Annotated in this window: 51 protein-coding genes and 1 tRNA gene (2 of these 52 running past the window's edge); 22 read left to right on the forward strand and 30 right to left on the reverse strand. The window is 62.3% G+C overall.

Annotated elements, in window-relative coordinates; translation table 11 throughout:
• Nucleotides 1–2,228 carry the 3' portion of a GH92 family glycosyl hydrolase gene (locus tag LZC95_02735; GenBank protein WXA95756.1) on the forward strand. Its footprint begins 331 nt before the window's first position, so only the last 2,228 of its 2,559 coding nucleotides appear in the window; its start codon lies off the left edge, out of view; it ends in the stop codon at nt 2,226–2,228.
• Here LZC95_02735 and LZC95_02740 read toward each other — a convergent pair.
• Nucleotides 2,225–3,757, reverse strand: a complete 1,533-nt coding sequence (locus tag LZC95_02740; GenBank protein WXA95757.1) for an FAD-dependent monooxygenase — start codon at nt 3,755–3,757, stop codon at nt 2,225–2,227. The genes LZC95_02735 and LZC95_02740 overlap by 4 nt on opposite strands.
• Before the next feature lie 62 nt (nt 3,758–3,819).
• Here LZC95_02740 and LZC95_02745 point away from each other — a divergent pair, with 62 nt between their 5' ends.
• The 4 genes from LZC95_02745 (at nt 3,820) to LZC95_02760 (ending at nt 8,704) form a co-directional block, all read left to right on the forward strand.
• A complete protein-coding gene (locus tag LZC95_02745; protein WXA95758.1) occupies nt 3,820–4,458 on the forward strand; it encodes a TetR/AcrR family transcriptional regulator in 639 nt (212 codons plus the stop codon).
• A 226-nt stretch (nt 4,459–4,684) separates the two neighbouring features.
• Nucleotides 4,685–6,271, forward strand: coding sequence for an IPT/TIG domain-containing protein (locus tag LZC95_02750; protein WXA95759.1), 1,587 nt, complete (start codon nt 4,685–4,687; stop codon nt 6,269–6,271).
• 127 nt (nt 6,272–6,398) lie between these two features.
• On the forward strand, nt 6,399–7,580 hold the full coding sequence (locus LZC95_02755; GenBank protein ID WXA95760.1) for a beta-lactamase family protein: 1,182 nt from the start codon (nt 6,399–6,401) through the stop codon (nt 7,578–7,580).
• 323 nt (nt 7,581–7,903) lie between these two features.
• The gene (locus LZC95_02760; protein ID WXA95761.1) at nt 7,904–8,704 is read left to right on the forward strand and encodes a hypothetical protein; all 801 of its coding nucleotides are present in this window, start codon (nt 7,904–7,906) and stop codon (nt 8,702–8,704) included.
• Nucleotides 8,705–8,714: 10 nt separating this feature from the next.
• Here the strand turns inward: LZC95_02760 and LZC95_02765 are convergent, their stop codons facing one another.
• Entirely contained in the window at nt 8,715–9,671 is a 957-nt protein-coding gene (locus LZC95_02765) for a hypothetical protein (GenBank protein WXA95762.1), read from the reverse strand.
• Nucleotides 9,672–10,525: 854 nt separating this feature from the next.
• Between LZC95_02765 and LZC95_02770 the strand changes: the two genes are divergently transcribed.
• Both LZC95_02770 and LZC95_02775 read left to right on the forward strand, forming a co-directional pair.
• Entirely contained in the window at nt 10,526–11,884 is a 1,359-nt protein-coding gene (locus tag LZC95_02770) for an MBL fold metallo-hydrolase (protein WXA95763.1), read from the forward strand.
• Nucleotides 11,885–11,895: 11 nt separating this feature from the next.
• Nucleotides 11,896–12,615 (forward strand): TylF/MycF family methyltransferase, encoded by a 720-nt coding sequence (locus LZC95_02775; protein WXA95764.1) that lies wholly within the window; start codon nt 11,896–11,898, stop codon nt 12,613–12,615.
• 4 nt (nt 12,616–12,619) lie between these two features.
• Here the strand turns inward: LZC95_02775 and LZC95_02780 are convergent, their stop codons facing one another.
• On the reverse strand, nt 12,620–14,323 hold the full coding sequence (locus tag LZC95_02780) for a GMC family oxidoreductase (GenBank protein ID WXA95765.1): 1,704 nt from the start codon (nt 14,321–14,323) through the stop codon (nt 12,620–12,622).
• A gap of 96 nt (nt 14,324–14,419) precedes the next feature.
• On the opposite strand from LZC95_02780, the gene LZC95_02785 reads away from it, so the two are divergent.
• Nucleotides 14,420–15,124 (forward strand): TetR/AcrR family transcriptional regulator, encoded by a 705-nt coding sequence (locus LZC95_02785; protein WXA95766.1) that lies wholly within the window; start codon nt 14,420–14,422, stop codon nt 15,122–15,124.
• Nucleotides 15,125–15,138: 14 nt separating this feature from the next.
• On the opposite strand, the gene LZC95_02790 is transcribed toward LZC95_02785, so the two are convergent.
• The gene (locus LZC95_02790) at nt 15,139–15,555 is read right to left on the reverse strand and encodes a hypothetical protein (protein WXB00368.1); all 417 of its coding nucleotides are present in this window, start codon (nt 15,553–15,555) and stop codon (nt 15,139–15,141) included.
• 439 nt (nt 15,556–15,994) lie between these two features.
• Between LZC95_02790 and LZC95_02795 the strand changes: the two genes are divergently transcribed.
• Nucleotides 15,995–16,873, forward strand: coding sequence for a protocatechuate 3,4-dioxygenase (locus LZC95_02795; GenBank protein WXA95767.1), 879 nt, complete (start codon nt 15,995–15,997; stop codon nt 16,871–16,873).
• A gap of 167 nt (nt 16,874–17,040) precedes the next feature.
• Entirely contained in the window at nt 17,041–17,718 is a 678-nt protein-coding gene (locus LZC95_02800) for a S1 family peptidase (GenBank protein WXA95768.1), read from the forward strand.
• Nucleotides 17,719–17,741: 23 nt separating this feature from the next.
• Here LZC95_02800 and LZC95_02805 read toward each other — a convergent pair whose 3' ends face one another.
• The 4 genes from LZC95_02805 to LZC95_02820 form a co-directional block, all read right to left on the reverse strand.
• Nucleotides 17,742–19,760, reverse strand: a complete 2,019-nt coding sequence (locus tag LZC95_02805) for a CocE/NonD family hydrolase (GenBank protein ID WXA95769.1) — start codon at nt 19,758–19,760, stop codon at nt 17,742–17,744.
• Between the two features lie 142 nt (nt 19,761–19,902).
• On the reverse strand, nt 19,903–21,021 hold the full coding sequence (locus tag LZC95_02810; GenBank protein WXA95770.1) for a low temperature requirement protein A: 1,119 nt from the start codon (nt 21,019–21,021) through the stop codon (nt 19,903–19,905).
• Between the two features lie 185 nt (nt 21,022–21,206).
• Nucleotides 21,207–21,407 carry a CsbD family protein gene (locus LZC95_02815; protein ID WXA95771.1) on the reverse strand — a complete coding sequence of 67 codons (201 nt, stop codon included), beginning with the start codon at nt 21,405–21,407 and terminating at the stop codon, nt 21,207–21,209.
• An 80-nt stretch (nt 21,408–21,487) separates the two neighbouring features.
• Complete coding sequence (locus tag LZC95_02820) at nt 21,488–22,399, reverse strand: LysR family transcriptional regulator (protein ID WXA95772.1); 912 nt, start codon at nt 22,397–22,399, stop codon at nt 21,488–21,490.
• A gap of 155 nt (nt 22,400–22,554) precedes the next feature.
• On the opposite strand from LZC95_02820, the gene LZC95_02825 reads away from it, so the two are divergent.
• Entirely contained in the window at nt 22,555–23,610 is a 1,056-nt protein-coding gene (locus tag LZC95_02825) for a DUF1254 domain-containing protein (protein WXA95773.1), read from the forward strand.
• Between the two features lie 66 nt (nt 23,611–23,676).
• On the opposite strand, the gene LZC95_02830 is transcribed toward LZC95_02825, so the two are convergent.
• The 4 genes from LZC95_02830 to LZC95_02845 form a co-directional block, all read right to left on the reverse strand.
• Entirely contained in the window at nt 23,677–24,741 is a 1,065-nt protein-coding gene (locus tag LZC95_02830) for a hypothetical protein (GenBank protein WXA95774.1), read from the reverse strand.
• A gap of 408 nt (nt 24,742–25,149) precedes the next feature.
• Nucleotides 25,150–26,097 (reverse strand): M23 family metallopeptidase, encoded by a 948-nt coding sequence (locus LZC95_02835; protein WXA95775.1) that lies wholly within the window; start codon nt 26,095–26,097, stop codon nt 25,150–25,152.
• A 60-nt stretch (nt 26,098–26,157) separates the two neighbouring features.
• Nucleotides 26,158–27,114, reverse strand: a complete 957-nt coding sequence (locus LZC95_02840; GenBank protein WXA95776.1) for a DUF1906 domain-containing protein — start codon at nt 27,112–27,114, stop codon at nt 26,158–26,160.
• Nucleotides 27,115–27,540: 426 nt separating this feature from the next.
• Nucleotides 27,541–28,443 (reverse strand): AraC family transcriptional regulator, encoded by a 903-nt coding sequence (locus LZC95_02845; protein WXA95777.1) that lies wholly within the window; start codon nt 28,441–28,443, stop codon nt 27,541–27,543.
• A 168-nt stretch (nt 28,444–28,611) separates the two neighbouring features.
• Here LZC95_02845 and LZC95_02850 point away from each other — a divergent pair, with 168 nt between their 5' ends.
• A complete protein-coding gene (locus LZC95_02850; protein WXA95778.1) occupies nt 28,612–29,139 on the forward strand; it encodes a YkgB family protein in 528 nt (175 codons plus the stop codon).
• On the opposite strand, the gene LZC95_02855 is transcribed toward LZC95_02850, so the two are convergent.
• A complete protein-coding gene (locus tag LZC95_02855; GenBank protein ID WXA95779.1) occupies nt 29,136–29,396 on the reverse strand; it encodes a zinc/iron-chelating domain-containing protein in 261 nt (86 codons plus the stop codon). The genes LZC95_02850 and LZC95_02855 overlap by 4 nt on opposite strands.
• A gap of 532 nt (nt 29,397–29,928) precedes the next feature.
• Here LZC95_02855 and LZC95_02860 point away from each other — a divergent pair.
• Together LZC95_02860 and LZC95_02865 are read left to right on the forward strand one after the other, a co-directional pair.
• The gene (locus LZC95_02860; protein ID WXA95780.1) at nt 29,929–30,156 is read left to right on the forward strand and encodes a hypothetical protein; all 228 of its coding nucleotides are present in this window, start codon (nt 29,929–29,931) and stop codon (nt 30,154–30,156) included.
• Nucleotides 30,157–30,432: 276 nt separating this feature from the next.
• Entirely contained in the window at nt 30,433–31,872 is a 1,440-nt protein-coding gene (locus LZC95_02865) for an Ig-like domain-containing protein (protein ID WXA95781.1), read from the forward strand.
• A gap of 21 nt (nt 31,873–31,893) precedes the next feature.
• On the opposite strand, the gene LZC95_02870 is transcribed toward LZC95_02865, so the two are convergent.
• From LZC95_02870 to LZC95_02890, 5 genes are all read right to left on the reverse strand, one after another.
• A tRNA-Pro gene (locus tag LZC95_02870) sits at nt 31,894–31,971 on the reverse strand.
• A 130-nt stretch (nt 31,972–32,101) separates the two neighbouring features.
• The gene (locus tag LZC95_02875) at nt 32,102–32,638 is read right to left on the reverse strand and encodes an HNH endonuclease (GenBank protein WXA95782.1); all 537 of its coding nucleotides are present in this window, start codon (nt 32,636–32,638) and stop codon (nt 32,102–32,104) included.
• 75 nt (nt 32,639–32,713) lie between these two features.
• Nucleotides 32,714–34,294 (reverse strand): TROVE domain-containing protein, encoded by a 1,581-nt coding sequence (locus LZC95_02880; GenBank protein WXA95783.1) that lies wholly within the window; start codon nt 34,292–34,294, stop codon nt 32,714–32,716.
• Between the two features lie 985 nt (nt 34,295–35,279).
• On the reverse strand, nt 35,280–35,474 hold the full coding sequence (locus LZC95_02885; protein WXA95784.1) for an SDR family NAD(P)-dependent oxidoreductase: 195 nt from the start codon (nt 35,472–35,474) through the stop codon (nt 35,280–35,282).
• A gap of 34 nt (nt 35,475–35,508) precedes the next feature.
• Nucleotides 35,509–36,495 carry an alpha/beta hydrolase gene (locus tag LZC95_02890; protein WXA95785.1) on the reverse strand — a complete coding sequence of 329 codons (987 nt, stop codon included), beginning with the start codon at nt 36,493–36,495 and terminating at the stop codon, nt 35,509–35,511.
• A gap of 88 nt (nt 36,496–36,583) precedes the next feature.
• On the opposite strand from LZC95_02890, the gene LZC95_02895 reads away from it, so the two are divergent.
• Complete coding sequence (locus tag LZC95_02895) at nt 36,584–37,471, forward strand: LysR family transcriptional regulator (GenBank protein ID WXA95786.1); 888 nt, start codon at nt 36,584–36,586, stop codon at nt 37,469–37,471.
• Nucleotides 37,472–37,875: 404 nt separating this feature from the next.
• Here the strand turns inward: LZC95_02895 and LZC95_02900 are convergent, their stop codons facing one another.
• Entirely contained in the window at nt 37,876–38,151 is a 276-nt protein-coding gene (locus LZC95_02900; protein ID WXA95787.1) for a hypothetical protein, read from the reverse strand.
• Nucleotides 38,152–38,164: 13 nt separating this feature from the next.
• Between LZC95_02900 and LZC95_02905 the strand changes: the two genes are divergently transcribed.
• The 3 genes from LZC95_02905 to LZC95_02915 all read left to right on the forward strand — a co-directional run bounded on the left by LZC95_02905 (nt 38,165) and on the right by LZC95_02915 (nt 41,175).
• Nucleotides 38,165–38,530, forward strand: coding sequence for a hypothetical protein (locus LZC95_02905; protein WXA95788.1), 366 nt, complete (start codon nt 38,165–38,167; stop codon nt 38,528–38,530).
• A 45-nt stretch (nt 38,531–38,575) separates the two neighbouring features.
• On the forward strand, nt 38,576–39,649 hold the full coding sequence (locus LZC95_02910) for an NADH:flavin oxidoreductase/NADH oxidase (protein WXA95789.1): 1,074 nt from the start codon (nt 38,576–38,578) through the stop codon (nt 39,647–39,649).
• A gap of 101 nt (nt 39,650–39,750) precedes the next feature.
• On the forward strand, nt 39,751–41,175 hold the full coding sequence (locus LZC95_02915; GenBank protein WXA95790.1) for an amidohydrolase family protein: 1,425 nt from the start codon (nt 39,751–39,753) through the stop codon (nt 41,173–41,175).
• 4 nt (nt 41,176–41,179) lie between these two features.
• On the opposite strand, the gene LZC95_02920 is transcribed toward LZC95_02915, so the two are convergent.
• Nucleotides 41,180–43,981 carry a helix-turn-helix transcriptional regulator gene (locus LZC95_02920; GenBank protein WXA95791.1) on the reverse strand — a complete coding sequence of 934 codons (2,802 nt, stop codon included), beginning with the start codon at nt 43,979–43,981 and terminating at the stop codon, nt 41,180–41,182.
• Between the two features lie 162 nt (nt 43,982–44,143).
• Here LZC95_02920 and LZC95_02925 point away from each other — a divergent pair, with 162 nt between their 5' ends.
• Nucleotides 44,144–45,016 (forward strand): alpha/beta hydrolase, encoded by an 873-nt coding sequence (locus tag LZC95_02925; GenBank protein ID WXA95792.1) that lies wholly within the window; start codon nt 44,144–44,146, stop codon nt 45,014–45,016.
• 351 nt (nt 45,017–45,367) lie between these two features.
• Here the strand turns inward: LZC95_02925 and LZC95_02930 are convergent, their stop codons facing one another.
• Nucleotides 45,368–46,486, reverse strand: coding sequence for an agmatine deiminase family protein (locus tag LZC95_02930; protein WXA95793.1), 1,119 nt, complete (start codon nt 46,484–46,486; stop codon nt 45,368–45,370).
• 84 nt (nt 46,487–46,570) lie between these two features.
• On the reverse strand, nt 46,571–48,301 hold the full coding sequence (locus LZC95_02935; protein ID WXA95794.1) for a hypothetical protein: 1,731 nt from the start codon (nt 48,299–48,301) through the stop codon (nt 46,571–46,573).
• Nucleotides 48,302–48,618: 317 nt separating this feature from the next.
• Here LZC95_02935 and LZC95_02940 point away from each other — a divergent pair, with 317 nt between their 5' ends.
• Nucleotides 48,619–49,038 carry an A24 family peptidase gene (locus LZC95_02940; protein ID WXA95795.1) on the forward strand — a complete coding sequence of 140 codons (420 nt, stop codon included), beginning with the start codon at nt 48,619–48,621 and terminating at the stop codon, nt 49,036–49,038.
• On the opposite strand, the gene LZC95_02945 is transcribed toward LZC95_02940, so the two are convergent.
• The 3 genes from LZC95_02945 to LZC95_02955 all read right to left on the reverse strand — a co-directional run bounded on the left by LZC95_02945 (nt 49,035) and on the right by LZC95_02955 (nt 51,102).
• Nucleotides 49,035–49,277: a 4-oxalocrotonate tautomerase family protein gene (locus LZC95_02945; protein ID WXA95796.1), complete on the reverse strand. Its 243-nt coding sequence runs from the start codon at nt 49,275–49,277 to the stop codon at nt 49,035–49,037. The genes LZC95_02940 and LZC95_02945 overlap by 4 nt on opposite strands.
• Before the next feature lie 38 nt (nt 49,278–49,315).
• Complete coding sequence (locus LZC95_02950) at nt 49,316–50,029, reverse strand: SDR family oxidoreductase (protein ID WXA95797.1); 714 nt, start codon at nt 50,027–50,029, stop codon at nt 49,316–49,318.
• A 140-nt stretch (nt 50,030–50,169) separates the two neighbouring features.
• Complete coding sequence (locus tag LZC95_02955; protein WXA95798.1) at nt 50,170–51,102, reverse strand: LysR family transcriptional regulator; 933 nt, start codon at nt 51,100–51,102, stop codon at nt 50,170–50,172.
• 281 nt (nt 51,103–51,383) lie between these two features.
• Here LZC95_02955 and LZC95_02960 point away from each other — a divergent pair, with 281 nt between their 5' ends.
• Complete coding sequence (locus LZC95_02960) at nt 51,384–52,196, forward strand: hypothetical protein (protein WXA95799.1); 813 nt, start codon at nt 51,384–51,386, stop codon at nt 52,194–52,196.
• A gap of 43 nt (nt 52,197–52,239) precedes the next feature.
• Here the strand turns inward: LZC95_02960 and LZC95_02965 are convergent, their stop codons facing one another.
• Nucleotides 52,240–53,262 carry a class I SAM-dependent methyltransferase gene (locus tag LZC95_02965; protein WXA95800.1) on the reverse strand — a complete coding sequence of 341 codons (1,023 nt, stop codon included), beginning with the start codon at nt 53,260–53,262 and terminating at the stop codon, nt 52,240–52,242.
• A 215-nt stretch (nt 53,263–53,477) separates the two neighbouring features.
• A complete protein-coding gene (locus tag LZC95_02970; protein WXA95801.1) occupies nt 53,478–54,578 on the reverse strand; it encodes a hypothetical protein in 1,101 nt (366 codons plus the stop codon).
• A gap of 109 nt (nt 54,579–54,687) precedes the next feature.
• Here LZC95_02970 and LZC95_02975 point away from each other — a divergent pair, with 109 nt between their 5' ends.
• Nucleotides 54,688–55,401 (forward strand): haloacid dehalogenase type II, encoded by a 714-nt coding sequence (locus tag LZC95_02975; protein WXA95802.1) that lies wholly within the window; start codon nt 54,688–54,690, stop codon nt 55,399–55,401.
• A gap of 10 nt (nt 55,402–55,411) precedes the next feature.
• On the opposite strand, the gene LZC95_02980 is transcribed toward LZC95_02975, so the two are convergent.
• The 3 genes from LZC95_02980 to LZC95_02990 form a co-directional block, all read right to left on the reverse strand.
• Entirely contained in the window at nt 55,412–56,308 is an 897-nt protein-coding gene (locus LZC95_02980) for an MBL fold metallo-hydrolase (protein WXA95803.1), read from the reverse strand.
• Nucleotides 56,309–56,396: 88 nt separating this feature from the next.
• Nucleotides 56,397–57,029 (reverse strand): hypothetical protein, encoded by a 633-nt coding sequence (locus LZC95_02985; protein ID WXA95804.1) that lies wholly within the window; start codon nt 57,027–57,029, stop codon nt 56,397–56,399.
• A gap of 236 nt (nt 57,030–57,265) precedes the next feature.
• On the reverse strand, nt 57,266–57,671 hold the 3' portion of the coding sequence (locus LZC95_02990; protein ID WXA95805.1) for an AraC family transcriptional regulator. It continues 503 nt past the right edge of the window; the window shows 406 of its 909 coding nt (coding positions 504–909); its start codon lies off the right edge, out of view; it ends in the stop codon at nt 57,266–57,268.

The following is a 57,671-nucleotide window of genomic DNA, read 5'->3' on the forward strand; positions in this document are numbered from 1 at the left end:
CAGGTTACCTCTACAACAATTCCATCATCAAAGGCTTTGGGCACTTCTTCATATCGGGCGCGGGGTGCTGGGAGCAGGGCGGACAGATATCCGTGCTCCCCACGGTGGGAACCCTCGGCCCCACAGGAAGTGATTTCGACGTCTCGTCTCCGGCCACCTTCGATCACACCAAATATGGTGCTGACTACACCCATGATGGCGAGGTAGGGCAGGCCGGGTACTTCAAGGTTCGTTTGACCAAATACGGCGGTATCGATGCGGAGAATACCGCTCTCACCCGCGCCACGTCGGAGCGCTATACCTTTGGTAGCGCTGCGCAAGGCAATGTGTTCGTCAACGTGGGGCAGGCGAACGACAAGCACGACGTGAAGGCGAGCAGCATCACCGTCGTGGACGATCACACGCTCGAAGGCTACGTCGATACCCAGAGCTTTTGCGGCGGCACACGTTACAAGACGTATTTTCAGATCAAGGCCGATCGACCATTCAAGGCTCAGGGCACGTGGAGCCCGGCCGGCGGCGACGCCCATTCGAAGCACAGCGAAGGCGGCGAAGGGCTTCGCGGGGCCTGGATCACCTTCGATACGGCGAGCGAGAAATCGGTGACGTTGACGACGGCCATTTCCCACGTCGACCTCGATGGCGCGCGCAAGAACCTGAATGCCGAAGGAATGCGAGACGGCAAGCTCAAGACCTTCGATGCCGTGCGGCAGGAGAGCCAGGCGGCGTGGCAGAGAGAGCTCGCCCGCGTGAAGGTCGACGGAGGCAGTAGCGACCAAAGGACCGTATTTTACACGGCCCTCTACCATGCTTTTCTCCAGCCCCTCACGGGCAACGACGTGGACGGGCGATACGTGGGATTCGACAAGGCCATCCACCAAGCGAGCGGCTTTACCTATTACGAGTTCTTCTCGCTATGGGACACGTACCGCGCGCAAAACCAGTTTCTCGCGCTGGTGTTGCCCTCGCGGGCGCGTGACATTGCCAAGTCCATCCTTGCCATCCACGATCAGGGCGGCTGGCTTCCGCGTTGGGCATATGCCAATTTCGAGACCAACTGCATGACCGGCGATCCGGTCACCTCGTTCATGGCCGATCTCTGGAGTTATGGGCTCCTGCAAGGCGAGGAGGAGCATGCGTACCAAGCCATGCTCCAAAATGCGGAGCAGCTTCCGCCGGCCGATTCACGCTCGCAAGGGCGGGCGGGCAATACGACGTACATCCCCAAGGGATTCGCGTTTTACGACAAGAATTTCGTCAAGAAGGGGCAGGACGCGGATCCCCAGCACGGCGGTTCGGCGACACTGGAGTACGCGGTCTCGGATTGTGCACTCTCGGCCATGGCCAAGGCGTTGAACCATACCGACGATGCGGCGAGGCTCCAGAAACGCGGACAGAATTGGACGGCGGTGTGGGACGATACCGTGGAAGACAAAGACCACGGGGGCCCGTACAAAGGTTTCCCGCGCCCGCGCACGCAGGATGGCAACTTTTACACGCCGCCCGACAAGCCGTACACGCCCACGTCCGAGGACGGCTTCCACGAAGGAACGGCGTGGCAATACCAATGGCTCGTTCCCCAGGATGCCGCTGGTCTCGCCGAAAAAATGGGCGGGCGAGAGCAGGCGACGAAACGGCTCGATACGTTCTTCGCCTATGACGATCTGCTCGTCGATCCACGCAAGACGGCGCACGAGAAATGGGTCGTGGGGCCGTATGCGTATTATAACCAATTCCGATACAATCCGAACAACGAGCCGGACCTGCACAGCGCATTCATGTACGCGGTGCTCGGGCAACCCTACAAGACAGCGGTGGTGCTCGACGCCGCGCAAACACTGTTCACCAATGCGCCCAATGGCGTCACCGGCAACGACGACCTGGGCACCATGTCGGCGTGGTACCTGTTCGACGTGATGGGCCTTTATCCTTTCATGCCGGGCTCGGGGAATTTCCTTCTGCATCCGCCCCGCTTCGCGCGGGTGGACGTCCAATTGGAAAACGGCCAGCACATCGTGCTGAACGCACCGGGGGCGGGGTTCGACAAAGTGCGCTTCGTCGACCAGGTTCGCGTGGGCGGGGAGGTGCTCGACAAGGTCTACGTGCCCGTCGCGAAGCTCCAATCCGGCCAAGTCGTGGACTACACGCTGACCGATCAAATCCGTGCGGATGGCTGGGGGACCGCTTCGGAGGCGGCGCCGCCATCCTTGTGCCCGGTCACGCATTAAGGGGAATGCGGGGCGCCAAACCAGCGCGCGAGGGCCGACTCCAGGCCCGCCGTGTCCGCACCATCGCCCGTCCACGCGATGCAGCCGTCGGGGCGCACGAGCAGCGAGCTCGCTGGGCTGACGGCGGTGACGCGCACGACGCGGACACGTGCGGACCACGGCGCGGCGAGTGCGCTGGCTGCGCCGCCGGTGCCGTCGACGAGCAGACCCGTGCCCTCGTGCATCAGCGAGTACAAACCTGCCTCGCCGTCGGGCAACGATAGCGCGAGGTTTGCGACCAGCCTTCCCACCCGCGGATCGTCACTGCCCAGATCGTAGCGCGTGGGAAGGCCGCTCAGCATGTCGCCGAAGAAGCGGTTTCCCTCGTCGAGTGCCATGATGTCGGACACGATCTTGCGCAGGGCCGTGGTGAAGACGTCCGGCCGCATCAGCGCGATTTGGGCGCGCGTGTTCTCGAGGACGGCGGCTGCCACGCCGTGGCGCTCCGCAGTGTAGGTGTCGAGCAGCGCGGCCGGCGCCCACCCGCGCACGGTGGCCGCGAGTTTCCACCCGAGGTTCACCGCATCGAGCAGACCGAGGTTGAGTCCCTGCCCTCCGAAGGGCGAGTGCACGTGCGCAGCATCACCGGCGAGCAGCACGCGCCCGCGACGGTACTCCGTGGCCTGCCGCGCGTTGTCGGTAAAGCGCGTGGCGGTTTGCATTGCGGTGATGCGAACATCGGCCCCGGACACGCGCCGCAGGGCGCCTTCCACCTCTTCGCGCGTGATGGGCGCATCGCGATCCGGTGGCGGCCCATCGAATTGAACCACGAAAATGCGGCCAGGCACCGGGCCAAAGGCGAACATTCCCACCGGCGTGCGCCGCCAGCCGAGCGGCAAAAGGCGCTCCGGATGATCCAATTCCACGATGGCCTGGTGTCCCGTGATGGTCGGATCGGTGCCAGGAAACTCGAAGCCCGCGCGTTTGCGCACGATGCTGCGGCCGCCGTCGCACCCCACGAGGTACGCGCAGCGCAGCGTTCGCGTGCCCTGCGGCGTGCGCACGTCGAGCGTGACGCCGTGACCATCGTCGCGGAAGTCGATGACCTCTTGCTCACGGCGCACGTCGATGCCCATCACCCGCACGCGTTCGCCCAAGATGCGCTCGAGCGCCTGCTGCCGCACGCCGCGAAAGCGTCGGTGTGGCTCGCGCTGCCTCGTCTGGTCGATGAGAAAGAGGCCGGCGAAGTGCCCGCCAATCTTGCCGAGCCTCTTCGCGAGCTCCTCGCCCTCCGGTCCTGCGCTCTTGGCCATCGCGCGAACTGTGTCGAGCATCGCGCGCTCTTCGGCGTCCATGTTCGGTCCCAATCCACGGCGCTCGAGCGCCTCCCCGGCAAGTGCGCCCATCGCGCCGGCTTTGATCGTCTGGTCGGGCGCGGCGAGCCGATCGAGCACCACCACGGACGCACCGCCGAGCACCAGTTCGATGGCCAAAAGAAGTCCCGTGGGCCCTGCGCCCACGATGGCGACATCTGCCGTTTCGTTTCGCATGAACTTGAGTCTAGTAAGAAAATTTATTGGATCAAATTTTAAGCCGGGTTAAGTTTTATCCCATGGCGAACGACGATGGCTTGCGGGCGCGGAAAAAGCGGGAAACGCGTGAGCTGATCTCCGCCGTGGCCACCGCGCTTTTCACCCAGCGCGGGTTCGACGCCGTGACCATCGCGGAGATCGCCGAGGTCGCCAACGTTTCCAAGGTTACCGTATTCAATTATTTCCCGCGCAAGGAGGACCTCTTCTTCGATCGCGAGGAGGAGATGCGTGAGGTCGCCCGCGACGCGCTTGCCCGCCGTCCGCGTGGTCGATCGCCATTGGCCGCCCTGTGCGATCTCGCGCGCGAGCTGCTGGAGCGTGAGCATCCCTTCGCCAAGTTCACGGACGGCGTTTCGCAATTCTGGAGCACGGTCGAGGCCAGTCCTTCGCTCCGCGCCCGGGCTCGCGAAATGCGGGACGAGTTCGACGTGGACCTCGCCGCCATGATCGCCGACGCGGTCGGGGAACGAAAGGACGACATCGTCGCGCGCATCCTCGCCACGGGCTTGTCGACAGCGTGGATTCTCGCCTACGCCGAGGCCATGCGCAGACACCGCCGGGGCGATGCCGCCTCCAAGGTGCGCGCGACGTTCTTGAAACGACTCGAGCGTGCCCTCACCGTCGTTCGCAACGGCACGAAGGGCACGCCCTACGAATGAGCGAAGCTCGTTCATTGCAAAAGTGGGTCGAATAGAACCCATCTCCATCTAGTTGCGATTCCTCGAAGGATCAGCCGTCTCGCGGCGCGCTCGAGCTCTTCCAGATCGAGGCTTGGTCCATCGAGCGTCGATTCTCCTCGACCCGCTTTGGCCGAGGATTACGATCGCTAGTTTGTTTGCCGACTCACACGGCAGTCGGATTCGTCGACTTGGAACCAGGAGGGCGATGATGGACAAGCAACCCGGCATCGGCATCAACGAAGGTGGGATCGCGGCACCTTGGCCTTGGAGCAAGCCAACGGTCGCGGGCGTCGGCCCGAACTGCGGCCCCTCGGCAGGTGGCACACGAGTGACGATTCTCGGCAAGGGATTCATCAATGCCACCGCCGTCCATTTCGGAAGCGTGGGGGCGCAAAACTTCAACGTCGAATCGGACACCGAAATGACGGCCACGTCGCCCGCATACACGGCAGGAGGCTCCGTCGATATCACGGTAACGACCTCGAAGGGGACGTCTCCCGCCAACCCTCCTGCGGACCAATTTACGTTTCTCACGAGCACGAACACGACGCAAGTGATGATGACCCTCGCGGGATTGGCCGCCACCGGCGCGGCCGAGCGCCCATCCGGAGAGACCGTCGAGCAGCAACAGGCTCGCATTCTCGCGGGCATCAACGCGCAGCTGGCGAATTCCAATCTTTCCACGGCCAACAATTGGCAGGCGATCTGGGTGGGGCTAACCCAAGATCGCGCCAACCTCGTCTACATCGCCGAAAACCCCTCGAATTCAGGAGGGCCAACGACGTATGCCGTCTGCCTCCGAGGGACCGTGGGCGGGTCACCCATCGACAGTGCCGAAGATATGGACGTTGGATCCTTGCTCCCATTCGGTCCTTTTGGGTCCGGGGGCCCGCTGGGCAACATCTCCCAGGGCGCCATGATGGCGTTCACGGAGATCATCATGGGCACGACGCTCATGGCCACGCTGACGCCTCTCATTACCGCGCAAAGCTCAGGGCCAACCATCTATGTGACGGGACACAGCCTCGGAGGTGCATTGGCCACGACCATAAGCCTCTATCTTGCCGCCCAGACGTGGACGCCGAAGCCCACTCTTCAGGTATTCACCTTTGCGGCCCCCACGGCCGGCGATGGGAATTTTGCCAGCAGCTTCAACGCCCAATTCCCGCAGGCAACGTGTGCGTGGAACCAATACGATCTCGTTCCCAATGCCTGGCAGAACCTCGTCAATGGTGAGTCGCAGAACCCACCTACACCGGAAAGCGTGGAGTTCTTCTACCCGCGAATGAACAGTCCGTTGCTGAGCGCGGAAGTCAAAAAGATTGTCCAAAATATCGCGAGCAAAACGCCCGTGGCCAATCCCTATACGCAGCCGACCCAGCAGCCGGCACTCAATGCGTATTTTGCGTGCACCGATCCCGATCCTTCCGATATCAGCACCTTGGATGACTGGCTGGCGGAAGTTGCTTATCAGCATGCCAACGACACCTATCTCATGTTGCTGGGTGCCCCCACGCTGCCGGCCGTCGCGCCAAGCATTGCATCGATCACGCCGAGCAGCGGGCCTGTCGCCGGTGGCACCCAGATCACCATCACGCCCCTCGGGGTCACGTTCAGCGCCGATAGCCAGGTCGACTTTGGCGTTGTCCCGGCCACGAGCGTCGAAGTCAACTCCAACGGTACCATCACGGCCACGTCACCCCCCGGAATCGGCACCGTCGACGTCCGGGTGACCAATATGTTTGGAACTTCGACCGTGGTTGCAGCCGACCAGTTTACGTTTACGCCTTGAGGGCTGCGGGCGACCAGCTGTGCGCGGCGCCGAAGCCGCGCATGCCTGGGCCAATTGTCGTGATGGCGCGGATTGTACCGAGCGTCGGTCACACGGTCGACGGAGGACGCGGCGCTACAATGGCAGCATGAAGACGAGATTCTCGAAAATCATGCTTCTATTACTGGCCCTGTGCGCTTTGCCGGCACTCAACGTCGCGTGTGGTGACGACGATCCCGGGATACCCGCGCCGGACAAGACGGCGCTGCTTCGACAGACGTTGCAGGACAAATTTGCGGCTTCGCATGCCGTTGGCGACTTCCCGGGTGGCACGGCCGGCGTGGTATTGGCGGATGGCTCGTCGTTCGGGCTCGCGGTCGGTGTCTCGGATCGCGCGACGCAGCGACGGATGTTGCCGGGGGATCTCCTGCCGCAAGCCAGTGTGGGCAAGACGTACGTGGCCGGGGTTGCTTTGCAGCTGGTTCACGAAGGCAAACTGGCGCTAGACGACAAAGTCGAAAAATACCTCGGGGAAGAGCCCTGGTTCGGCCGGCTTCCCAATGCGCACGACATCACCATTCGCATGATTATGAAGCACACCAGCGGATTGATGCGCTACGAGTACGATCCCAATTTCACCGCCGAAGTGAGGAAAGACCCTTATCGTATCTGGAAGCGGGAAGAACAACTCTCGTTTCTCTTCGACAAGGCCGCACCTTTTCCTGCCGGCCAGGGTTGGGAATACTCCGATACCAATTACATGGTGCTTGGGCTGGTGATCGAGCACATTACGAACTCCACGTATTATACGGAGGCGAAGAAACGCCTTTTCGACCCTCTCGGGCTCGACCACGCCATCTTCATGGACCGTCCGGATATTCCCATCGTGCAGGGTTATGCGGGGGACTCGAATGTCTTCAGCGGGACCGACGCCATGATGGTCAACGGCAAAATGACCCTCGATCCGGGCTTCGAGTGGTGCGGCGGTGGAGTTGCATCGACCGCCGAAGAACTGGCGCGCTGGGTCAAACTGCTCTACGAAGGGCGCGCATTCGATCCGACGATGCTTCCCGCGATGCTCGACGGCGTGCCTGCGCCGGCCCTAGGAGAAGGAGCGAAATATGGAATCGCGACCATTTTGCTTCCGTCGCGCTTGGGGATGACCTATGGCCACAGCGGCACGTTTCCGGGCTACCTGACGCGGGTCATGTACTTTCCCGATACGAAAGTGGCCGTCGCCGTGCAAGTTAACACGAGCCCCTCGACGTTCGATCGCAAGAGGCTCGTCGATACTGCGGTCGAATTGGCGGTTATCGCATCATCGCGATGAGTCGGTAAAGCGGTGCTGCCCCCGCTCGGTTCGGCATGGCCACGCCCCTCCCTGCGGTCGGGCGGCGCAGGCGCGGTTCCGGCGAGGATCGGTCGAAGATCATCGACGTCGTCGGATTCCTTGCACGAATCAACATGCCCTGCTAGACAGTGGGCGTGATGTCGCGTGCGTCCTTCTTTTTTAGCTATTGGGGCTTCGTCTAGAAGCGAGCGGCCAGTAGCGTACCAACGATTTCAGGCCGTCTCGATTCGAGGCGGCCTTCGTTGTTTTTGACGACAGCACCGCCCACGAATCCGAGACCGCCCAGCAAGGAGCCAGGTCTCATGAGTCCAGATTCGTGCCGAACCGAAGGCGGTCTATCCGTTCACCTCGAAGTCGAGGAACTTTCCTCACCATGCGACATGTCGGCGATGGCCGAGCAGCTCGATCGATGGCGCGGCGCCGTGCTGTGCTCGGGGGTTGCGTCGCGGCCGGACATCGGATTCGTTCATCCCCCGCTGGCGGTGACCCTGCGCCGCTCGCACATCGTCATCGAAGCGCTGAATGCGCGCGGTGCCGTCTTGATTCCGTCGATCGCCGTCTTGTTCTACGAGCTCGATATTTTCGCCGAGCTGCGTGCCGCGGGTAAACGCATCGCGGGCCGACTGAACTTTGCGAACACCACCTCGCAGGCGATCGATGCGCTCACGAAGCTCGTGTGCCCGGTGGCCGATCCGAACCTGCGGCTGTACGGCGCCTTCGGTCGCGAAGGTGATTCGGAGACGCGAGATACGGTGCTCTACCTGCCAGACGAAATTCTCGTCGCGGACCACGCGAAAGGCACCGGAAGCATTCTGCGCTACGATTTCGTCGCCGCCGGGCGTTCGACGCGCGGCCTCGCCCGTGCAACGGTGGCGGCGCCCTACGTGTCGCATTCGGCGTCGCGCAGGGATCCTCCGAGCGAAACCTTTGCCCGATTGCGCATGGTCGCGCCCGCGGCCTACGGCGCCTTGATGAACATCGGCCGCGGGGAATTCCTCATCGCCACCACCCGCGAGATGGCCTCGGGGCGGGTGATGCGCATGAAAAACGGCATTGCCGAGGTTCGCCTCGGCAATGCCGCACTCGTGAGTCCCGCAGCCTGACGAATTCGATCTACTGCGCGGCGGGAATGAGGGCTTTGAACCAGCACGTGGGAACGTCCTTGCCGTTGTAGCCCGGCACACCCGTGCTGGACGGCAAGCAACGATATTTCGCGGCTTCGCGCTCCGATTCCACGTTGTTCTTCGGAGCCGCGCTATTGACGCCCGGGATGACCGAAAGGTCGCCCTGCACCCCGCAAAGCGCACCGGTGATGTACGTGTCCAATCGACATTGTGCACCCGGATAGCTGCGATAATTCGTCGCCGTCACGACCGTGGTGTCGGGCGTCGAAATGTCGACAGTCTCGCCGGAGAGCGTGGCCAAAAGCGCGCCCAGCGAGATTCCGCCCGACCCGATGCGATAACACAGGTTCTGCTCTTCGGCCGTCGCCCACTGGGCGTCGCACTTATCGCGCAAGATCTGGGGCGCGGAGGTTCGGAACGCCGCATTGCCCGCTGCGTCGTCTTTCCAGATTCGGCGCGCGCAGATCTGCGTTGCGAACCAATCCGACTGCCCCTCGGCCGCCGCCCAGTCGTCGCGCTTGAAGACATATCCACCAAGGTGATGGCCGAGTTCATGGCACAAAACGAGGGTGAAACCTTCGGGCGTCACCTCGGGGCGGCGCGCCAGACCGCCGTACATATTGACGATCCAGGAGCTTCCATTGCGCGACGCGCTCGCGTTGACCGTGCTGTTGTCCCAGAGCGAGTTGACCACCAGCGTACCGTTGTGACCGGCGACGACGGGCGTGAAAATGGAACTGGTCTGGGCGATCACACCATCGAACTGCTCTTTGGTGAGGCCACCCGAATTGAAAAGACCGTCCTGCAGGTGGAGATCGTTCGGCGGAACGAAGACGTCCAACTGAACGGGCCCACCCGTCGCCGACGTGCTCGATAGGCCAATTGCGAACACGGCGCCGACTCCAGCTACGCTCCGGAGTGCGGTGCGATAAAGTCCCTTGTTCATGCTTTTCATTCCCTGGTGAAGAGCCAACGATTGCGGACGCAAAAGGTCGCCGTCAGGGGGGCAATCCCCGCTGGAACCTTCCGAGCTTTCGCTTCCGCAAGTGGAAACCCGCGGACGCCGTCAACTGCGCGTTTGCCGCAAGTCCACTCCTCCGGAGCGCCTTCATCGGTAGCTAGCACGCTGTGAAAGCGATGAGGTGATCATTTCACCAATTCGCTAAACTTCATAGATGACCTATCCCACATAGGCGCGCCAATTCGGCGCAAATTGCCCAAGAATCGGAATGCCCCGTACGACCGATTGTGTCAATCGCCCGTCGCGGAACTTCGGTGACGGCAGCGTGTCGAATTCACATGGTGCCCGCCACATGGCACGAAAGTCTTTTGAGCGCGAGGCGATGGCACCAATATGCCAACCGACCATCGGTACAGCGCACGACAACGTCGCGCTCTGCCCATTTGGACATTCGACGATTGCGCGCCCACGTTACGGTAATGGCTAGTTACGATTCGGTGAAACTCTACGTCGATATAACGCACTTCATAGAGGAGAGAATTCACATGAAGGCGGGAAGGCGGGAAGGGGTTTCGGCGTGCGCAGCGCGGAACGCTTTCTTGGGTTTCCAATTTGGCCAACTCGGCCAATTAAAAAATCTCAAACCTTCCCGCCTTCCCGCCTTCCCGCCTTCATGTGAATCTCTCTCCTCTCGGCGCCCAACGGGGCCGAGGCTGCATGGTCACTTCCGGCCGCCCTCCCGCGGGTTCCGAAATCGCATCGCGCATTGATGGAATGCGTTGCGTCATCCCAATTTCCGGGAAACGTCTTCCTTCCTCCGGTCGAAAGTTAAGCCGAACATGCGAGCGTCCAGCCATACCGAAGTGCTGTTCGTCAACCACTCGAGCCTGCTCATCCGGTACGGGGATGAGTATCTTCTCACGGACCCTTGGTACCAGCGGCCGGCGTTTGGGAGTTGGCTGCCGGTTCCGCCGATGGCCGTGCACCCCGCGAGTCTCGTCGCGCTGGGCAGTAAGCTGCGGATCTTGATCTCGCATGCGCACGATGATCACTGCGACAATCAATTTTTACAGTTGTTCGACAAAAGCTCGGCGATTGTCTCGACGAATTTCGCGTCGAAGAGCGTCGAGCGGCGTCTCGGCAAGCTTGGATTCACGAATCTGCACATGCTTTCGCCGGCCGGCGAGCAGCTCGGTTCATTTCGCGTGCGAAGTTTCGTCAACGAGAAGCTGTCGCACGATGACGCCCTCTATCTGATCGAGACGCCCGACGCTGCGGTCGTTCACGGCAACGACTTGTGGGTACCCTTGGAGAGCGCGCCACTTTCCGCCATCAAAGCTGCCGTCATCGAGAAGGGCGCGAATCGCGCGCTGTATGCCTCGCAGACCAATTCCGCATCCGGGTTCCCGACCACGTACCGCAATTTCAGTCCGCAAGAGAAAGCACGGCTGCTGCGAAAGAAGGTCGACGGAATGATCGATGCCGGGCTGCAGAACGCAGCCGCCGTCGGCGCCTCGCATTTTCTGAGCTATGCCGGGTTCTCCGGTGCCTTCGTCAAGGACAAGGAAGAATATCTCGGCGATGCCATCATTCCGGACTACGACTACATCGCCCAACATTTCGGCTCTCGGATTCCGAGCAACGTGACCGTGCTGGACATGCGGCCGGGCGACGCTTTCGATTTTCACGAGGTGAAGAAGAGCTTCTTCGGCAACGACATTGCCGTTCGCGATCTCAAGCAGGCGGCGATCGACTACTACCGAGCCTACGGTGTCGTCGACACATGCGATACATTTCGTGTCGATTCGGATTCCATCGAAAACGGGGCCATCGAGGAGCGGCTGGAGCGGTATCTCCTGGAGTTCGACAAGTTCGTAAAGGGGCACGTCGAGCGCACCAAGTTCGAGTCGACCATCCTCGGGAAAACGCTCGAGGTTTTCGTGGAAGATGTCGGAGTGCACCGTGCGTTGCGCTTCGGTCATGGCCTGGTCCACGGTGAGGAGACGTGGAACAAGCGAATCGTGGTATCGAGCAAGTTGATCTCGATGGTCATGGAAAAGAAGATCCTGCTGGAAAATCTCTACACGGGCTTCAATGCGGAATTTGTCAGGAATCCCCCCGACGTCTACAATCGCGACATCGTCATGTATCTGGTGATGTTCTCCTACGCATACATCAACCGCCGCCAGCCGACGTGAGGCGCAGCCCAATGGCCAGCATTCCCAAGTTCTCGAAACTCGACACCGACTTCATCGCCAAGCGAAACGCATTCTTCGAAAGTAACCCGGTGGATGCGAAGTTCGCCGTGGACAACTGGAGTCTGTTTCTAGGCACGGTTCCGATGGGAACCTTTTTGGCACGTTACGAGTTGCTGAAGAAAATCGTGGACGTGCCGGGCCATGTTCTCGAATTCGGGGTCTTCAACGGCTCGAACCTTCTGTTCATGGCCAAAATCCTCCGGTTGCTCGCGCCGCACGATCTTCGAAAGCTCTACGGCTTCGACACGTTCGAAGGCCTGCAGGAGTTCAACTCCAAAGATGGCATTGCGGTCGAAGACCGAGGTCGCTACCGCGGCCGGCGCGAGCTGCTGGAGCGGTCCATCGCGCTGCACGGTTTCGAGGACAGCATCGAGCTGGTCGCGGGCAAGATCGAAGATACCCTGCACGAGTTCCTGAAGACCAACGCCCACCATCTTTATAGCTTCGTCTATCTGGACACGGACCTTTACCAATCGACGCAGCTGGTGCTTTCCGAGGTGTGGCCACGCTTGTCGCCCGGTGGCATCATCGCGTTGGACGAGGGGTATCACGATCGCTTCCCAGGGGAAGGCATCGCCGCGCAGGAATTTCTAGCGGCGCACCAAGGGCAGTGCAACGTGGGAGCCATCCCCTTCGCCCGACAGCCGATGTTTTACATTCAGAAGCGCTAAGGACTCAGCCATTCGCTTCGAGGCGGAGTGCACCTGGGGCATGATCGGGAACAGCGGGGCGGAGCGGCGGGATGGGCGCGATGGACTGGTACGCCGTGCCGAGCGGAGGCCGCGGATCGACATCGCCGTGGTTTGGCCACATCGACATGGCACGCTCCGCCTGGGCCGTGATGGTGAGCGATGGATTGGCCCCGAGATTGGCGGAAATCGCAGCACCGTCCACGACGTGCAGGCCAGGGTGACCGTAAACGCGATGATAAGCATCGACCACGCCCGTTCGCGCGGAATCGCCAATGACGCAGCCTCCCAGAAAATGCGCTGTCATTGGCGTATTGAAGATATCGCCCCAGGAGCCGCCGGCAATACCGTCGATCTTCCCGGCAAGCCGCCGCACTGTGTCGTGAGCGACCGGGATCCACGTGGGATTGGGCTGCCCGTGGCCTTGGGTGGACGTGAGCTTGAAGCGTCCGCCCAAAGCCTTTTTGCCCGAGACCGTGATGGAATTGTCGAGAGTTTGCATCACGAGAAGGACAATGGTCCTTTCCGCCCAACGTCGGACGTGCCCAAAGCCTAGGAAGTACAACGGACGCTTGGCGATCTCCTTCAGCCAGGTGAAAAGCCGTGGATACGGTTTGCCGCCATCGGCCAAGGCCGTTGCCAGCAGGCCCATGGCATCGTTGCCTTTGCCGAAATGATTCGGCTCGATATGCGTATGTTCGTCGGGATGAAACGATGACGTAATGGCAATGCCCCGGCTATGGTCGATGGCCGCGGTTTTCGCCGTGGCGCCCAAAATGGCTTCCGAATTGGTGCGCGTGAGGACACCAAGGCGCGACGAGACGTGCGGCAACACACCGGTGTCCCGCATGCGGTGCAGTAGCAGTTGCGTATTGTAGGTCCCCGCGGCAATGACCACTTGTTCGGCGCGGAATGTCCGGCGGTTCTTCTTCCACCATGCGGACCTGCCCGTGCGCACTGTCTCCACGAAATAGCCGCCGCCGTCGGCGGGTCGCACGGCGGTTACCGTGCACATGGCATGGATTTGGGCGCCGGCTCGCTCGGCCAGGTAAAGGTAGTTGCGATCGAGCGAGTTTTTCGCATTCTCTTTGCAACCGATCATGCAGGCGCCACATGTCGTGCAGGTGCGACGGCGGGGACCCGCACCTCCGAAGAAAGGATCGTCGACCTCGGTGCCGGGGGCCACGCCTGGTTCGCCGAAGAACACGCCGACACGCGTTGGATGGAACGATGACCCAACGCCCATCTCGTCGGCAATCTCCTTCATGATCTCGTCCGCACGCGTAACCACGGGGTTTTCCACCACCCCCAACATGCGTTTGGCCTGATCGTAGAACGGTGCAAGCTCACGGCGCCAATCGGTGATGTGTCGCCACTGCGGATCGTCGTAGAACGCGGACAGCGGCTCGTAAAGCGTGTTGGCATAGACCAGTGAGCCGCCTCCGACGCCCGCCCCCGCGAGCACCACGACATTCGGCAGCACATGAATGCGCTGGATGCCATAGCAACCGAGTTTTGGCGCCCACAAGAAACGCCGGACATCCCATGACGTTTTCGGCAAGCTGGTGGGCTCGAATCTCTGCCCGGCTTCGAGGACGCCGACCCGGTAGCCTTTCTCGGACAACCGAAGGGCCGTGACGGAGCCTCCGAATCCCGATCCGATCACCACCACGTCGTAGTCGAAGCTCATGTTCTGACCTGCCTTGGTCAAAAATGTAACTTCGGTGTCAATTATCGGCCAGCATAAAGTGACGCGCGTGTCATTTTACGTGGTACGCTGTTCGGGATGAGCTCGGGCACGGGCAAGCAAGCGCCTCTCGGGAAAGCACCGCGTCCACTTCGTCGGGGACGCGGCCGGCCGCCCGCGTCCGCACCGGCGGGCGACGACTTGCGCGAGCACGTCATCGCAGCCAGCGCGCACGTCTACGCCGAACACGGCTACCGTCACACGACCGTCGAGAGGATCCTCGAGGCGGCGGGGATCTCGCGCCCTACATTTTACAGGCTCTTCAGCGATCGGCGCGATGTCATCGAGGCACTCGTCGCCCGCGCCAACGATCTTCTGTACGCGCAAGTGCTGGCCGCCGCCGAGCAACAACGCGATCTGCGGGGGGCCGTCGTGGCGGCGGTGGACGCGTACTTCGAATGGGGGCTCAATCTAGGCCCGATGGTCGGGGCCATCTACAACGAGATCCACGATCCGGAGTCTCCGGCGAGCTCCCATCGCGCGCGTGTGATTGCACGAATGATTGCCCTTTTCGATTCTATTGCTGCCGAGCACGGGCGGCCGCGTCTCGACCCTATTTTCTGGGACGCACTCGTTTGCGCAGCGGAGCATGCGGCGAGTGGGGCATTCTGGCCAAAGCGCCGCCCGCCCGCCGAAATCGAGCGACGCCGCGCGGTGGTCCTGCGCATCCTGCTGGCGTCGCTCGCGTCTCCTCGAGAGCGGGTCCCCCCGCTCCCGCTCTACGATGGCGCGCCCCCAAAGTGACACGAGGCGTGCTTCTACTTGTGGGCCGTGCCCTTCTGGGTAATGGTGCAAAGGCCGCTGCGACCAACGAGTTCTACGCCGAGCGTGCTGCCCGTGAGGTTGAAGGCGGCGGACGTAAAGGTAATTTTGGTCCCGTTGGGGAGCGTGCACTCCGTCGATGCTTTCAGCTTCGCGTGCGTGGCGTCCGTTTCGACGAGGGTAATCGCGCACCCCTGCACCGTGGTGGTGAGCTCATGGGCCGCGGCGCCCGCGGCAAGGTCGAATGCCTTTCCCGTCGTATCGACGACGTCCGGACTGCAGGGAGACGTGATCTTGCTGCCGGATTGAAAGGTCCAATGTCCGAGGTAGGCGTCGGCATCGACGTCGTCGTCCGCGTAAGCGGTTCCTGCAAATCCGGCGATAGCTAGAACGACAGCGAGGGTCTTGTGCATGGAAAACCTCCCGTGGAGTTAGGTGGGTCCTCGCTTATTGCCGAGATTTGGATTCTCTTCTCACCAAACGCCGCGCTGCATCCAGTTAGGTAAGTTGGACGCTGGCGGTGTACGCCCATGCGCCGCTCGCGCCTGACCTCGTCTAACCGGTAGAACGACCCTCGCCTCGAACGACGAAGAAGCGTTCACGCACCGTCGCACGGGGCCAATGACGAATGCATTGGTTCGATGCATATCGCGCCGGACCTTTTCCTGGCGCGCTTGAAAGAACGAAATGGGCGGCGAGCGATCCAATGGATCATCACGTTTCCATGATACGGACGCAAATATCGTTTTGATTCGTGTAATTGTATTAAAATTTGATTTTGCATCTATCGTGATTCTAAATGGCAGTGTTCGCGTTGATTTGGGTTCTTGCTTCGAGAATAGGAGGGAATTCATGTCCAGCGATTTCAAATACACTGCATTCCGCCGCGACGTGACGCGTAGGCAGGCACTCCGTTTGGTCGGATCGACCCTGGCGATAGCGCCGCTTGCGCAATGGTTGATCGGGTGCGCTTCGGAAGAAGGCAAGAATAGCGGACCGGTCGCGTGGGCCAGCGGCGGGACGGCGGCCATGCGAGGCGGTTATCCAGATCCGTTCAGCACTGGCCTGGGGGCCACGTGCAAGCTGACATGCAAGCAAAACTTGGGGCCTTGCTACTCGGCCGTGACGAGCCTGCGCGAAGACATCAGCGAGGGAGAGCCCGGGCTCCCCACGCGGTTTGCCTTCCTGGTGATCGATGAGCAGTGCCGGCCGGTTCCGGATGCCATCGTCGATGTATGGCATGCCTCCGCGGAGGGCCTCTACTCGGGAGAGGGCATCGCCGAAGAGCCGCACGGCGAGGGGAACTTGGAGGGGTGTGTGCACGGTGATACTCGTGCGCTCCGCAGCAGATGGTTCCGTGGCCAGCAGCGGACCAATTCATCGGGCCGGGCCGATTTCAATAGCTGCTTTCCCGGATGGTACAGTCGTCGAACGATTCATGTTCACGCAATCGTCCGGATCGCCGAGGTAGAATCGGAAACCGTGCAACTCTATTTCGATGACGCGCTCAACGACCAAATCGTGGGCACGCAGCCGATCTACAATGCCCGCGGCCCCCGCGATTCCACCAACGCCACCGATATCGTGGGCAGTCGAATCGGCGCGGAGCTGCTCCCCGACTACCTCTTTCAGACCCGACAGATGGCCGACGGCGCACTGTTGGCGTGGAAAACGCTGGTCGTTCGAGCATCGGGGGTCGACGTCTGTCGCGTCGGCGCCCGCCCCGCGTAGCACCCGCGATTCGATTCGGAGAGGTCCCTTCGACATGGCAGCGCCGGGCGCGGTCGAGACGGGCGGTTGGCCCGTCGATTTTCTGCGCCACTTCCCACGGAAGAGCGTCTCCAAGGTGCTTGGCTGAATGACCCGCCAAGCAGCCTCGAGTCCAGAAATAGGAACCCATGAAGAATCGAATTCCCGCGGTGTACGTACTCGTATCCGTCCTTGCGTCGGCGTGTAGCATGGACGCAACCACGGAAAGCCCCACCCAACGGAGCGCGCAGGCCATCGGCGGGCACGCAAACCCATCGAACGCCGACTACGTCGTTTCGGTCAACGGATCTTGCTCCGGAACGTTGGTCGCGCCCACGAAGGTCGTGACGGCCCAACACTGCATCCATTCCGGGGAGAATCGGGCTGGCGGCGTCGTGGCGACGCGCGCCACCCAGATCGGCGCACGGGACGTCGCCGTTTTGACCTTGAGTCGTGCGCTCGACCTTCCCACCGTGCGCCTCGCGCGCGAAATCCCGGGCGTGGGAACGAAGGGCACGCTCATCGGATTCGGCCGCACCGAGGATTCGAGCGCATTCGATACCCGCCGTGAGGCTCGGTTGCGTGTGTACAAGGTGGGGTCGAACGTCGCGGACGAAAGCGATCGCATCGGCCCCACGGGCTTCTTTGCCCGCAACGCCGACTCGCGGGGTTGCGGAGCGGACTCCGGCGGCGCGTTCATGGTTGGAGGCATGCTCGCCGGCGTCACCGTCCTCGGCGACCCTTCGTGCAGCCACCCCGATTGGGATACCGGGTTTGCAGCCGTCGGGTCGCTCTACGATCAGCTTAGCACCGCCATCGAGGACTAAAGCGCGCCCCTTCAGGCCGCGATTCAGTGCAGCGCCGAAATCGGCACCACCGGGATCACGAGACTCGAGGGGTGGCTTGGATCGTTGTACACGGTCATGGTGCCGATGGGGCTTTGCAGAACGATCTGACCCCCCAGCGGCACACCTTGCGGTGCATTGCTCGGGCCGATGGCAATGCGCAAGCGATGCCCGGCCTTGATCCTTGCGGCGGCGGGGAAGATCTCCACGGATAGCTTCATCACCTCGCCCGGGACCACGGGCTGAGCCGACGCTTCGGTGAATGCGTGCCAAGGCTGAATCATTTCGCCATCGAGCGTGCGCGAACGCGACGGATCGACTTGGCGGAACTGATCGTTCAATAGGCCATTGCTAATCGGGATTGCATCCCCGAAGACATCCACGTCGTCGATGCGCACCGAGATGGATCCTCCTCGCTCCCCGGTCGAGGCCCAAATATCGGCCTGCATCGGCCCGTTGATGTACATATCCTGGGTCAGCACCGGCGTCTCGTAGAGCAGGTTGAACAACTCGGTCAGATTGTCCCGGTGGAAGCAGGGAATGGGCAGGAGGCTCAAAGCACCGAGCGTCCATTGGGAGGTGCTGATCGAGCAAATTCCGTTCAGCGGATACTGGACCAGCTTTCGCGGATCGTTTCGCTCGTAGGGGGCGTTCCCGGGGGCGGCCATGGTGAGCTGCTTGTCGCCGTGCAGGTAATATCGTTGTGCGTGTGCCTGCGGATGCGGCCAGTCGGTGCTGGTGACCATGTGGCCGTGACCAAGCACGCTCTGGGTGACGTTGGGCAAGGTATCGGCGCCGACGCTCAAGCCTTTGACGTATTGGTCGAACCAGCGCAATTGAATGCGATCGAAGATGGGGACGCCGTCTCCGGTCATCCCCAGGTTGAGGGCCATTTCCGCGTGCGTTCCCGATCCCACGAGCATCTTGGTGGGCGCATGGTTCTTGATGCCTTCGTACATCAAGGGCATTCCGCGCTGCCAAATGTCGTGCGCCGTCGTCACGATGAACGTGGGTGCCTTGATGGCATCCGTGGCTTCCACCGGCGATCGGCCGGCAAAGAAAGCCCCGTCGTATGCGAGTGCCGGATCACCCAGCACGGCGCTTACGAACTTCGGCACTTGGAAAGAGGTCAGCGCGTTGTTCAAGTGATCCAACGTGACCGGAAGCGCCCGCACCGGGTCCAGCAGCAGCTGCGGATTGAGCGTCGAAACCAACGTGGTCAACGAAAACCACGTGCTGAAGAAGAGAAGATTGCCCTGCCCTCCGGTGATGGCGACATCGCGGTACGTATCGCCACCGGCTCCTTCCGAAATGACCGCCTTGATCGCCGGATGCCCCGTTTGCGCGAAGAGAAAGGAATGAATGCCCACGTCCGAAATGCCGGCGACGCCGATGTTTCCATTGCTCCAAGGCTGGGAAACGACCCAATCCAGCACCCGCACGTCATCGTCGCGTTGATGTTCCGGATCGAACGCTTTCCACACGCCTTCCGAATTGCCCGTGCCGCGCCCGTCCACCGATACGCTCGCGTAACCGTGTTTGACGATATAAGGATCGTGCGCGCCAATGACGGAGCCTAACCACGAAAGGCTGGGCACGACGCCGTCCACCGCATTGGAGGCCACCGTGGAAAGCGCCGCGTTGTAATCGGTCTCCTGCAGCACCACGGGGAGCGGCCCTTGGATCGGCTTGCCCGAAGCATCCGCCGGCAGGGTGACGATGACGGCCAGCTTCACACCGTCGGCCATGGTGATGTACTGCATCGGCAGGGTCACCGTTCTCGGATAGAGCGCGGGCGGATCGTACGGCGTCCAACGCGCGTCCGCAGTGCCGGAGACGGGCACGCTCGGCTCGCTGGTCTTGCCACGCGTGCCATTGGTGGTCCAACCTGCAGCCGCCGTTGCGCCGGCGCTGCTCGGATCGAGCTCGCCTCGATCGGTCTCGGTGTCATGGTTGGATGTCGCATCGTTCTGACATCCGATAAGGGCTACGGCCAAGCTCGTCAGGAGGAATCGTCGGATCACTGGGGCAACCTGCCTTTCGCCGCGTTCGGTCCAAGGAGCTTGATCGACGTAGGCGCGCAAAGCGACCGGGCTTTCCCGACGTGCATGCGAATGCCATCCTTTTGAGCGCCGTTGCGATACCGCGCCTACATGTCCGTATGCGTCAGCCGGGGACGATGGCGCGCTTTTCAGCGGCGAGCAGGACCGCGATGAGCAGTGCCGCGGCCGTCAATTCTGCGGCTGTCGAGCCGTGAATTCCCGCTAACACGGTGAGGAGGACGAGTGCCGCGCCTGCGGCACGCGGTACGGGCCAGCCAATGCCCAATGCATATCGAAACAGCGCCGCGCCCAACAAGAACAACGCGGCGCCACCGGCAATGAGCCAAGCAGGGAATGCCGTGGTTCGAGCCATGAGATCGTTGACGGACAGGCGCGTTCCCGCGGCCACCGCCACCACGCCGCCGATCATCAGAAGGTGCGCCAGACCATAACCCGCAACGGCGCCCACCACCTTTCGCGCGGGTGACGCTCGTTCGAACGCGTGCGCGGCTCGCTCGTCCTCGTCCACGAAGTAGACGCTCCACATGGCGGCCGTAAGGGCCAAGCCTGCAAGCACTCCGAAAACCAGGGCCGCATCGACGGCCCTGTGCTGCGCGGCAATGCCCACGCTGAGCAGCGACTCCCCGAGCACGATGAGGATCATGAGCCCGTAGCGCTCCGCGAAGTGCGACGCGCGCAGGCCAAAGCCCAATCCGGCGCGTCCGAGGAGAGGCGTCGCAATCTGCACCGCGAGTGCACCGCACCAGAGCCACCAATCCGCACTACCGTGCGCCCATCCGGCGGCGAGCACCAGGGATGCACTCGTGAGATTCCACGCCCCGAGGCGGAAAATGGCACGCCGTGGAGCCCGATCGGGGGCGAGCCAAAAGCCTGTAAGATGCACGAGATTGACGAGCATGTACCCCAGGCCGAAGACGATGCCGTCGTCCTCGAAGGCGCGCGGCACGGCCAGGGCACATAGGAAAAAGCCGGCCATCCCCGAGAGAAGCAACCATCGCCGTGGCCATGTGTTGGGGGCCGTCGCGTTGGTCATCCACGCGTAGCCGCCGTACATCCAGAAAATGGCCGAGAGCTCGACCGCCGCGCGCGCCAGGCCACCTGCGTCCGGTGCATTCACCAGCACCGTTGCAACCTGGGTAATCGTCAACGCGAAGACGAGGTCGAAAAAGAGCTCCAGCGTAGAAACGCGCTCCTGCGCTGTCGGATCCATCGTCGTGGGCATGCTACCCACCGACGTTTCGATGGCGCAAGCGTGAGCATGCGGGGCCGAGGGGAGCGCGGCCCCGTTTCGACGCTCGTGCATCTCTGCAATCGCACGCCGAGACGGGCCGCGCAGACCAGGGTCATCGTTCACTCGATGACGTGGCCGACACCGATGATTGTGGCGTCACGCCTCACCGAGCGTTTTCAGGATTGGCTGGCAAGCCAAACCTCCAGCTCTTTCTCCGCGGCCTTGCGTTCGAGGCCATAGAGCTGTTGCAGCTTTCCCACGAGACGCTCGCTTTGCCCTTCGATTTGGCTGACATCGTCATCCGTGAGCTTCCCCCACTTCATACGTACGGTTCCTTTGATCGTGTGCCACTTTCCTTGAAGTTCATCCAAATTCATTCTGACCTCCTTTCGAGGGGGCCAAAGCAGGGGCCATGCCGGATGACGCGATGTGCTAGGTACGAACGCTCTCTGCCAAATCAAACGGGAAGGTTCGGAAAAAGCGTTGGCGCCATCTCCACGGCAAATTCCTTGAACAAGCGCACCGGCCGCGACATGTGAAGGTTGCTCAAATGCACGACCGACAAATCGGATGTTGGAAAGTGCCAATCGGGCATCACCTCCACGAGCCGCCCCTCACGCATGAGCGAAGGCTGCACCACCGGGGGAAGATCTCCGATGCCTGCACCGGTCAGCAAAACGGCGGCGAGGCCGCTGTAGTCGTTCATGGACAGATGCGGTTCGAATGACAACGTTTCTTGATCTTTTCTGCTTCGATGCCGAAAGATCCAGCGGAGGCCAGGCCTCCAGTGCGAGAACGTAATCAATTTGTGATGGAGCAAATCCTTTGGCGATTTCGGAGCCTTGACCTTTTCGAGGTACGTGGGACTCGCAACGAGCTGATTTCGAAAGGTAAGGATCTTACGAGCGACGAGTGACGAATCGACGAGAGGGCCGACGCGCAATGCGAGATCGACACCATCGGCGATGTGGTCGACATACCGATTCGTGATGAAGACCTGCACTCGGACATTGGGGTAGGATGCCTTGAACGCCCCAAGCAGCGGAGCAACCAGTGTGTCCGAGGTGCTCAGCGGCGCGGAGAGCCGTAAAACTCCCTCGACCGTGGACAACTGGTTCGAGACCAGGTTGTCGACGGTTTCGCTCAGTTCTGCGCTGCGTTGAGCGTGCTCCAGCACCTCCGCCCCGACATCGGTGAGCCGCAAACTGCGGGTCGACCGTTCGAGCAGGCGCACACCGAGCTGATCCTCGAGCTCGGCGACGCGGCGACTCACCGTGGAGAGCGGGATGTTGAGGCGTCGCGCCGCCTTCGAGAAGCCCCTCGCTTCGACGACTTTGGCGAAAATCGCCAGGGAATTCAGATCGGCCATGTTCGTTCGCCTCGTCGGGGAGAGCGTACCTCGTTCGGCGTCCGATTATCCCATTTATGGGAAGGTCCTTCTCGGTTTCGACGGCTACTGGTGTGCGGCGCCGGACGACAAATTGATGCCTGCCGTTCGACGACACGAACGAGGAGATCGCAAGGATGACGAATTTTCGCAGTTTAGCCTACGTGGCCCCGGCAATGGCGGTGGCCGCGACGAGTTGCGGCGCGCATGCGCAGCCACCTTTGCAAGCGCCGCCGGCATCTGCCGTCCCGGTGACCGTCGACAACTACAACCGCGCTCAGACGGACGTCTACTTTGCCCAAACGCTCAAAGCGGGCACGTTGGGCCAATTCAAGCATGGCCGCGAACTGGCCCCGGTCACCCGCGGGGGCATCGTTCGGCCCAATCGTGACACGCTCTATTCGTTCGCGGTGTTCGACTTCGACGCCGGCCCGGTGACCATCACGCTGCCAGACGCCGGCCATCGTTTCATGGTGATGCAGGTCGTCAACGAGGATCAGTATACGCCGGCGGTCTTCTATGGTGCGGGCCGATACACGCTGACACGGGAGGGGATCGGCTCGCGCTATGGCATGGTCGTCGTGCGCATGGTGCTCGATCCGGCAAACGCGGACGATGCACGGCAGATACACGCCTTGCAAGACAAGCTGACGGCAAGCCAGCGAAGTCCGGGCACCTTCGAAGTCCCCAAGTGGGATGAAGCAAGCCTCAAAAAGATTCGCACCGCTCTCATGCAACTCGGGGAAACGGTTTCCGATACGAGGCGCATGTTCGGCGCCAAGGCGGAGCAAGTGGATCCGATGCGGCACCTGATTGGAACGGCCTTGATTTGGGGCGGTCTTCCCGAGAGGGAAGGGCTCTACCTGCCGATCACGCCCGAGCGGAATGATGGCACGACCGTCCACAAGCTCATGATCAAGGACGTGCCCGTCGATGGCTTCTGGTCGATCACGGTCTACAATGCGGAAGGCTATTTGGAGCCGAATGCCAACAACGTCTATTCGGTAAGCAAGATGAACGCGAAGCCGGATGCGGACGGCTCGATCTCCGTGCAGTTTGGCGGGTGCGATGGCAGAATTCCCAATTGCCTGCCCATCATGAAGGGCTGGAACTACACGGTGCGCCTCTTTCGCCCGCGCTCCGAGATTCTCGACGGCACTTGGAAGTTCCCCAAAGCGCAGCCTGCGAGTTGATCCCGAGCTGTGTTGCCGCTGCTCCGCGGCAACACAGCTCCGGACTACGTGTTAGCGCGCTGAGGCCTAACGCTGTCCCATGGCGATGAGCTTTTTGACGATACTGGGCTTGACGTACGGATTGCGGCCGTCGGGGGACACGACATTGTCGGCCAGCGTATCCATCGCGATCCACGCGAAGGGTGCGACCTTGAGCCGATTGGCCTCCGCGGAGGCATCGTCCAGGTACTCTCCGCCGATGATCTTCGCCCTGTTGTCGGTCGGGGGCCTATCGAGCTCGATGACCGCGACGACGCGCAGTTCGCGTTGAGACTGCAGCCCCGATACGGGCGCAACGTTCGGGCCAGTTTCGGAGACCCAAAAGACACTGACGTCGACGAACACGAACCCTTTGGCTTCGTCATCCCACAGATACTGCGTATAGGGCCCCGTGCGGCTGCCGGTTGCGACCAGGTTGGTCGCCTCCGCCTCGTTCAGCGCCTCATACCTGTTGACCCGGTAGCGGAACGCGGGCTGATTCCAAATTTGGTCCGTGGTGTTCGGCTGCTGCACGTCGAGTACGAACGGCTTCTTCTGCTCTTTGAGCTGGCGATGAAGCACGATGAGGAACGCCCCCGCGTTGAGCCCCTGGCATCCGACGGCCCCGCCGTCCGGCGTGACCTTGCGCACGATGCGGCCATACTGATCACGCTCGACATCCATCGTATCGCAGCGACTGCCGATCCAGCGCTCCCGGGCATCGTAGTAAGCTTCGGCCATGAGGGCATTCACGTCACCAATCTCGAACTTCACGCAGCCCGGCGTGCCCTCGGCGCAAGCAGCGACGCCGCCAAATGCACTATGCTTGGCGAAAACAGCGTGCTTCAGCGGAGCATTCGACGTCGCCGCGGCCGTCCAGCCATTGCAAATTCCTTCCCAGCCCGCGACCTGGCCGCCGTGTGCGCCCTGGCCATGATTGCTCCAGTTCCACTGCCTTGCGGCATCCATGTCTTGTGGATTCGTGATGGTGATGAACTTCTCGAGCGGTGACATGATGTCGCCGCCTTGCCATCGCACGTCGATACCGTTTTCGGTGTATGGCCAGTACGTATCTGGATAAGGGACGTGCTCGTCATCGGTGCCGAATGTCATGCCGACATCGGCTGTCGAAATGTTATCGACCAGGAACGAGGAGAAAGATGGCAATCCTGCGACAGGCGGAAACAGGCCATTCGGATCGTCTGCCGGCGAGATTCGATCCGGTTGGCGTTCCGTCCGGGTCATTTCCTCGGAGGATTCGCCGGTTGTGACCGAACAACCGGCCGATGCCAGGACAATACTGAATAGAAGGATGGGCGAACGCATGGTGAGCTCCAAATTTGGGCTTTGATTGGTTGATGGGGCTTTCGCGGCAGGTGCAGAGCCGTGATTCATCCCCAAGTTGCGTGCCTCCTTCATGGCCGGTGTTTAACTTCGTTATGTCTAATTGAATGAGCGGGCGCGTGTCGGCCGGCCGCCACTCGGTCGGAAGTCCGACGACGTTTACCGAGTGCGCTTACCCTAGGGGCACTTTTTCAGCCCGTGAGCGCTCGGATTCGAGTCGAACGCGCTCGTCGTGGACAGATCGACGGCAGCCACCCAACCGTAATTCGCGTTGTCGTCACCTTGTGTATAGTACCAAGTCGTATTGCCACCTGCGTGCTTGTCGCCTGTTCCCCAGCAGGTAAACCAGCTGTACGTCGTGCGTAGATGGTTGACGACGGTTCCGCCATTCCTGGGGGTGGATCGCATGTTGGCACCCGCCGTATTCGCACAATAAAGCTTCTTGTCGTCGGAATGGACCGAGCAGGCGCTGCCGCCGCCACCGCAGTTCCTACCCGTAATGCTCTTTTGTCCGTAGCTACCCGGGTATGGTGCGAGCGATGCCCCCTCGATGACGATGTTCTGGCCGACGCCATTGAGCAGCTGTTCGTAGTGCAGGTGAGCCCCGCTGCTATTGCCGGTCGACCCAACGACGCCGATCTGCTGGCCCTGACTGACCTGGGCCCCATCGGGCACGGAATAGGCCGACAGGTGAAAATAGTACGTCTGCCACCCGCCACCGTGGTCGATGACGATGTAATTGCCGGCGCCGGAAGGTTGAGAATGCCTCGTGGCCCGTCCGGCCGCCGACGCGAGTGCTGGAGCGCCTGCGGTTCGGCCCGAATTGTTCACGAAATCCAGTGCACGGCGCACTTCGGCGCTGTGGTGCGAATACGTCCAAGACTCGTTGCAAGGAATGGGAGCCTTGAAGTTGGGGGCCGCGAGCGCGGCCTCGTCCCCTGGATCCTCCGGCGCGGATCGATCGTCGAGCATGGCACTGTCATCGAGTGCGGTACCTTCTTGGAGCGCCGCGACATCGGGGCTGGTCGCGGTGCCATTGTCTTCTCCCTCGTTCGTCGACGCAGTGCATGCCACCATTCCCGCACAAATGAAGATCCACGGAATGATGCTTCGTAAATGGCTCATAAACGTCTCCTGGAACATGAAGTTCGTTCGAATGTAGTTTTATGCCCCCCCCTTATGGATTTACTGGCACTTCTTCAGCCCATGCGCGCTCGGATCCGCATCAAAAGCACTCGTCGTGGATAGATCGACGGCGGCGACCCAGCCCCAATTCGGGTTGTCGTCGCCCTGCGTGTAATACCAAGTCGTGTTGCCGCCCGCGTGTTGGTCCCCCGTTCCCCAGCAGGTGAACCAGCTGGGCGACGTGCGTAGACGGTTGACGATGGTGCCCCCGTTCCTCGGCGTGGAACGCATGGCGGCTCCCACCGTGTTGGTGCAATAGAGCTTTCCATCGCTATGCACACCGCAGTCGCTACCGCCGCCGCCGCTGGCGTGCCATTGACCGAAGTCGTCCGTCTGCGCGACATCGATGTCGCACGAACCGCCGGCGATGACGACGTTGACATCGGTTTGCCGTAGCTGCGCGCGGGGATCCCAATTTCCGCCGGACCAAGCGAACGTCTGCCAGCCCCACTTGATCTTTCCGGCGTCGAATAGACGTTTGATGACGTAATATCCGCCGTATGCTCCGATGCGGTCCCTCGGGATGACCGAGGCCACGCCATCGAAATAGGCATTGATGGTCGATTGTTGACCGGGCGTCGCGTCGAAATCGACGCTGAAGTAGATCGGGCGGCCGGCCGGCATTCCCGCGGCTGAAGCAAGGCGTTCCGCCTCTTTTGCGTCTTCGACGCCGCCGTTGAAACCGTCCAGTGCATCGTCGGCGCCCCATTCCCAATTGGATACGATATCGAGGCCGGCTGCGGTGAGCGACTGGGCCTCACTGGCCGTTAGAATTTTCCCACCAGCGCCGCCCGTCGTGTAACTCAGGTATCGAACGGCGAACGTGTAGCCCGCATTCTTCAGGCCTTGGGGCGACGGTCGATCAAAGGAATAATCGACGCCTCTGCGGCCCGCGAGTTCGTCTGTCTGGGTGCCGACACGCTCGTCATCTCCGGTGTCGCTGCTACATCCAGTCATTGGAACGCATGCAACCGCGACGAACGACCACCCAATGACAACGTAAAATGCACGATTTAGCATAAATCGATTCCTTTACTTGATTGAGAATCCTATTCCGAACCGACGATGGCGCGGCAGCCAGCACCCAGCATCCATACCTCCCCCACGTGTCGAGTACTTCGAGCCGGCAATGCCGGCGAGTTGCAGCGTGTGTGGCTTTGGCGACGCTCGCGCGCTTCGAGGGCGCCGAGACGCGGAATTGATGGCGAGTTCTTTCGAACTCCAACGAGGCCTATCATGCCGGCTCGACGGGTCAAACGACAAAGAATCGGGCAGGTCGGGCGTGCAAATGCCCCGTGGTCGGTTGGGCAGAATTTGCTCAACTGTCGAGTAGCGCTTCTCGAAGCGCCTCGAGTCGTGCGCTATCGCGCGGACGCGCGCTCTTTACTCCGGTGAGTGAGATTCACGGCGCCAGCGGGCGGGCGTGATACCGATGTGGTGCTTGAATGCACGCTGAAAGGCGGCCTCCGATTGATATCCGACGGTGGCGGCGACGTCGGCGGTGGAGGCCGACGTCGTTTTGAGTTCATTGGCCGCGACGGTCATGCGGATGTCCGTCAACAGGTCACTCGCCGAGCGGCCGAGGGTTTGCTCGAAGTGGCGCGCGGCGGTGGCTCTGGACATGCCGCAAAGGCGCGCCAACTCGGGGAGAGTCCACGGGTGCGCCGGATCGTGAAACATGGCCTCCAGCGCGGGCGCGAGCCGCGGATGTCCGGCCAGAGCCAGCAAGCCGCTGGGGGCCTCTTCCGTGTGGCTCGCCAATCGCAACACCAATGCAAACAGGGCAGTCGACAACGCGTTCAGCATGGCGCGGCCGCCCAGTCCATCGGCCGCGGATTCGATGCGCATGAGGGATACGAGCCCCGCCAGGTGCTCGCGGGATCCGGATTGCGCCGCATTTGCGCGCACAATCAGCCGGGGAGGGAGGTAATCGCGCAGCAGGCGATCGTGCCGCGCCGTGAGGACGAAGTGGCCGCAGAGCATATCCAGGCGCTCGCCCTTTCCCGCATTCTCACTGATGACCAGATTGAGCGCGGAGCGGTTCCGGGCGGGGGCCGGCCGCGTGCCGCTGCCATCGTGCAGCAGATGCCTCTCTCCATCGGGAAGCATCAGGATATCGCCCGCGGAAAGGTGCGTCGGTGCGCCACCGGCCGAGTCGTCGAGCACGGCCGCGCCGCCAAGGACGATGTGGTACGGAATCTCTCCCGATGCCGCCGGCCCCTGGGCAATGCGCCAAGGAGCGCCATAGAGGCAACGAAGATCGACGCGACCCCGGACGGGCATCATGTCCAGGAGCCGACTCAGCCAATCGATGGGTGGTGACATGTCGGACCTGCAGTCGACGAATGAGCATCTAATTGAGTTGTATAGACATTAACAATCTCACGCGCCATGTGCAAAGTGACATTCGTCGCCGCGGTTCGAACGACCGCGCCCAGACAAGGAGACGGAACGATGAACTGGCTCGTGAAAATTCTGTCCAGGTCCAGCCTTCTCGGCAAGGACCGTGATTATCATGTCGTTCGCGCGTCGATGGTGATTCTGTTTCTATTTTTCGGGTATCAGAAACGGTTCGATTACGAAGCGCAGACGCTGATTCCGTACATCAAGAACGGCCCACTCATCTTCTGGATGTACCCCGTCTTCGGCATCCGCGGTGCCAGTTGGTTTCTCGGGGTATCCGAATGGTTGTTTGCCATTCTTTTGTTTCTGGGCTTCTGGAACAAGCGCCTCGGAATTCTAGGTGCGCTGGGGTCGGTGGCGAGTTTCGTTGCCACCACGACCATCATTCCTTTCATGCCCGGTGGGTGGGCCGAATCGGCAGGCGGATTTCCTGCGATGACGGGCAACATTCCCTTTCTCATGAAAGACGTGGTTCTCTTGGCGGTATCCATCTATCTGTTGAATCAGGACGTGATGCGAGCATCCGTCGAGCAGCGCGAGGCTTCCCTCGAGGTTCGACCCGCGCCCGTTTCGGCCTAGCGCGATCGTCCCAATGCGATGAGCGGGCGTTCGCCCTTGGTGTCGATCTCGCCGAGGCAGGCGCCCGAGCCCCGGGCCAAGTCTCGGCACGTCTGGGGCCGTGTCTCGTAAACGCTGCAGAGAAATTCGCCCGTATCCTTGTGCACGACCAGCGCGGCGCAGTGACCGTCGCTCATTCGCATGTATGCGCGGTTCGCATCGAACCAAACGAGGTCCTCGGCGCGCTCCCCGAGCCGCTGATAGTCATCCCCGCTCACCCGTATGTACGTAGCCAGTCGCGAAAAGCAGCAGGCTCCGCATGCGGTACATTCTGGAATGGGGGGCGAATCCGTCACGATAGGATGCCCCATCATGCTCGATCAGGCCGTGGATGGCCAGAAGATCGAATCCCGTTCAGCCCGGCGGCAGGGCCTTGTCAACCGATGCGTGACACGCCAGTGGGAGCCTGGACTTCACAAGGGCGATGTTGACGACCAACGGCAGGAAGAAAAATCTGGAACTCCGAGTACGGCGAGAACGACGCTACCGGCAATGCGCTGGCATCGAATCTCAATTTGGACTTTCGCTGGCTGCATCCCACGGCGTGGGTCTATTGGCAAGCGCTGGACGGCCTCAATTGGGGATTGATCTACGCCGATGGCACGGCGGGCACGCTGGGGTAGGTGAACAACAAGTACTTCGTACTTGCGCAGTACTCCCGGCACATTCGTCCTGGGATGCGCATTCTCGACGGCGGTGAAGGCGATACCGTGGCAGCCTACGATGCGACGGGGCACAAATTTGGTCATCGTGACGACGAATTATGGCACCGCACAATGGATCGATTACGACCTGTCGCGGTTTGCGACCGTGTCTGGGCAATCGGGCCTCGTCCCCCGGTGGACGACCACCATCGGGACTGGTACGGGCGAGCACTACGGCTATCACACCGATACGCAATTGCAGGGCAAGCGCTTTTGGTCCTGGTTTCCGGCCAACACGATTCAAACCTTCGAAATCGACGGCGTGACGCTCTGAGCTGACGTCACGATCCTCGTGGGAGGCGGATGTCGGCATGCCATCCGCCTCTCGGATTCAGCGTAGGGCTGCCACAATTGTGTGAAGCATTTCGGAGCGGCGGTCGAGAGATCTTGCACGATCCCTATGCTCCAACGACGAACGCTTATTCGACGCTTCTCTTCTATTGCTGTCCTGTCCACCGCAGCCGCGCTCGCTGTCGCATGCTCGGAGTCTTCGGGCACCACACCGGATCCCATCGGACCGGGCGACGCCGGCGACGGCGGGCGGAAAGACGTGGCCGACAAACCGGACGCCGACAAGCCGGACGCCGAGGAGCCGGACGGCGCCATCCCGGACGAGCTCGGCCCGCAGATCCTCTCATCGTGGCCGATCAACGGTGGCGAAAACACGGTGGGCGGTCCCATTCAGGTCAAGTTCACCGAGCCGGTGAAGCTAGGCGCGACCGCCACCCAACTGCTCGTGGACGGCACGCCGGTCGCTGCCACGACCAAGCTCTCGGAGGACGGCACCGTTCTCGATATCGTCCCAATCGCGGACATTCTTCCGCCGGCCAAGGTGAGCGTGCGCTTCGGCGACATCTCCGACCTCCACGGAAACCCGCGCATCGACGAGCCCTTTACGTGGACGGTTCCTCGATGGTTCCACGCGGGCAGTTTGCCTCGGCCCGAAGACACGACGTTTCGCGTGGCCAGCGGCCCGGGCGATGCCATCTTCCTATCCAGGTTTACGGCGACGGGCCCGGACGGGGTGGAGCTCACGGTATTCAAAGTTGGGCGCAACGATTTCGGCTTCGAGGCGCTCCCGGTGACCGTTCGATTCAATTTGGTCACTGGGTTTCCCACTAGCCAATTTCCTGAAGTCCGCATCGACAACTCGGGTGCCCCGGTGGTGGCAATCTACGATCACGAGGACAAGATCCATGTCCTGCGATGGTCGGGGGCTCAATGGAAAGACTTGGCTCCGCCGATGATGGCGGGCGAGCGAAACTCGCGTGCGCTCATCGCCATCGCGCCCGGCGATTCGGGGAAGATCACGCTGGCCTACGAGGTGAGGGGTACGGGGCCGTCCCCTAAAAGCGGCATTCGCGTGCAAGAATACGACGGTGGCCGGTGGCTTGCGCTCGGACCTTTGCTCGAACAATCGACGATGGCAATGCCTTTGAAGGCGTTGGTGTTCGATGAGCAAGGTATTCCGACGATGGCCTGGGAAAAGCTCTTCGACGGGGCTACCACCATGACGTGGAACGGCACCGGGTGGATTGCGTCGAGTCCCGTGGTCAGTAGCGACCTCGTGACGAAGGACATGAGCATCGCCTGGGGCGATGGCCACAGCCTGTTCAGTGTGGTGGGCCTCTCCCAGGGTATCGAGACCGGGCCGTACCGCAATCGGGTCCTGCGGCTGGACGCTCCACTCGGCACGTGGAATGAAGTCGGGGCCGCACTTCCCGACGTCCCGCTGGGTCGCCCCGTCACCTTGCTCCCCGCCGGGGCAGGCCATCTCTTTGCATCGTTTGCCACCCAAGCGACCGACGCGATCCCCGCGAAATTCTGGGCACTCGACATCACGAAAACGGGGTGGAGCGAAATGACCGGCCTCGAAATCCCGCCGGGATGGACCGAATCGGCCGGTGCAGCCGTCGATGGACGCGGCGTCCCCATCGTTGCCGTCACCACGAAGGACGAGGTGCGCGTGCTGCGATTGAATCGGAAATGAAGACTTGGCACCAATCGAACATGGTCAGCGCGGCAGGATTCGAACCTGCGCTCTTCGGCTCCCCGAGCCGCCGTTTTGGCCTGGCTAAACTACGCGCTGAGGCGGCCCTGTTTTTCGTCTGGGCCCGGAGCCGCACAACGACGCGCGTGAGAACGCATCGCGGGAACTCCAAGACGTCGGGTGCAGCTTTGCGTGGGAGTGCACGCTCGCGTCCCAACGAGCGGCGCCGTCACGCTACGTCCGTGCGATGCTCGATGGCGGGGATGTAGTAGTTCCTCCACATGGAAGGAACGTCATTCCCAGGGTCGAGCATGGGCGCGAACGGCAGGGAGGAAGGCTTGAATGGCTTTCGCAAGAGCGTCATTCCTGCCTCCTCCGGCAAGCGGCCCCCTTTTCGATCGTTGCAGGCGTAGCACGAGGTGACGATGTTCTCCCAGACGGTCTTGCCGCCGCGAACGCGGGGCACGACGTGGTCGTAATTGAGAGCATTCATCATCTTGCGTACGCCGCAGTATTGGCAACGAAACCCGTCGCGCGTGAAGACGTTCACGCGCGAGAAGCGGATCTTGTGCTTCTTCGACACGCTTCCCTTGGTCAGTCGGACGACAGCGGGCGTGCGGATGGTGATCGACGGCGCGGCGATGGGTTCGTCGTATTCTTCCAGCACCTCCACCTTGCCGAGGTGAGAAAGAACGACGGCGCGTTGCCAGGAAATCACCCGGTGAGGGGTCATCCAGGGAGTGAGCATCAGGGTTCGTGTCGACATGGGCTCTTTACCTCTTTCGTCTCTTTCGTATTCGCATGGCACTTCTCCGAAAATTGAAAGATGAATTTCGTTCGCCTATGCGAGCGAAATGTTCTTGATGGCACCGACCCAGTGATCGGCGGAAAGCTCGCCCTTCGCAAAGAGCGCAATCACGTCGAAAACGGAGTCGGAGAAGCCACCGACGTTCAGCACGTCGTCGCGCTCGTGCATCTGCGTCGAGCCGTAGGGCTGAATGTCGATGAGTACGAGCTTGGCCTTGGGGTTACGCCCGCGGAAAGTCTCCCATTCGTCGGCCATGACCGTCGAACGATGACCACCCGACCGCGCGAAATCCGCCCAGGACATGTTGTCCGAGACGTAGATCACGAGGTCACCCTTCGCGCGCTTCTCGTTGAGATGGCGGAGCGGCGCACTGCACGCCGTACCGCCGCTGGGCAGATTCGCCAAGAACTCCGCATTGGTCATGACGGAGTCGAGCGGGTTGAGCCGGCGCGGCATCTTCACGACGTCGTCCGAAAACGGAATTACCTGGGCGGAAGAATTCCGCCGCAGAAACGCCGCCGAGACGAGGGCCGCGATATCGACACACCGCACCGCGGAGGTCGCCCCCTTGCGGTATCCGGTTGCCGCGCTTTGCATCGAGCCCGAGACGTCGGGGCAGAGAAAGACCTTTCCCTGCACCTCCGGCACGTTCTCGATGGCGATCTCCATCGCCTCTTGCAAGGCCATGGTGATCTCCGACGGCATGTCGTGGCTCGCTGCCTTGAACGCGGCAAGGAGCTGGAACGGGAAGACGCGCGCGCGGCGCACGAGCTCCGTATCCCGAAGCTTGGCGGCGACGAACGAGACCATGCTCGGATCACCGAAGACCCCGTGGCGCAGCAGCGTATTGAGGTTCATTCGGAGCTGCGTCCAGGACATGCCCTTGGCGATGGCCGTCCAGCGATCGGTATCGAGATTCAGTGCCGTGAGCATCTCGAAGGGCACATCCGGGATTTCGCCCGCACCCTTCTTGAACGCCTCGAATGCCTGCACCGAAGCGGGGAGCTTCTCGTGCGCGACATCCTTGCCAATGAGGTAGCCGTAAAGCGCCTCACGCACGGTGTCGACCTCGCCCTTTTCGTTCTTCGGCGACGGGCGCACCATCTTGATGACGTCGGCCATCGAGGGGGCGGTGCCGAGCGATTGCCGGAAAATGGCCTCTGGCTTGCGATTCGAGAACCACGCCCGTGCGAGTCGCTTCGGCGCCGAACCGAAGGACTTGCGGCCCACGGTGCCGGAGCGGACGATCTGGACGAAGTTGCGGAGCATCTTGCCGTTGTCGATGACCCGCGGGAACACGGACGCGAGAAGACGGACATCCTTCGCGGCGAGGTAGGCGGTCAGGAAGGCGGGCATGTCCTTCATGAGCCCCTTCTCGCGTGTGTACACCGCGAGTTGCGCAACGAAGTGGGGATCGGTCTGACGCACGAGCTCGAGCACCTTCTCGAGTTGTTCCTCGGCGTGTGCGTAGTAGGTTTGGCTGAAGGTGCCCGTCGAGGCGTACTGCGCGAGCGCATGCTCGGGCGAGAACGCGTAGGCACGGCCGCCTGCCTCGTTCTTCGTATCGGCCGGCTTGAACTTCGACGCCGGTGCAAAAAGTGCCTTGTGTGCCATGACTGCGTTTTCTCCTCTCCGAGCGCGTAAACGTGAAATGCACAATCGGCGGCTCGCGACCGGTTGTGCGTTGGCTTTGAATTCGACGGCAATGGCCGAGCGCCTCGTACGGGAGTCGAACCCGTCTCACTCCGTAGACAGCGGAGCTGCGACGCCGGTCGCATCACGAGGCAATGATTGGTACCAAGTTTTCAAGGAGCAGGGCCCTCGCGGGCACACGTCACCCTTCGTCGCGCTCGTTCCGAACGCGGATCTCTTGCGGCGAAGGAAAAGCTTCGCTCAAATACGTCGAAGGCCACCGAGGATCGTTCCTCGGCGGCCTTCATGGCTGCGCGGAGAACGCCTCGATTCGACCTACGGATCGCCCTTCGCGCGACCCGACGCGAATGCCCACGCTGGGCACACGTATCCCGTCGTCCGTCCCATCATCTGGGCTCGTGCGAAGGATGGATTGGTCCTTTCGAGAAGTAGATGCCGTGATTGTTTCATGGAAAACTATCGCGTTTGATTGTCCGTTTGTTTCTCCAACAACGTCGTGATCTCGAACGCGGATTTTCCGCGTACAAACGCCGAAGGCCGCCTGGGTTTCCCTAGGCGGCCTTCCGAGAGTGCGCTGGCACCACTCTGAAAAAATCCGCCTAAACTCGGAGGGGACCTCCGGGGCTTGCAAAATCGATCGCGGGGCAACCCAGGATGAGGACGCATTGCTGCCACGTCGGTTTACGCGACAAGCTGGCAGCTGATTGGTGGGGGCGTCGGGTCATCATGGCTTATGAGAAGGCGGCCTCTTGGCTGAGCTTTCTTCCTCGCGGGCTGACAAGTAGACGCGCAAGGCGCGGCCACCATTCAGAGGTTTCGTTCTTATGAGGCTCTTTCTGGAGTCGGTCAAGAAAAAATCTGGCGCTCAATCAAAATAGATCGAAGGCGTCATGTGCGCATCAGATGGATTTCACCTCGCCGCCATCCATCCGCAGCGTGGCTCCGGTCAGCCATCGAGCGCCCGGCGATACGAGGAATGCCATGAGCTTGGCGATTTCCTCGGGCTCACCGTAGCGTGCGTTTTCTCGAGGTTGGTGCGATCGCGCGCCGCGAGCACGATGGCCGAAAAGTCGCGCGCGAGACGGATGGCGGTGGAGCGGCCGATGCCTTGGCTCGCTCCCGTGACGATGGCTACCGACATGTGGATTCTCCTGTCCGACGAAGACGCGATTCGTTCATTTCGATTCACGGACGTGCGAAGCGAGAAAATGGCGCATCGCATCGGCGATCGTATCGGGCGCCTCGTCGAGGGCGAAGTGGCCCGCGTCGAGCTCGCGGATCTCCGCGCTGGGGACGTCGCGCGCAAAGGCCCGTGCGCCCTCGACCAGGAACGACTTGTCGTAGCGGCCCCACACGACGAGCGTCGGGGGTTGGTACTTTCTCAGATACGCCTGCCAAGTTGGATATGCGGCAACGTTGGTGCGGTAGTCGTAAAAGAGGTCCATCTGAATGGCGATTTGTCCCGGTTGCTGCAAGAACGCCGTTTCGTCCGTCCAGGTGTCCGGATCGAAGAGCTCGGGGTGCGGACTGTTTCCTATGTGGCGCGTGCGATTGGCCTCGAACGATGCCAGATTCGCACGGACCGTCGCTTCGTACTTCGCGCGATCGGCCCAAAAGGCTCGGCGCGCATTCCATAACGGGCCGAGGCCTTCGTCGTAAGCATTGGCATTTTGGATTACCAGCGCCTGCACCCGTTCGGGATGCGCCGTCGCGATGCGAAAGCCAACGGGCCCCCCGTAGTCTTGCAAGACCAACGTATAGCGTTGGAGCGAGAGGGTTTGCGCGAAGTGATCGATGATCTGCGCCAGATGATCGAACGTGTACGCGAATTGCTCGGGCGGCGGCGCGGAGGAGTGCCCGAAACCGGGAAGATCAGGGGCAATGATATGGTAGCTCCCGGCGAGCCGGCGCAGCAGCGGCTCGTACATGCGCGACGAAGAGGGGAAGCCGTGCAACATCAGAAGCACCGGCGCATCGCGCGGGCCCGCCTCGCGATAGAAGATATCGAGGCCATCGACCTTGACCGTCCGATAGACGGTGGGCGCGGGGCTTGCGGCCACGGCGGCGGCCGGCGGTTTGGTGGCGGAGCCGGAACACGCGGAGAGAAGCCCGAACGACGCGATCGAACCGGCCGCAACGAGAAGGTTTTTCCATGTCATCATGATGGGTGCATCCTAGGGCACGACACGGAGCGAGATAATCACCCTCTGTCGAGATGCATTCTCTCGTCACACGGTAGAATCGTTTGCCATGGATCGCATCGAGGATTTTGCCGCGTTCGTTGCCATCGTCGAGCAAGGGAGTCTCACCGCGGCGGCGCGGCAGGTGGGGCGCTCGCTCCAATCGGTCAGCCGCTCCCTCGCTACGCTCGAGCGCAATCTCGGGGTGGAGCTCCTTCGGCGCACCACGCGCAGTGTGCGTCCGACCCCCGCAGGCCTCGCGTTTTACACGCGGATCAAAGCGGCGCTCGCGGACATCCAAGTTGCCAAAGTAGAAGCCTGCGGAGCCGCTCTTTCGGGGCGGCTGCGGCTCGGTTCATCGTTTCTTTTTGGAGCGATGCACCTGGTGCCGGCCATGACGGCGTTTCTCGAGCAGCACCCCGGTGTCATCGTCGATCTGCAGCAATCCGACGAATTCGTGAATCTCGCGGACGAAGGCATCGATGTCGCCGTTCGCATCGGCACGTTGTCCGGCGCGAGCCTGAAAAAGCGCCGGCTTGGGCTGATGCGCGACGTGACGTTCGCAGCCCCGAGTTATCTCGCGAAACATGGATATCCCAAGTCCCCGCACGATCTCGCACGGCATGAATGCGTGGACCGGACGAGTATGCGCCCTGCCGGGCGATGGCGCTTTCGAATCGGTGGTGCCGTTCAATCCGTTCGCATCGGCGGGCGCTTCCACGCGACCGGCGCAGCCGCGTGCAACGAGGCCGTCATGCGCGGCTTTGGCATTGGTCGCGCGCTGCTCTACCAGATTCGCGCGCAGGTCGACTTCGGCCAGGTGGAGCTCATTCTGACGGAGTTCGAACCACCGCCGGTCCCGGTGCATGCCGTCTGGCCCGCCCGCCAGGTGTTATCGAGCACGGCGCGGCGATTCGTCGATTACCTCGCCGCGCGCTTCGCCGGCGAATCGTGGTAGCTCGGTTCAAAGTTCCGCAATCCATTTCGTGACGAGCTCAATTCCCGATGCATCGACTTCCTCGCTCGCGATGGGCGGCATGGCCTCACGCGTGCCACGTTTGGACATGCGGTGTACGAGGCCACTCTGTTCGGCGTGCCCTGCCAAGATGCGATTCGCATAGGGAGAATGCTGCCGTCGCAAAATGGGCACGCCCACGGCGGTCTCGTAGATTTTCGTGGCATGCGGGTCGCGTTCGGCGGCTGCGCCTGAAGCAGAAGATGCCCTTGCGGGAAAGGGCGCGCAATATACCAGGTCGTTGATGAACTGTTTCCAATATGGATTGGAAACCTCGTCCCACGTGCGTCGGACGCAGCATCGGCGGCTCATCCTGAGGTGGGGAGGCATCTGGCCGCGATTTTGCTCTAAACTTGGGCCTCGATGGCCACCAAACGAAAGAAGAAGAGTGTTGCGCCGAAGCCGGTTTCGAAGAAGGGCACGGCAAAGGCAAAACCGGCGAAGAAGCCTGCAAAACGTGTCGTGGTGACGCCCAAGGCGAAAAGCAAGGCACCGCGCGCAAAGAGCACGAAAAGCACGAAAAGCGTGAAGAAGAAGAGCGTCGCACGGAAGCCGGCGGCGAAGCCCAAAGCCGTCAAGAGGCCCGCGAAGAAGGCGAAGGCAGCGCCGAAGCCGAAAGCCAAGGTCCGAGCTTCGGTGAAGAAACCGGTCGCGAAGAAGTCGGTCGCGAAGAAGCGCACGCCGCGGCGTGATGCAACCGGCCACCTCGACCCGCAGTACGCGCGTGAGCTTCGCGCCCGGAGCCGCGAGGGACAGGAGGAACCGGAAGGCCGCGCGTTCTTCAAAGAACCCCGCAATCGTGAGGAGCTTTCCGAGCGGAGCGGCGAAGAAGCCGTCCGGGCCATGACGAGCGGAGAGGACGAAAACGAGCTCTTTGCCGACAGCGATGCCTCCGATGACGGCGGCCCGTTCGTCGAGACCACGGGGCGCGAAGAGTATGCCAATGGCATCGACGAATCGAATCCGCCCGACGCCACACGCGAGCCCTTTCCCAGGGTCTGAATCGCTGGAGCGCGAGAGTGCGAATCGTCGTAAGTATCCACGACCATGGCGCAACTCTTCGAGCCGTTTACCCTTCGGTCCGTCACCTTCAAGAATCGCGTTTTCGTCTCGCCCATGTGTCAGTATTCGTGTGCGCACGACGGCCTTCCCACGCCATGGCATCACATGCACCTCGGCCGCTTCGCGGTGGGAGGTGCCGCCCTGGTGTTCACCGAAGCTGCCGCCGTTGCGCCAGCCGGCCGCATTTCACCGCACGATCTCGGCATTTGGTCCGATGCGCATGCTCGGGCGCTCGCGCCCATCGTGGCATTTCTGACCGAACAGGGCGCCGTACCGGGGATTCAGATCGCGCACGCGGGGCGTAAGGCAAGCACCGCGGTTCCATGGGAAGGCGGGCAGGGGGTGGCTCCCGAACGCGGCGGGTGGACGCCGGTTGCGCCAAGCGCGCTCGCCTTCTCACCGACGTATCCCGACCCTGCGGCGCTCGATACCAGCGGCATTGCGGCGGTCGTCGATCAATTCGTGTTGGCCGCGAAGCGCGCGGGCGACGCCGGCTTTCGCGTCGTCGAGCTGCACATGGCGCACGGTTATCTAATGCATGAATTCCTTTCGCCTCTTTCGAACCGGCGGACGGATGCATGGGGCGGGGACTTCGAAGGACGCGCGCGCTTGCCACTCGAGGTGGCCGCCGCGGTGCGGGATGCGTGGCCGTCGCACCTGCCGCTGTTCGCGCGCATCTCCGCGACGGAATGGGCAGCGGGCGGCTGGGATCTCCCCGAGAGCATTCGCTTTGCCGCATGCCTGCGCGAACGGGGCGTGGATCTCGTCGATTGTTCATCGGGCGGGGGCGTCCCGGATGCGAAAATCCCGGAAAAGCCCGGCTACCAGGTGCCCTTCGCGCGCGCCATCCGAGAGGAGGCTCGTGTGGCCACGGGCGCCGTCGGCCTCATCACCGAGCCGGCGCAGGCCAATGACGTTGTCCAGTCGGGCAGCGCAGATGCCGTACTTCTCGCGCGCGCCATGCTGAACGATCCCAATTGGGCACTCCACGCCGCGCACGCGCTTGGCGTGGATGTGCCCTGGCCGCCACAGTATCGCCGGGCCAAGCCGCGTGCCTGAGAGACCGCTCGCCGTGCGCACGATCCGCTCGTCCGCTCCGGTGGACCGTTCGCCGACGGCGCATTGGATGCGTTGCGGAATCCGGACAAATGCATCCCATCATGCGCAATCGAATTACGATTCTGGAAAAGTCGCTGAAGTGCCTCACGCCGTTGTTGCTTGGCGGCCTTCTCGGTTGTGAGGCCGGGGGCGCTGCGTCCACCTCGACGGCGGTACGAGGTGCAACGTCGTCGGAAAGCGTCGTCGTTCTCGGTGCAAAGCTCATCGATGGAACCGGCGGCGCGCCCATCGAGGACTCCGTCCTGGTGCTGCGGGGCGATCGCATCGTGGCCGTGGGGGCCGCCACGGCGACCGCCATTCCCACGGGCGCGCGTGTCGTACGCTATTCGGGTAAGACCATTTTTCCTGGCCTCTTATCGAATCACTCGCACGTGGGCATCGTCGATGGACTCGTTGCCGGGTCGGCGCAGTACAATCGTGCCAATATCCTTCGACAAGTGCAGCAATACGAAGCTTACGGCGTGACCACGGTGACCGCCCTGGGCTTCAATGGTGCCATTTTCGATGGATTGCGCGCGGAACTGCATTCGGGAAAGACAAGTGGCGCTGATCTGTTCGGCGTCGATCGCGGTATCGGTGTTCCGGGCGGTGCGCCCTCGGAGGCGGTCGTGCCGGTGGGCGCGGACCAAATCCTTCGCCCCGCGACCGCCGAGCAGGCGCGCGAGGCCGTTCGCGCCATGGTGAGCCGCCGGACGGATCTCGTGAAGCTCTGGATCGACGACTTTGGCGGCACCCTCCCGAAGATGCCTCCCGAAGTCTCTCAGGCAGCCATCGACGAAGCCCATCGACACGGCCTTCGCGTGGCCGCGCACATTCACGACTTGGGCGATGCCAAAGCGGCCGTGCGCGCCGGCGTGGACATTCTGGCGCACGGCGTGCGCGATCAGGTCGTCGATGGTGAGCTGACGAATCTGCTCAAAGAGCATGCGACATGGTACGTGCCAACACTGCAATTGGATGAATCGGCATTCGTGTATGCGGATCGTCCGGCATGGACCACGGAACCGTTCGTGCAGCGTGCCTTGCACCCCGACGTGCGCGCGCAATTCGAGGACCCCGCATGGCGCGAACGGATTTTGGCCGCGCCCGCAACGCAGGCCGCGCGGGCGGCTCTGGCAATGAATCTTCGCAATCTGAAGATCCTCCACGATGCGGGTGTGGCCATTGGCTTTGGAACCGACTCCGGTGCGACGCCACTTCGTATTCCGGGGGTTGCCGAGCATCGCGAGCTCGTCTTGATGGTGGAGGCCGGGCTTACACCGCTCCAGGCCATTGGGATTGCCACGCGCGATGCCGCGGCCGTGCTTCGCCTTGGCGATCGCGGGACCCTCGCGCCTGGAAAGCTGGCCGACTTCGTCGTCGTGGATCGGGACCCCTTGCAAGCCATTGCAAATACCCAGAGCATTGCCGCCGTGTGGCATCGCGGCCAATGCGCGGGCTGCAATGCGACCTATTTGGCGCGATAATTCGTCAATAGCGCTTGGGTCGAAGGATGGCGTTGGCTCGTTTCAGGTCCTGCGTGTCGAAGCCCTCGGTGAACCGATCGTACACGGCGGCGAGCAGGTCGTGCGCCTCCGTGTGTCGGTTGCCGCGCTCCCAAAGCTCTGCGAGGGTCGTCGCGGTTCGGAGCTCCCAGGACAACGCTTGCTGACGGCGAGCGATATCGAGGGATTGGCGAAGAAGGGATTCGGCTTCCTCCGCGCGATCCAGGATGCGGGTCGCGCGGATTCGAAGCAATTCGGCCGTACACCAGGTTTCGCCACCTTTTGCGGTGCGCGCCAAGGCGGCTTCACTGGCGCGTGGCCCATCGATGGTGGCCATGATGTCGGCGAGGTACGGATCCGCCGCGATCAATTCGCGGCATGCGTCGAAATGACCCTCCAAGTTGGCATGGTAGGTTCGGGCGAACGCATGGCATCGGACGAGGTAATGCTCCAACGAGCTCGTGAGAAGCATCTCCGTGTATTCTTTTGCCGTGGACGTGGCGCCCGTCCAGAGCGCAACGGGAACGACACCGACCGTGATGATGTAACACAATGGGAGCGCCTGGCCGAAGGCCCGCGCGAGCTCGACGCCCTCGTGGGCGCAGGCCCACGCTTGCTTTGGAAAGCCCTGAAGCCAAAGGATGCGCGAGAGCGCCGCTCGAATCCCGATGCGCGAGTCGAACTGAATCCCTCGTTGTCGGGGCTTGTTCGCATGGATGGCTGCATCCTCGAGTACGCGTTCGGCATGAACGCGCGCGCCTGCCTGATCGCCAATGCCATGAAGTGCAAGCGTGGCCATGCGTCGACGGGTGAGCTCGACCCCGGGGCGATCGACGTTCGAGGCAAGCACGTCGAATTGTTTCGAAATCGCCAGGGCCTCTTCGTAATCGCCATTGTGGCCAAAGGCCACGAGCAACCCCCAAAGCGCGCGGAGCTGCGCGTCGACGAGCGATGCGCCTTTCGCGATTTCGAGCGCCTCTCGGAAGGCGCCGACCACGGTCTCGATGCGCTCCCCGGTCTGCCACATCGCGTGCCCGAATACGTCCCTGAAGCGGCACGACATGGCCGGATCGGCAATGGGCATCGTGGCGAGCAGCGCGACGGCGGCCTTCATCCGGTGCGCGTATTCGTCGAACAACGATAGGGCGAACCAGAGCAATACGGAATTCGCGAGGAGCTGCGCGCCCAAAACATGATCGCCCGATCCGGACATGGCCCAATCGAGTGCATCGCGCAAATCGTCAATCAAATGGCGATGGCGCTCGGTCCACCGTCTCGTGTCCGTGATCTCGTAATCGATCTCGGCGTCCCGGAGTGCGGCGAGGACGTATGCCGCGTGACGTTGGGAGACGTCGTGCGATTCGCTTTCCGTCAGCTTTTGCATCCCGAAGGCGCGCGTCGTATCCAACAAGCGATACAAGGGCGTTTCGCCACCGATGTCGGCCGTCACCAGCGACTTGGCAAAAAGGTTGGACAGGTGCGTCAATGCGGCCGATCGCGTCCATGACGTGCCCGCCACGGCGACCGCGGCATCGGCGGTGAACGCCCCGCGAAAGGCAGAAAGTTGCCGCAGCATCTCTTGCTCTTCGGGCGGAAGGAGCTGGTAGCTCCAATCCAGCGTCGCCGCGAGCGTCTTGTGCCTCGGAAGCGCCGTCCGGCGTCCCTGCGTCAGCACACCGAATCGGTCATCGAGGCGGGCGGCAATCTCCCGAACGCCGAGCTCCCCCACGCGCGCCGCGGCAAATTCGATGGCCAGCGGCATTCCATCCAGCCGGCGGCAAATGGCGGCCACGGTGGCCGCATCGGCATCGTTCAGTTCGAATTGATCCGTGCTCGCCTGCGCGGTTCGAACGAAAAGATTTATCGCGGGGTAGGCAAGGGCGTCGGCGGCCTTCAGTCCGTCGGTCCAAGAAGGGTGCGATAGGGACGGAAGGTGATGCGCCCATTCCCCAGCGGCCCGCAGAACTTCGCGGCTGGTGGCGAGGATGCGTAGCTCGGGAAGCCGCGAAAGGAGCGCCTCCACCAGGGTTGCGACCGAATCCACGACATGCTCGCAAGTATCGAGCAAAAGAAGCACGCGCTTCTTACGCAAATGAGAGAGCAGACCGGCGAGAGGCTCGTCGGGAAGAACGCCGATTCCCAGTGCTGACGCCACCGCGCTCGTGACCAGGTTCGGGTCGGAGAGAGACGCGAGATCGATGAAGCACACGCCGTCCGGAAAATGCCCCAAGCATCGTCGCGCCACCGCGATGGCCACGGTGGTTTTGCCGACCCCGCCTGGCCCGGCGATGGTGATCAGGCGATGCTCGGCCAGCGAATTCGTGAGGAGCGTGATGGCTTCTGCACGTCCCACCGGTGTTGCGAGCAACGCCGGTAAATTGTGCAGGGCGGGAATGGCGTGCTCACCCGATGGCGGGCCGCCGGCTTCGTTCGCAGCGGGCGACTCCGGTGCATCGGATGCATCGACGGATGCGACAGAAGCGACGGGCAGCGCGAAACGGTAACCTCGAGGCACCGTTTCGATGGCGCGCTGCCCCTGCTCTCCGCGAGCGAGCACCTTGCGAAGGGCCCCGACTTGCACGCGCAGGTTCGTCTCTTCGACGACAACGTCGGGCCATACGAGTCCGACCAGTTCGTCGGTGGTGACGACGGTGCCCGCGCGCTCGACCAAGATGCGAAGGATGTCGAAAGCGCGCGTGCCGAGCCGAACGGGCTCATCGCCCAAGAGCAAGGTGCGGGATTCGCCCGCAAGGCGAAACTCGCCGAAGGCATAGTCCGCGGCGCTCAATTCTTTTGCTCCGGCCGCCACCCATTCGTCGCGCGATGACCCCTCACGCGGGGGATTCTAGGGCCTCGGCCGCAGAGAGTCGATCGTTGCGTGATATCGCTCCGAGGATCGCACGCCGGAACCCATTCATCGACCGTGCGCGGCAGTGGTAGTGTCGTGCCAATGATTCGCTCGCATCGGGTTCGTGCCAATGGGCTTGTCCACCACGTCATCGAGTGGAATCCGCACGAAGATGGGCGACGCTCGAATGTGCCGACCATCGTCCTTCTTCACGGCTTCATGGACGCGGCGCGCTCCTGGGACCTGGTGGTGCCGCATCTCCTGCAAGGCGGACTGCGCGTGATCGCTCCCGACCTACGCGGTTTCGGCGACACCGAGCGCGTGCCCCAAGGAGGCTATTATCACTTTTCCGATTATGTCGCGGATGTGGCGGGCATCGTGGACGAGCTCTGTGGCGATGCAACGTTTCATTTGGTCGGTCACTCCATGGGCGGGACGGTGGCGACGCTCTATGCAGGTGCGCGACCCGAGCGGGTGAGTCGCCTTGCGCTGCTCGAAGGGCTCGGCGTTTCCGACAATCCACCGTCGGCGGCTCCGCTTCGGATGCGCCGCTGGCTCGAGGATCTCGAGCAGCATCGTCTTCGCGGTGGCGGTCGTGGTCCGCGCACGATGGAGCATGCCCTTGCAGCCCTGAAGGTCAATCACCCCACGATTCCCGAGGAAATTCTGGAAACGCGCTTGCCGCACTTGATCGACCGCGCGCCGGATGGGTCGCTCTTCTGGCGGTTCGATCCCCTCCATCGCACAATGGCTCCGACCCCCTTTCGGGCCGACGCCCATGTCGAGTTCGCCGCGCGCATCACGTGTCCCGTTCTCATCGTCGGCGGCGGCCCACGTGGCTACCACCTCCCCGACGAAGAAGCGCGCATCGCCCGCTTCCCCCACGTCATGCGCGCCGAAATCGAGGACGCAGGTCACATGATGCACTGGACCCGCCCCCTCCAGGTCGCCGAGGCCTTGCTCGGCTTTCTCTGAGCCGGGCGCGTAATGTAGAATCGAGAATATCGATGAATCGAAATATTCGTTCGGCGACGAACGAAGTTGGTGGGCAAGGACCCGCGCCGAGACCAAGGTGGAGGGCGAGTCAAGTGCCTTCAAGTGGACACCGGTGTGTTGCGGGGACTCGATGCGCCCATGGCACGGATGAACGATGGCCTTTCAGAAGTGAGAGCTTCGATGGCGTGCACATCGAGAAATCGTCCCTGAAATTCGATGATGAGTGGTTGGCATCATCTTGGCATTAGCGTGGACCCGGCATCACGCGGATGGCTCTCTCCCCCCCGGGCCTCTCGTGATGCCGTTTTTCATTTCGCTCGTGCCCCGCGATTAGCGGATGGCCGGGATCTCTTTGGTGAGGCAGTGAATCGAGCCCCCAGAGTGGATGGTCGATTCGCTGTTGATTCCGACGACCCGATAGCCGGGCATCGCGGATTCGTACGCGCGGCGCGCTTCTTCGTTCTTTTCGGCATCGTCGTAGAAGGGGACGATGACCGAATCATTCACGATGAGCGAGTTCGTATACGTGTACCAAGTGCCTTCGCTCACCCAACCTTTGACACGTGTGACCTCGTACTGGCCGCGCCCGCAGGCGAGGTTGCGGAAATAGGTGGCGGCTTTGTCGGTGGTGGACTTGAACGGCTCGTCCGAGGTCTGGGCGACGATGACTTTGCACTCGCCAACGAGCTTGGCGAACATATCGATGTGACCCGTGCCATCGGCCGGCTCTCCATCCGGGTTTGCCGCGTAATCCAGAGCATGAACCTTTCGTGCGCCGACGTACCGTTTGAGGGCCTCGTCGACGGCTTCCCGACTCAAACGGGAGTTCCACTCGTAAACGACATTGGTCAAAAAGACATTTCCACGCCCATCGGTCATGTAATTCCCGCCGTCGAGCACGAGGCTCGTCGTGTAACACCGGGCGTCCAGGGTATTGGCGACCTTGCACGGCATCGCATCGTCGGCGGGCCGGGTTGCATAGCCGGCGTATCGGGTATCGACGATGCCCAGCATGTGGGTCGAGTCGTCAATCCCGACCGGGCCGTAATCGCGCGACCAGGCAGTGTTGGACGTGTAACCGAGCCTTCGGTACCGATTCGCCGGCACGCCGGGGATCGACGCGGGCCCGGAGACCGTCAGGACTTGCGCCCCCGCGGCGGCGCTCGCGACGGCGACTTGGCCGAGCACCTCGGTGTAGTCCCGCCACGTGATGAGCACCGCGTCGACGGGCTCGTACTCGGCCGGCACGCGGTACCCCGCCGGCGGGGCCGAGCCGGTTGGCTCGTCGTCATTGAATGAGAGCGAGCGCTGCATCGCCCGCTCTTCTTTGGTGATCCAAACGGGCAGCGGGCCGCCACTCGTTACGTGGTTCGCGCCGTCGGTATTTCCGACGTTCGCGCCGGCTTGCTCGGCTTGCGAGGAACAACCAAAGAGTGATGCCGCCAGCACGAAATGAGGCACTATACGAAATAGTCGTCGTTGCATCGATGTTCTTTCGGTGTTGGAGTGTCCTGCTTACGTCACGTCTTCGATTCATCGACGACGGCAGAGTGGCGATCGGCTCGAAAATGGATAACGCGTTGCCGGCTCGTTGGCCGCGTCCATCCGTGCTTGATCGAAGCCGTCGCAGAGCATCGCGTCGAATAGATCGGCCATCGTTTGGGCCGGATTGGGAAGGACTTGGGGCGGCGATGTCGCCTGGCACGCGTTGCTTTCGTCATCATTCCATTGGTGAGCGAAGTAAGCGCGTTCGTACCCTCTACGTCCGCCGGGCAGCGCCACGGTTTTCGTCATGCGCGGACTGGCCAGCGCCGTCAGAATCGGCCCCGGATCGGCCGATCCTCGACTGAGCTTCAACAACGTGGCCGTGACTTCGGATTCCGTCATTCTCTGCAGCAAACCGGGAGTGCCCGACGGCGATACGTCCTTTTCCGCGGGCGTCGGTCGTGGCCATGGTTCGCCGTTGACGGTGTATTCGTCGTAAGCGCAAGTCAGGTTTCCTGCCCTAGCGAAGTCGGTATAGACAGAAGAGTTCAGCGCGTACATGGCAAACCACGACGCGAAGCCCTCCGACCACGCCTGGCCAGGGTACAAGGGACACGAAGGATCGTGCGTGCCGCCTTCGGGAATCGGCTTGCCGTACGCGGCCATCACGTAATGTCCAAATTCGTGCTGAACCACCGAGTCGGAGAAGTACATTTCGTCGTCGGTCGCCGAAAACAGCAAATCGTGGCGGAATCGGGTTGCAAAGAGCAGCCTTTTCTCATCCTGCTGACATGCGCCGCAATCCCACTCGACGGAATCGCCCATCCAGATCACCAGGGGCGCACCGCCCTTGCCGTAACGGCGTTTCAGATCGCGATAGCTCGACCCAATTTGGTCGAACACGTTGGCGATGCCACCAGCGTGACGCATGTCCGAGAGTGCCAGTGGTATCTGCAGATCGACGTCACCTGGAGGTAGATCCGCGGCCGTCCAATCCCATGACCACACCTGCGGCGTTTGCGTCCCATCGCGGTACACATCCAACGCATCGAGTTTTTGCTTCCCTGCGGGCAATCCCGGGTCGGCCACCAAATAGGCAATCCCGCCCGCACCGTCTCCCGCGACCGTCGCCAGCCTCAGAACGTCGCCCGCCTCGAAGGTCGTTGGCACGTCGATGCTGAATGATCCATCGTCCACCGATGTCGTCGCGGCGGAGATCACGTCCGTGCCCCGCTGGAACGTGACCAAGAATCCCCGCGCGGGGGCTTCGATGGGGGTGGCCTCGATGGCCGTTCGGCTGGCGTTCTCTCTGCGACGCTGGAACGTGGCGCGGCCACTCCTGGTGGTCAATGCGATTCCAGGGCGCCGGCATGTCGAAGTTATGGGGGTGCTCACGCATGTCGTGCTGCAAGGACTATCGACCCACGCCCCGTCTTTGCAGGTGCGTAGCGTGTTCGTTCCCGCGCACGCGGTGTCGCCGGTTCGACAACCGACTTTGAGCACGCAATTGGCTACATCCTTGTCGTCGATGTGGCACTCTTCTTCATCCGAGCATGTGGCGACTTGAAGGCGGGCCTTGCCGCCCTCGGTCGGAATGCCGCAGAACTCCACCGTTTTCGAGTCGACACACCGCCCGTCAGTCGGGACCCCGTTGCAGGCATCGCTCGGAAGCGATGTCGCTTTGGCTGAATCGCCGTTTTCGGCGCTGCTACTGCAGGCCGCGAGAAAGGCGGTGCTGGCGAATACGCCTAGCGCGGTCAACAGGTGGCGGCTCTTCATTCCTTTGAAGGAAAGACGCGCACGCCCCGCATCAGGCGCAGAAAAAATGGGCGATTCCGATCCGGATGCCCGCTACGGCGCGGGCCATCCGTCAGAACGACCTTAGCCGTGGTCGACGCGCCGCCAACTTGCGACCTTCATCGCACGGGGTGATGCATCAGGCAGGGCGAATTCTGTAGAGAGGATAGGACTTGGCACCATGGCTTAGGAACGACGTGCGCAGATCGGCGGGAAACCGGAATCCGGTTTCCCCACCACCTGTTGTCCGCATCGCTCCCCGTGCAGCGGGGACGCCGTTGGGGTAACGTGCGCCCCCTATGTCGATTGGATTGGCGATATTTGCCGTGGTGTTGGCCCTCGTGGCGGTGGTGTTCGAGCTTCGGACGGGCCACATTCCGAATTACCTGACCCTGCCCATGATACCCCTGGGCGGCCTTTGCGGATGGCTCGATGGGCAGTGGAGCTCCCACGGGATCGGCCTTGCGCTCGGAATCTTCTTTGGATTGGTCGTCTACTTCCGTGGTGCCGCGGGAGGAGGAACCGTCAAACTTTTCGCTGCCGTCTCGGGATTCCTCGGCGACGACCGGGTCGTGTCGGCGGTCATCGTTTTCGCCGGGCTTGCAGTGATCGCCCAATTGCTCGAACGCCTGCGCGAACGCCCCATCGAAGTGCCCAGCAGCCCATTCATCGCCGGGGCCAGCGTCGTCGCCATCCTCTACCGCTCTTTCGTACCTTAGGTGCCTCCTTTTGCCGCGGCGCGCTGGCGCCGGTATTCGGGGACGGGGAGGCCGCCCCAGCCCCAATTCTCGGTATCGACTTCCTCGATGACGACGAAAGTCGCCTCGAGGGGCTTTTTCAGCACATTGAGAAGCAATTCGCTAACACCCTTGATGAGGGCCGCCTTTTCCTCGGCCGTTACGGAGTTGCGATCGGGGCTGGTCCCCTCGCGGGTGACCTGAATGGTGACCATGGGCATGGGAAATCTCCTTTTTCGATATTTGCCAAAGAGGCGGACTACCAACGACCGGCGTTCTGGCCGCCGTCCACGTGAAGGATCTCGCCGGTGACGAAATACGCCGTCTCGAGGAAGAGGACCGCGTCGACGATGTCGCGAATCTCGCCCATGCGCCCCACCGGATGCAGGGTCGCAAGCGCCGCGTGGGTTTCCTCGGCATGCATGGGCGTCTTGATGATGCCCGGGGCGACGGCGTTCACGCGGACTCCGGTCTTGGCGAACTCGATGGCGAGAGACTTGGTGACCGAATTGAGGCCGCCTTTCGTCAGGGACGCTAGCGCGGAGGGGACGCCTGCCATCGGTTGATCGACCAGGCTCGTGGTGATGTTGACGATGTGACCGGAGCCCTGTTTCAACATCTCCGCGGCGGCGCGCTGGGTGACGTGGAAAAAGCCGCCGACGTTGGTCGCCATGTAGCGCGCATATTCTTCCTGGGTGAACTCGATGAACGGCTTGGCGAGAAAGATGCCGGCATTGTTGACCAGCGAGTCGATGCGGCCAAAGCGCTCGAGGCCTTCGCGAACGACCCGTTCGGCGGTTTTGGGATCGCCGACGTCTCCAGCGACGGTGAGAACGTTCGCGTCGGCGCTCGGCTTGATGGAACGGGAGCTGGCGACCACGCGGTAATTCCGATCGCGGTAGGCTCGAACCAAGCTGGCTCCAATGCCTTGGGATGCGCCGGTGATGATGACGACCTTTTGTTCGTTGCTCATGATGATCCTCGATGGATGGTTCCGGTCGCGTCTTCGCGGCCGTCCCGCCGCCGTCGGCGTCGGTGCCATCAATCTGGATCCAACCGAGTCTCGGGAGAATGATCGTCGTTCGGCAGTCACTCAACCGATTTTCGGCATAATCAATCGAGGCCCGCGGCTTCGGCGGCCATGCGCGTGAACTCCGTGCGCAGGCGGGGCAGCGCAAAGTCCACGAAGGCGCGGACCTTGGGTACCGACATCCGGCCCTGGGGCGTGAGCAGATACACCGGGAGCGGCGGATGCTCCGCCTTGGGCAGGACGACCTTCAATCGGCCATCTTTGACGTGTTTGGCGACATGGTACGAGTACACCCGCGTCAGTCCTCGGCCTGCGATCGCCGAGGCGACGGCCGCGCGGACGGTGTTCACGATGAACCGCGGTGTGAACTGGACGGTCCGGGGGATGGTCGAACCTTTGGCCGGCATGAAGCCCCACGAGTCGAGCCCGAAGTTGGTAAACGCGACAATCTGGTGTTTGGCGAGATCTGCCGGTTCCTTGATGCGAGGGTGGCTGGCGAGGTACCGAGGCGAGGCGACGACGACGCGCCGGACTTCGCCTCCGAGTTGAAGTGCGATGAGCGACGAATCCGGAAGGTGGGCGATGCGCAGGGCGACGTCGACCCCTTCGTCGACCAGGTTGACGTGGCGATCGAGGAGGAGAAGACGAACCGAAACGGCAGGATGCAGGTCCAGGAAGTCCTCCAGAATGGGCTGCAGGACCTCTTCGCCGCTGACCGGCGGTGCGGAAATGGTCAGCATGCCGCGGGGCGCCGAACGTTCGCCCGCGGCGAGCATGTCGGCCTCCTCGAGATCGATGAGGACACGGCGGCATGCGACCGCATACCGTTCACCGGCCTCGCTCAACTTGAGCGATCGCGTCGTCCGATGCAACAATTCCACGCCGACGTGTGCCTCCAGAAGGGCCAGCGCACGGCTGACCGCCGTCGGCGACCGTTTGAGTCGACGCGCGGCGCCCGCGAGACTCCCTTCGTCGAGGGCGGCGATGAAGATTCTCATTGCGTCGATGCGATCCATGGCTCCTTGAAGTGGCCATTCTAGCCGCCACGCGCGATCCTTCGGCGAGCAGACTCTGGAGGACGTCGCCATTTGTGTCCCACGTGCGGCGAATCGACATGAAAAACGCGGTTCGAAGGTGTCGCGTTTTTGGTTGCGATGCCGAATGATCACGCGCACCTGCAAGGGCATGGCGCGTTGACGCTCATCGGCATGGCCCATGCGAACGGCGACCGGCCATGAAAAACAACGGCGAAAGGCGAGCATTCGCGATCTCCGCCTGGCAGGCGAGGCGGGGAATCGTGATGCTGGGGGCTGGCATGTGCCTCGTCGCATCGTGCCGCGTCGGCTCGTCGGGGTCGACGGCACGCGTGGAGGATCGCCTCGGTGGCGCAGTCTTCACTTCGTTCGACGCTCAGCGAGATGGCTGCATCCAGGGCAATAATCCGAATGGTGTCGATTGTAATAATTATCGTTCCAAGGAGGACGTCTATGCGAGCGGCGGTCCGGGGCCGTCAGGCCTCGACGATGGCCAGTATTACTTTGCCGTGCTCGTGCCTGGCTTTCAGAACGGCGGATTCATCGAGGGCGCCGATGGAAACCTGAGTGATACGACGGCTGGTTCCACGGCGGGCGATCTCGGGAGTGGCGACTCGATGGCCAATCGAACGTACACGGTGGAAAACCACGAGATTACGACCTACAACGGGACGCACGCACCCGGGACGTCGCCGAACGGGACGAGGGTTCTGCAGCTGGCTCCGTTCGACGATACGAGCAACCAAGGCGGGGTGTACATCCTCGCGATCTGCGAGGTGGGGGCGACGAGCCCAAGGCAGTGCAAGTTCGACGCGTTCCATGTGCGCGATTCGGAACCGGACGCGGGGACGAGCGATGCGGGGCCCGATGACGCGGGGTCGCCACCGGTCGATGCGGGACCGCCGCCGCCGGTCGATGCCGGTCCGCCACCACCGGTGGATGCAGGACCACCGCCGCCGGTGGATGCGGGACAGCCGCCGCCCGAGGTCGATGCGGGACCACCGCCGCCACCCGTCGATGCGGGACCACCGCCACCACCAGTCGACGCGGGCGCGCCGGACGCCTGCGTACACTGAGTCTCTCCAATCAATTCAACGAAGCGTGGCCCATGGCCTTTGCTCAGGGCCGCGCTTCGTACACCAGATTGAACGGCGTCTCGGCGGCTCGCCGAAACCGCGTGAAGCCCGCACTGGTCGCCAGCGCGCGAATGCGTGCTTCGCCGGCTTGTGCACCGAGCGCGAGCCCCTTGTCGTCGGCTTTCGAAGCGGGGGTGCAAATCATGGTCGACGCAGAATAGAAGATGCGGCCGACGGGATTCAGATTCTCGGAGAGCGAGTCGTTCGCGAACGGCTCCACGATCATGCAAACCCCCTCCGGCTCGAGCGCGCCGAGCGTATGACGCAACACGGTCTCCGGATCGCCCATGTCGTGCAGGCAATCGAAGAACGTGACCAGCGAATACCCATTGCCGGGAAACGCTTTCGCCGGCGCCGTCTCGAACGAAGTCCGCGCCTCGACGCCCGCGTCCTCCGCCGCGTGGCGGGCGGCCTCGATCGATTCCGGGTGGTAGTCGAAACCGTGGAACGTGGAGCGCGGGAAGGTCTTCGCCATCAAGACGGTCGACGCTCCGTGGCCGCAGCCAATGTCCGCCACCCGGGCGCCCGCCTCGAGCTTTTGCTGAGTACCGGCCAGGGCGGGAATCCACGAAGATAGAAGATTGGCAATGTAATTGGCCCGAAAGAACTTGGCGGTGCCGACGAACAGCGAATGATCGTGCTCGTGCCAGCCGAAGCCTTCGCCGCTGCGAAAGACCTCGGCAATGTGGGATACATCGCGGAACATGGCCATGCCCACCAAGAAAGCCCCTGAGATATACGTGGGGCTATTGGCATCGGCCAGTGCGGCGACCTGTTCCTCGGTCATGTGAAAGCGTGACGTGTCCGCGTCGTATTCGACATAGCCCGAGGCGGCATTGGCAGCCAACCATTCGGCAACGTAACGCTCGGTCGTGCCTGTCTCCCGCGCCAGCTCGGCGGGCGACATGGGACGCATGGCCAATGCACGATAAAGCCCCAACTGCTCGCCCAGGACGACCAGCGGCGCGTGCAATACGGCCCCATAATCCGCTGCAAAGCGGCCCATGAACGCGTGCATTTTTTGCGGGTCAATTGCCATACAGTCGTTAGAGCCACGGGGGAGCACGGTAAACCAATAAAAAGATGTAAATCGTCGCCGTCCACACGATTAACACCGGAAAAACGGCCGCGACGGCTCGCACATGAAAAGCGAATTCAGCTTCAGAAGCGATGCCTGCGCCGCGTCATCCATCGTGCATGCCCATTGGCCGTGAACGGCGTTCAGCGTGGGGGTGCTTCGCCGGAGGAGCGCAAGGCATCGAGGGTGGCGTGGACCTCGTTGGGCGAAAGCTCGCGTACGAGGGATACGTCGCACTTCAATGCGGCGAAGGTTCGGGGCATGGTCCACGAGCGGCTCATCGTCTGTGGTCCCACGATGAGTGTGCGCATTTCCCGGAAAAACGGCACGGTTTCCGGGCGGCCCTCACCCCAGACCCAATGCCATGCAGGATGGGCCTGTTGGCTCCAATCGTATTGACCGGCCTCGTACGTGTAGAATTGGAACGAACCCGAGACGGAATCGGTGGAGCGCGTCGGAGCGTCGCCGCGAATGAAGGCGATCACGTCCGGCGGGTTGCGTTCGCCCCGAATCCCCTGCTCGATGAGCACGTCCGATACGAGGGCGTGAAGATCGAAATTGCTCACCAGACCATCGACACGCATGTGAAATGCGCGCTTCTCCATCGGACACACGATCAGCCAGGTGGCATCGAGCACCACACCCAGAAGAACGTCGAGCCACTGCGCCTTGGAGGTTGCCAGCGCCCGCGCTGCGCGACGGAGCTCGCCATCGGACACGGCGCGCATCAGCAGCGCGCGATCGCGCGTGAGCGCCGCCACGGTGGGCAACGTCCATATTTCCAACGTGGAAAGGGCCGATGCTCCGCCGCGGTCTTTCTTGAGGTGCGCGCGAAAAAGATCGAGGTCGATGGACCGGCCGTCGATGTCGACGATGCCGTCCTTCGGATCGGAATCGCCATCGGATGCCAAATCCGCCAGGCAGATGTCGGCGTAGCGCCGGGCGGCTTGCAAGACCGCGGGCATCTTCGCGAGGAGCACCTCGGCCAAAAGGCGCGGTGGGGCGCCGTTTTCGACCAGCGAACCCGCGCCGATTGCTGCGTAGGCAACACCATCTGCATCGTCCACGCGCGAGCGGGCGAGGCGCGCGACGAGGACCTCGCTCGCGCGCGTCAGCTCGGCCACGCTCGCGGATTTCGCGGCTTCGTGAAGGCGCACACGGCAGCGGTGAACCTCCGAGCCGTCCCAATCGACGCCGTCCACGGCCGAGGCCAACTCCTCGGCCACCTTCACCACGTCCGTCATTTCCATCATCATACCAAGAAATCGGCATGTTGATGGCCTTGCCACCGCTGTCACTTCGTCTCCCGCGACCCTACATGGCCTCCGGTATCGTGCTGGGCGAAAGGACGGGATGATGGCAACGATTAAAGCTTTGCTCTTCGACGTATTTGGGACCTTGGTCGATTGGTACGGCTCGATCCAGGAGCGCGCGGAATCGATCGCTGCGCGCGAGGGTGTCGTACTCGACGGTGGGCGCCTGGCACTGCTTTGGCGTCAACGCTATGCGCCTTCGATGGCCACGGTCACGAGTGGGAAGCGCCCGTGGTGCGACTTGGATCAGTTGCACCGCGAATCGCTGGACGAAGTGCTCGCGGAGCTGGCCGTGGATTTGTCTCGCCCCGCGCGTGAAGAGCTGGTGGCCGGCTGGCACGAACTGCGCCCGTGGCCCGATGTGGTAGCGAGTCTGCCCCGCCTGCGGGCGCGGCGAATCACGGCGGCCCTTTCCAACGGACACGTGCGGCTGCTCGTTGATTTGAAGCGCCACGCCGGCCTCGACTTCGATACCATTTTGTCTGCGGAATTGGCCCGTTCCTACAAGCCCGAGGCCATCGTTTACCAGACCGCCGCCCGCCTTCTCGGCCTGGAGCCGGACCAAGTCATGCTCGTCGCTTGCCATGCGTGGGATCTGACCGGTGCGGCCAAAGCAGGATTGCGCACCGCGCACGTGACCCGCCCGGCGGAGTGGGGCCCCGGTTCGGCGGCGCCTCCGGTTTCGGCGGAGATGAATGCGCGCGATCTCGCCGATCTGGCCGATCAATTCGACGCGTTGGATCGCACCGCGTAAGCGCGCCGCATCATAGTGAAAACGGCTGGAAATACGTCGGAACGACGACCTTGGTGTCCGGCGCGCAGCCGTGGACTTCTTGCTCGAACTTCGTCAGCGATTCGCGGGTGTCCGCATCGAGGGTTGGGCCGTTTGGCTCGACCGGCTTCGTGTGCGCATCGAAGTGGTTCGTGAACACGCGCGCGGGCTGTCCCAGCGCGTGCATCAGACGGCACGTGTAGCCGGGAACCTTTTCGCGAAGTCCGGTCGCCACGATGGCCACGTCCGGTCGCAGCCCTTGCAGTTCGCTCTCGATGTAATTCGCCGAGCCGATGAACAGGATCGAGCGACCGTTCACGCGCACCAAATATTGGAGCGTCTCGCCCGGGAGGTACCCTTCGGCGGCCATCGGCAAAGTCACCCCGCGCGGGATGTTGCCCGATGGCATGCCGATGAGCGAATGAAGCGCGTGGATGGCGCGCACCGAGAAGGGGCCAATCTGGAACGTCTCCCCGCCGCGCGCCTCCCGAAGCTGCGATTCGGGCACACCCGAAGAACGCAGCACGTTCAGCGCGCTGTCGGTGCCGGCGACGGTGGCACCCGTGCGCTTGGCGAGAAAGGGCACGTCGAGTACGTGGTCCCAATGGGAGTGCTCCACGAGAATTCCTTCGGCCGAATCCGGCGCATACCGCGCAATCTGCGCTTCATCGGGCACGAGCGGTCCACCACCGTCGTGAATCGGTGCCCGCGTGAAATAGGGATCGACGAGAAGCACGTGGTCGCCGGCCTGGATTTTCCAACCCGCCACCCCGAGGTACGTGAGCCGAACGGCGTCGGACACGTGCGACGGGGTCGTTGAATCCGCAGTTTTTGCCGCGCAAGCCAGAAACGGGAGGACGCCGGCGACCAAAGCGAGAATCGTACGCATGCCGACTTCATAGATCGACTGAGGTGCGAATGCTAAAAATTTAGCACTATCGATGCTGATTTTTTAGCAGCCTGGACGGGCCCCTTCTCTATCTCACGAAGATCCGCGAAAAGGAGCCGTTGAGCGGACCGTCGAGGCGTCCTGCGGCTTCGACGGGCATTTTGCCGGTGTAAATGACGTTGCCCACTTTGACGGGGAAGGGGACCAACTTGCACGTGGGGTGCACCAATTCGTATTCGAGTGGTTTGTCGAGGTCCACGTTGTAGAAGTAAACCTGCGGATCATCGTGTGCCGAAATCGAGGGTGCGTCGCTGAGGCGCCCATCTTTGAAGTACTTGACGCGTGCCGAGCTGCCGGGAGGAACGACGACGGTGCCCCCGCTCGGGTCGTCGCAATTCCCCAGGTTGACGAGCGTGAAGTGCTGAACGCCCTTGTTCGGATCGTAATCCGCAATGCGCCCGCGACTGGCTTGGGCGCGCGAGAGTGGGGCCAGCTCGAAGCCGCCGCGGTCGAAGTCGCCCAGCAAAATGTACTCCTGCCATGTGATGGTGACGAAATCATTGGCCGAAAGCGTGGGCGTGAACGGTCGGAACTTGGGCAATTGCGGAATGGTCCACCTGCCCTGGGCATCGGTGATGGCCCTGTGTTTTCCGGAGTCCGCGTCCACCGTGACCCCGGGGACGGAGACCTTCGTATCGAGATTGGTAATGGCACCCGTCATGGCGGCAGAACGCCGGCTCGTTGCGAGCTCGGAGTCGTCTTGTTCGGGCGATTCAGAGGGGAACGTTTCTGGCGCGCATGCCGTCATGGAAGCCAAGCCGAGCCAAGCGATGATGGACCACGTCCGCATCGAATACCTTCTTTCTTCGTAATGCAATTCGCCGCGAGGCCCCGATTGACCTCACCCCGAGACGATGATGTCGGTCATCGCCCACGCCATGGGCGATGTTGATGAATTCACGCTCTCGACGAAATGGCGCGTGCGTACCGCCCGGGAGAGATTCCGACGATGCGCCGAAAATGGCGATGAAGCTGGCTTTCGTCGTACAGGCCGACCACCTGCGCCACCCGCGCCGCGCTGCATCCCGTGGCGAGGAGTTCGCGCGCGCGTGCAATCCGGATTTGCGTCAAATATTCATAAGGTGGAATGCCTAGCTCGGTACGAAAGGCTCGCACGAGGTGGTATTTGTTCATTCCCACCTGAGCGGCCAGTTCATCCAGCGAGATCTTTTCAGCGAAGGTGTCGTGCAGGAATTCACGCACGCGCGAGATGGTGCGCGGCACTTCGGGCACCGTTCGCGTTTCCGTGCACGAGGTGAGCACCTCCCCGAGCGCCTCGGCCACGATCACCTGCGTTTCCAGC

This window comes from Sorangiineae bacterium MSr12523, assembly GCA_037157775.1.
GTDB lineage: Bacteria > Myxococcota_A > Polyangia > Polyangiales > Polyangiaceae > Pendulispora > Pendulispora brunnea.

What these genes read in the sequence shown, in the direction of transcription:
- LZC95_02740 (WXA95757.1), bottom strand. Translation starts at nt 3,757, where the DNA reads ATGCGAAACGAAACGGCAGATGTCGCCATCGTGGGCGCAGGGCCCACG.
- LZC95_02745 (WXA95758.1), top strand. Translation starts at nt 3,820, where the DNA reads ATGGCGAACGACGATGGCTTGCGGGCGCGGAAAAAGCGGGAAACGCGT.
- LZC95_02750 (WXA95759.1), top strand. Translation starts at nt 4,685, where the DNA reads ATGATGGACAAGCAACCCGGCATCGGCATCAACGAAGGTGGGATCGCG.
- LZC95_02755 (WXA95760.1), top strand. Translation starts at nt 6,399, where the DNA reads ATGAAGACGAGATTCTCGAAAATCATGCTTCTATTACTGGCCCTGTGC.
- LZC95_02760 (WXA95761.1), top strand. Translation starts at nt 7,904, where the DNA reads ATGAGTCCAGATTCGTGCCGAACCGAAGGCGGTCTATCCGTTCACCTC.
- LZC95_02765 (WXA95762.1), bottom strand. Translation starts at nt 9,671, where the DNA reads ATGAACAAGGGACTTTATCGCACCGCACTCCGGAGCGTAGCTGGAGTC.
- LZC95_02770 (WXA95763.1), top strand. Translation starts at nt 10,526, where the DNA reads ATGCGAGCGTCCAGCCATACCGAAGTGCTGTTCGTCAACCACTCGAGC.
- LZC95_02775 (WXA95764.1), top strand. Translation starts at nt 11,896, where the DNA reads ATGGCCAGCATTCCCAAGTTCTCGAAACTCGACACCGACTTCATCGCC.
- LZC95_02780 (WXA95765.1), bottom strand. Translation starts at nt 14,323, where the DNA reads ATGAGCTTCGACTACGACGTGGTGGTGATCGGATCGGGATTCGGAGGC.
- LZC95_02785 (WXA95766.1), top strand. Translation starts at nt 14,420, where the DNA reads ATGAGCTCGGGCACGGGCAAGCAAGCGCCTCTCGGGAAAGCACCGCGT.
- LZC95_02790 (WXB00368.1), bottom strand. Translation starts at nt 15,555, where the DNA reads ATGCACAAGACCCTCGCTGTCGTTCTAGCTATCGCCGGATTTGCAGGA.
- LZC95_02795 (WXA95767.1), top strand. Translation starts at nt 15,995, where the DNA reads ATGTCCAGCGATTTCAAATACACTGCATTCCGCCGCGACGTGACGCGT.
- LZC95_02800 (WXA95768.1), top strand. Translation starts at nt 17,041, where the DNA reads ATGAAGAATCGAATTCCCGCGGTGTACGTACTCGTATCCGTCCTTGCG.
- LZC95_02810 (WXA95770.1), bottom strand. Translation starts at nt 21,021, where the DNA reads ATGCCCACGACGATGGATCCGACAGCGCAGGAGCGCGTTTCTACGCTG.
- LZC95_02815 (WXA95771.1), bottom strand. Translation starts at nt 21,407, where the DNA reads ATGAATTTGGATGAACTTCAAGGAAAGTGGCACACGATCAAAGGAACC.
- LZC95_02820 (WXA95772.1), bottom strand. Translation starts at nt 22,399, where the DNA reads ATGGCCGATCTGAATTCCCTGGCGATTTTCGCCAAAGTCGTCGAAGCG.
- LZC95_02825 (WXA95773.1), top strand. Translation starts at nt 22,555, where the DNA reads ATGACGAATTTTCGCAGTTTAGCCTACGTGGCCCCGGCAATGGCGGTG.
- LZC95_02830 (WXA95774.1), bottom strand. Translation starts at nt 24,741, where the DNA reads ATGACATTCGGCACCGATGACGAGCACGTCCCTTATCCAGATACGTAC.
- LZC95_02835 (WXA95775.1), bottom strand. Translation starts at nt 26,097, where the DNA reads ATGAGCCATTTACGAAGCATCATTCCGTGGATCTTCATTTGTGCGGGA.
- LZC95_02840 (WXA95776.1), bottom strand. Translation starts at nt 27,114, where the DNA reads ATGACTGGATGTAGCAGCGACACCGGAGATGACGAGCGTGTCGGCACC.
- LZC95_02845 (WXA95777.1), bottom strand. Translation starts at nt 28,443, where the DNA reads ATGATGCCCGTCCGGGGTCGCGTCGATCTTCGTTGCCTCTATGGCGCT.
- LZC95_02850 (WXA95778.1), top strand. Translation starts at nt 28,612, where the DNA reads ATGAACTGGCTCGTGAAAATTCTGTCCAGGTCCAGCCTTCTCGGCAAG.
- LZC95_02875 (WXA95782.1), bottom strand. Translation starts at nt 32,638, where the DNA reads ATGTCGACACGAACCCTGATGCTCACTCCCTGGATGACCCCTCACCGG.
- LZC95_02880 (WXA95783.1), bottom strand. Translation starts at nt 34,294, where the DNA reads ATGGCACACAAGGCACTTTTTGCACCGGCGTCGAAGTTCAAGCCGGCC.
- LZC95_02885 (WXA95784.1), bottom strand. Translation starts at nt 35,474, where the DNA reads ATGTCGGTAGCCATCGTCACGGGAGCGAGCCAAGGCATCGGCCGCTCC.
- LZC95_02890 (WXA95785.1), bottom strand. Translation starts at nt 36,495, where the DNA reads ATGATGACATGGAAAAACCTTCTCGTTGCGGCCGGTTCGATCGCGTCG.
- LZC95_02895 (WXA95786.1), top strand. Translation starts at nt 36,584, where the DNA reads ATGGATCGCATCGAGGATTTTGCCGCGTTCGTTGCCATCGTCGAGCAA.
- LZC95_02910 (WXA95789.1), top strand. Translation starts at nt 38,576, where the DNA reads ATGGCGCAACTCTTCGAGCCGTTTACCCTTCGGTCCGTCACCTTCAAG.
- LZC95_02915 (WXA95790.1), top strand. Translation starts at nt 39,751, where the DNA reads ATGCGCAATCGAATTACGATTCTGGAAAAGTCGCTGAAGTGCCTCACG.
- LZC95_02925 (WXA95792.1), top strand. Translation starts at nt 44,144, where the DNA reads ATGATTCGCTCGCATCGGGTTCGTGCCAATGGGCTTGTCCACCACGTC.
- LZC95_02935 (WXA95794.1), bottom strand. Translation starts at nt 48,301, where the DNA reads ATGAAGAGCCGCCACCTGTTGACCGCGCTAGGCGTATTCGCCAGCACC.
- LZC95_02940 (WXA95795.1), top strand. Translation starts at nt 48,619, where the DNA reads ATGTCGATTGGATTGGCGATATTTGCCGTGGTGTTGGCCCTCGTGGCG.
- LZC95_02945 (WXA95796.1), bottom strand. Translation starts at nt 49,277, where the DNA reads ATGCCCATGGTCACCATTCAGGTCACCCGCGAGGGGACCAGCCCCGAT.
- LZC95_02950 (WXA95797.1), bottom strand. Translation starts at nt 50,029, where the DNA reads ATGAGCAACGAACAAAAGGTCGTCATCATCACCGGCGCATCCCAAGGC.
- LZC95_02955 (WXA95798.1), bottom strand. Translation starts at nt 51,102, where the DNA reads ATGGATCGCATCGACGCAATGAGAATCTTCATCGCCGCCCTCGACGAA.
- LZC95_02965 (WXA95800.1), bottom strand. Translation starts at nt 53,262, where the DNA reads ATGGGCCGCTTTGCAGCGGATTATGGGGCCGTATTGCACGCGCCGCTG.
- LZC95_02970 (WXA95801.1), bottom strand. Translation starts at nt 54,578, where the DNA reads ATGACGGACGTGGTGAAGGTGGCCGAGGAGTTGGCCTCGGCCGTGGAC.
- LZC95_02975 (WXA95802.1), top strand. Translation starts at nt 54,688, where the DNA reads ATGATGGCAACGATTAAAGCTTTGCTCTTCGACGTATTTGGGACCTTG.
- LZC95_02980 (WXA95803.1), bottom strand. Translation starts at nt 56,308, where the DNA reads ATGCGTACGATTCTCGCTTTGGTCGCCGGCGTCCTCCCGTTTCTGGCT.
- LZC95_02985 (WXA95804.1), bottom strand. Translation starts at nt 57,029, where the DNA reads ATGACGGGTGCCATTACCAATCTCGATACGAAGGTCTCCGTCCCCGGG.